Raw genomic sequence first — 55,221 nt, 5'->3', positions numbered from 1 at the left:
TCGAGAAAGGCATGCTGGATGCCGCTCGCGCCTGAGGGCACGTACTGCCGAGCCTGGTTTCTACCCTGTTGTAGGGGCCGGGTTTGCTGTCGATGAACACATTGAATCATTTGCAATATTTACATGAGAATCATTACCAAATTAAAATCGATGCCATTCACACCCCTTTGAGCATCGCCTTTGAACGCCGTATCCAACCTGTTTTCTCGTTCACCTTCCGCTCCCTTCCTGCTCTGTGCGCTGACCAGCGCCATGCTGTCTGTTCCGGCTGCTGCCGAACCTGCACAGACCACACTGCCTGCGACGCAGATCGCCGCCGAGGCTTCCGACACGGCAGAAGGTTACCGTGCCAGCAGTGCCAGTACGGCGAGCAAAAGTGACGTTCCACTCAAGGACGAGGCACAGTCGGTCAACGTGGTGACACCGCAGACCATTGCCGACTACAACGTTCGCTCGCTGGACGATGCCATAAAGTTCGTCAGTGGTGTCAGCCAGGGCAATACCCTGGGCAACACCAAGGATTCGCTGGTCAAGCGTGGGTTTGGCACCAACGACGACGGCTCCATCCTGCGTGATGGGGTACGCTCGGTGGTCTCGCACAACTTCAGCGCCACCACCGAACGTGTCGAAGTCCTCAAGGGGCCGGCCTCGCTGCTGTATGGCGCCATGGAGCCTGGCGGCGTGATCAATGTGATCAGCAAACAACCCCAATACGTGCGCAGCACCACGCTCAGTGGCTCAGCCTTCAGTGAAGGTGGTGGCAGCTTTGGGGTGGACACCACCGGCCCGCTGGGTGATACCGGCCTGGCCTATCGCCTGGTAGCCGAGCGGCAGAGCGAGGACTACTGGCGTAACTACGGGGTCGACCAGCATACCCTCATCGCGCCATCGCTCAGTTGGACCGGTGAGCGCGCCAGCCTCACGCTGGCCTACGAATACAACGATTACGCGAGCCCGTTTGACCGTGGCACCGTGTTTGTCGATGGGCATCCCGCCAGCGTCGACTATGACAAGCGGCTGGATGAGCGTTGGGCAAAAACCGAGGGGATCAGCGAAACTGCCACGGCGCGGTTTGAGTACCAACTGAGCGATGCCTGGAAGACCCGCCTGACCTACGGCTGGAATAACGACCGCTACAGCCTGGCGATTGCCCAACCCTCGGCACTGTCTGCCAGCGGTGTACTGCAGCGCCGGGCCAATGGTGGGCTCTACGATTACGAAACCCGCTATGCCAGCCTGGACTTCATTGGCCAGCAGGTATTTCTGGGGCAACAGCACGACCTGCTGATCGGTGCCGAGCAGGAAGACTCTGACAAGTTCCGCGGCAAGACCTACCGCAATGCCGTGGACAAAGACTTCAATATCTATTTGCCGGTTTACGGTGGCATGGATAAGCCAAGCCTCATCAGCCAGGCCGACAGCAACCTGAGCAATCAGCTGACCTCCACGTCGCTCTACCTGAAAGACAATTGGCACCTGAACGATCAGTGGATTCTGGTCTTTGGTGGCCGTTATCAGCATTACGACCAGTTCAGCGAACAGGGGCTGGGCAGTAAGCGGAAGTTGAACCGTGACAGCAATGGCGACACCTTCCTGCCGATGCTGGGGGTGGTTTTCAAAGTGAACGACGACCTGTCGCTCTACGGTAACTACAGCCGTTCATTCGTGCCCAATGACGATGTGGATGACAATGGCAATACCTTTGATCCTGAAGAGGGGCGTAGTTACGAAGTCGGTGCCAAGTATGACCTCGCGCCTGGCCTCAACCTGAACCTGGCGCTGTTCGACATCGAGAAGAAAAACGTTGTGACCCCTTCGGCAGTAACCGGTATCAACGAGGCGGCGGGCAAGGTGGGTTCCCGTGGTCTGGAGCTGGATGTAACCGGGCGCATTGCCGAGCGCTGGGACATGATCGGCACCTATGCCTACACCCGAACCGAGATTCTTGACGACCCGCAGAATGAAGGTAATCGTCTGGGCCAGGCGCCTGAACACGTCGCCAGCCTCTACCTGAGCCACCACTTGCAGGTGCCTGCGGGGCTGGGTGACTGGCATGCGGGCGGCGGTGCTCGCTATGTCGGTGACCGCGCCGGAAACAACGAAAACACGTTCTACATGAGCAGCTACACCGTGGCGGATGCGTTCTTGCGCTGGGACGTACCGATGGCGGGCTACAAGACGCGCCTGCAACTGAACGTCGACAACCTCTTTGACAAACACTACTACCCATCGAGCACCGGCAGTGCGTTGCAGGTCAATGTGGGCGAACCCCGTACGGCCAGGCTCAGCGCCAGCGTCACCTTCTAGCGCAATCGCTGTGTGAGTTGGCTTGCCAACGATGCAGACGCCATCGCAGGCAAGCCAGCTCCAACAGAGCCCGCGCCAGCCTGTAGGAACCGGGCTTGCCCGCGATACAGACGCCGCGAACTCACGGATACCCCACCGAGGCCATCGCAGGCAAGCCAGCTCCAACAGAGCACGCGCAACCTGTAGGAGCCGGGCTTGCCCGCGATGCAGACGCCGCGAACTCACGGATACCCCACCGACGCCATCGCAGGCAAGCCAGCTCCAACAGAGCCCGCGTAACCTGTAGGAGCCGGGCTTGCCCGCGATGCAAGCACCGCGAACTCACGGATACCCCACCGACGCCATCGCAGGCAAGCCAGCTCCAACAGAGCCCGCGCCAACCTGTAGGAGCCGGGCTTGCCCGCGATGCAGACGCCGCGAACTCACGGATACCCCACCGAGGCCATCGCAGGCAAGCCAGCTCCAACAGAGCACGCGCCAGCTTTAGGAGCCGGGCTTGCCCGCGATACAGACGCCGCGAACTCACGGATACCCCACCGACGTCATCGCAGGCAAGCCAGCTCCAACAGGGCCCGCGCCAGCCTGTAGGAGCCGGGCTTGCCCGCGATGCAGGCGCCGCGAACTCGCGGATACGCCACCGAGGCCATCGCAGGCAAGCCAGCTCCAACAGAGCCCGCGCCAGCCTGTAGGAACCGGGCTTGCCCGCGATGCAGGCGCCGCGTATTCAGTGGGCTAGGCACCACAGATCCAGCGCTCGGACGGTTACCTAAACAAGAAAATTCCCCGGTCGAACCTCACCAGTGCCTTCCAGCACCGGTATCTGCGCCTCGTCCTTCAGGTTCACTCCCGACAACTGCCGCCGCCAGGCCTCGCGCATCAGGTAACCCAGTTTGTGGGTGGCCATGGCGTAACTCAGCCCCTCCAGCCGCACATTGGAGATGCAATTACGCGATGCGTCGTTCAAACCCACCCGTGGGGCATAGGTGAAATACAGCCCGAGGCTGTCCGGCGAGCTGAGCCCGGGCCGTTCACCAATCAGGATCACTACCATGCGTGCGCCGAGCCGTTCAGCCACTTCATCGGCAACGGCCACGCGGCCTTGTTCGACCAGGCAAATCGGCGCAACGCTCCAGCCTTCATCCTTGGCCAGTGCTTCGATGCGCTGGAGCATCGGTAGGGCATGACGGTGTACCGCCAGCGCAGACAGCCCGTCAGCCACCACCAGGGCCAGGTCGACCCCTTCCGGTTGAGCCTTGGCGTAGTCGCGCAGTTGCGCCACCGACGCTTCGTTCAAGCGCCGGCCCAGGTCGGGGCGTTGCAGGTAGGTGTGCCGGTCTGGCGCGGCGCTGTGCAGGGCCAGGCTCTGCCCGCAGCCTGCTGCCAAACCGGCCAGGTCAAAACGCAGGTGCACCGCGTCACGTGCCTGGGCATGGGCGTACTGGAAGTCGAGTTGTGCGGCCGTGGGCAAGCTGGTGCCTGCACGGCCCAAGGCAATCCGTGCCGGGGTCAGGTTGCGCAGCTGTTGCCAGGGGTCGGGCTGGGCTGGGCTTTTGGCGTTATCGTCCATCGTTACCTCTACTTCAACTGTGCCAGGGCGTTGCGAAACAGCGGTGGTACGCCGCTGCCCAGGCGCACCTGGCCGTCGCGTTGTTGCAGGATGTCCATGCGGGCCAGCCATTCCTCAAACTCCGGTGCCGGTCGCAGGCCCAAGGCCTTGCGCGCATACAGGGCATCGTGGAATGAGGTGGTCTGGTAGTTGAGCATGACGTCATCGGAACCTGGAATGCCCATGATGAAGTTGATCCCCGCCACACCCAACAAGGTCAGCAGCATGTCCATGTCGTCCTGATCGGCTTCGGCATGGTTGGTGTAGCAGATATCGCAGCCCATGGGGACGCCGAGCAGCTTGCCGCAGAAATGATCCTCCAGCCCGGCACGGATGATCTGCTTGCCGTTGTAAAGGTATTCCGGGCCGATGAAACCGACCACGGTGTTCACCAGGAACGGGTTGAAATGCCGGGCCACGGCATACGCGCGAGCTTCGCAGGTCTGCTGGTCGACACCATGGTGAGCGTTGGCCGAAAGGGCGCTGCCCTGTCCGGTTTCAAAGTACATCAGGTTGTTACCCAGGGTGCCGCGTTTCAGGCTCAGGCCCGCCTCGTAGCCTTCCTGGAGAATGCCAAGGCTGATGCCGAAACTGCTGTTGGCCGCTTGGGTGCCGGCGATGGATTGAAACACCAGGTCCAGTGGCACGCCTCGTTCAATTGCGGCCACAGAGGAGGTGACATGGGTCAGCACGCAGGATTGCGTTGGAATGTCGTAATGCTGGATGACCCCATCGAGCATCTTCAGCAATTCGCTGATGGCACTGAGGCTGTCGGTGGCCGGGTTGATGCCGATCATGGCGTCGCCATTACCGTACAGCAGGCCGTCGAGCAGGCTGGCGGCGATGCCAGCAGGATCATCGGTCGGGTGGTTGGGTTGCAGCCGCGTGGACATCCGCCCACGCAGCCCCACGGTATTGCGAAAACGCGTCACCACGCGGATTTTCTGCGCGACCAGCACCAGGTCCTGAACGCGCATGATCTTTGAAACAGCGGCCGCCATCTCTGGGGTCAAGCCGGGCGCCAGTGCCTTGAGGCTGGCTTCGTCGGCTTCGTCACCCAGCAGCCAGTCACGAAAGCCACCAACCGTCAGGTGGCTGACCGGTGCGAAGGCCGCAGGGTCGTGGCTGTCGATGATCAGGCGTGTAACTTCATCCTCTTCATAGGGGATCAGGGCTTCGCTGAGAAAGCGCTTCAAGGGCACATCGGCCAAGGCCATTTGTGCCGCTGCACGTTCCGCGTCACTGGTGGCAGCTATCTCTGCAAGACAGTCGCCAGAGCGCGCCGGGCTGGCCTTGGCCATCAATTGCTTTAGGCTTTCAAAACGCCAGGTCGTGCCGGCGACTGTATGCACGAAGCTCATGGTGTGTCTCCTTACTCGCTGGCCAGTGCCACGGTGCCTGCGTTCTGGCTACGTACCGCGACGCAGAACAGCATGCCAATCGCCATCAGGCCAATGAAGATCCCGCAGATCAAGGTGTTGAACCAGACCATCGCCACCAGGCAGACCACCGCCAGCAACAGCGCAATGGCCGGTACCACCGGGTAACCCGGGGCACGGAAGGTGCGCTCGAGGTCGGGCTCGCTGCGACGCAGTTTGAACAGGCTGAGCATACTGACAATGTACATCACGATAGCGCCGAACACCGACATGGTGATCATGGCCGCAGTCAGGGTCATGCCCTGCAGGTTGATCAGGCCGTCGCTCAGGATGGCTGCGATACCGACCACGCCGCCGGCCAGAATCGCCCGGTGCGGGGTGTGGAAGCGCGACAGCTTGGCCAGCCCTTTGGGCAGGAAACCGGCGCGGGCAAGGGCGAAGAATTGCCGCGAGTAACCCAGAATGATGCCGTGAAAGCTTGCCACCAGGCCGAACAGGCCGATCCACACCAGCATGTGCATCCAGGTCGAATCGTTGCCCACGACCGACTTCATGGCCATCGGCAACGGGTCGTTGATGTTGGCCAGTGTGCGCCAGTCACCCACGCCACCGGCGAAGATCATGACGCTGATGGCCAGGCTTACCAGGGTCAGGATGCCGGCGATGTAGGCACGCGGAATGGTGCGTTTCGGGTCTTTCGCTTCCTCGGCGGCCATGGCGGCGCCTTCGATGGCCAGGAAGAACCAGATGGCGAAGGGGATCGCGGCGAAGATGCCACTCAGCGCGCCCAGGCTGAAGGTGTCGGCGCCAGCCCAGCCACCCAGGGCAAAGCTGCTGAAGCTGAACGCGGGTGCAACCACGCCCATGAACACCAGCAGCTCCAGCACGGCGAGGATGGTGACCACCAGCTCGAACGTAGCGGCAATGCTCACCCCGACAATGTTGAGGGTCATGAAGACAAAGTAGGCGCCCACCGCGGCTACCTTCGGATCAAGGTTGGGGTACTGCACATTCAGGTAGGCGCCAATCGCCATGGCGATCGCAGGCGGTGCAAAGACAAATTCGATCAGCGTCGCCATCCCGGCGATCATCCCCCCGGTCACACCAAAGGCGCGCAGGCTATAGGCAAAGGGGCCGCCGGCATGAGGGATGGCGGTGGTCAACTCGGTGAAGCTGAAGATGAAGCAGGTGTACATCACTGCGACCAGCAGGGTAGTCACCAGAAAGCCCAGCGTACCGGCGGTGCCCCAGCCATAACTCCAGCCGAAGTATTCGCCGGAGATCACCAGCCCGACCGCGATACCCCAGAGGTGCAGGGTGCCTAATGTTGGTTTTAGTTGTGATACGGCCATGGTATGTCCCCTTGAAGGTGTACCCGAAAAAATGCCTGGCTGGGAGCATAACCACAGGCCTGCGCTCAAGACTTGACCGACCGGCACGGCCATAATTGCATTCGGTCAACTTTCGCCAAAGGCGCACGGATGGCGCGCACGGAACCGATCATGCCCTCACTTGGGGCAGGTCGGAATCACCCTGCTCAGTGTCACCGAGCGGCAACGGGTGCAGGCGCCACGGCCTACACACTGCCCATTGCACCGAGTATTCGGGTAGCAGTTTGGGGTGTTGGCACACCGGCAACATCCTGTGCTAAAGCGTTTATGCATAAAGGTACGGTATTTGCTTGAAGGGGTGATCGCATTCTTTACACGGTAACAGTTGCCATGTTCCAGTCATCCCTTGCCCAGGCTCCCCTGAATGCCCCTCGTGCGAACAATCGAGGTGTGCTCTCGGCGGCTGCCACTGGTATGGATGCCTTTATCGTCAACCATGGCGGTGACCTGGACCGGGTGTTCGGCCATGCCGGTATCGACCCGGAACAACTCCAGCACCCGACCTTGAGCCTGGCCTTGCCGAACTACTGTCAGGTATTGGAAGAGGCGGCGCAGCAGACCGGGTGCGATAATTTCGGCCTGCGTTACGGCGAGCAGTTCCAACCCCAGGCGCTTGGCCTGCTGGGCTATGTGGGGCTCTGTTCGGCCACCCTGGAAGATGCGCTGATCAACTTTGCGCAGGCCTTTCCCTATCACCAGCACAGTACCTTGATCCGCCTGGTTGATCAGGGCGAGTGCTACAGCTTCGATTACCAGATCCACCACAGCGCTATCCGCCAGCGGCGTCAGGACGCCGAGCTGACCATGGGCATGGCGATGAACCTGGTGCGTCATGTACTTGGGCCGAAATGGGCACCGCGTGAAGTCGCCTTTGAACACGCCCGGCCACAAGACTGGCATGAGCACCGTGAGGTCTTCGACGCACCGGTGTATTTCGAGCGCTCCTGTAACTCCATTTTGATTCCCAAGCGCGAAATCGCCGGCAAGGCCATGCCTGGCCATGACCCGGTATTGCTCACGCTGGTCAAGGATGCGATTCGGCAACTGGGCGAAACCAACGCCGGTCCGGATCTGTTGGAGCAGGCGTGCCAGGCCATCATCACGCTGCTGCCACAGGGTGATCCGAGCCTGGACAGCGTTGCCGATCAACTGCAACTGCCGCACTGGTTGCTGCAGCGTAAATTGCGTGAGCAGGGCCTGAGCTTTACCCAATTGCTGGATCAGATCCGCCAGGACCTGGCCTTGCAGCATCTGGGGCAGCAAAACCTGAACATCTCCGAACTGGCACCACTGCTGGGTTACTCGGAAACCAGCGCATTTTCCCGCGCCTTCCGCCGCTGGTTCGGCGTCAGCCCGCGCCAATGGCGCAGCGAGCACTAGGCCCGCACAACCCTGCACGCGTTACGCTAGCCTGCCTTCAATGCCCACAGCACGTCCAGTACGTGTTGCGTAGGTCGCTCAACGTCGCCGGTACGGTGGGCGATGCCCAGTTGGCGCCACAACAAGGGCTGTAGTGGCCGCATGACCACCCGCGTATCGGGCAATGGCGTGTCGGCTTCATGGGGCAGCAGTGTTGCGCCATAACCGGCCGCGACCAGGCTTTTGATGGCGTCGTTGTAGTTCAGTTGAATGCGTGGTGTCGGCTGGTGGCCGTCGTTGGCGAACCACTCGGACGTCAAGCGTGAAAGCCGTGTGCTGTTGTCATTCAGTATCAAGGGCTGGGTGGCCAGCCAATCGGGGGTGACGACCTCCGGGCACGCCCAGCGCGCAGGCAGGAACGCCATGACCGGGTCGCGTCGCCAGGGTTCGATTCGCACGCCCTTCGTTGCCGTTTGCGGGAGCGCGACCAGGCCAATGTCCAGCGTGCCTTCGACCAGTTTCTTCAGCGTCTCTTGCGAGGTCAGCACGGCGACCTGGACGTCGATCTCCGGGTGCTGCTGGCTCAGGGTTTCCAGCGCCTGCGGCATCAACTGGGCGATGGCTCCGGTCGAGGCACCCAGCCGTACGCGGCCAGCCAGCCCCTGCACCTGACGCTGCACCTCCTCAAGGGCTTGCTCGGCATCGGCTAACAAACGCCGTGCACGCTCCACCAGTGTTTCGCCAATCGCCGATGGCTGAACGCGCCCCCGTGTACGCGACAACAGCCGGGCGCCAACCCGTGATTCCAGATCGGCGATATGCAAGCTGATCGTGGGTGGCGCAAGGTTCAGCACCCGAGCGGCTTCGGCAAATGAGCCCAGGTCGGCAATCGCCACCAGTGTGCGCAGGCGGTCCAGGCTGATTTCACGCATGGCGGGTTCCTTGGTCAGAAAAACTGAATGTGATCGTTTGGAAATTCAACTTTTCCTATCTTAAGCCAGCATCGAAGATTAGGCCTGCTGATTTCTGACGTTCGAGAGCACTTCATGACCACTCCTCTTGTATTCATCGATGGCGACCAAGGCACCACCGGCTTGCAGATCCACCAGCGCTTGCGCGGTCGGACCGACCTGCGGTTGCTCACGCTCAGTGCTGAACACCGCAAGGATGCAACTCATCGCGCCGAGGCCATCAATGCCTGTGACATTGCGATCCTGTGCCTGCCCGACGACGCTGCACGTGACGCGGTAGCGAGTATCGAAAACCCCGCGGTACGGGTGATTGATGCCAGTTCGGCGCACCGCACCCACCCGGACTGGACCTATGGCTTCGCGGAAATGAGCCCGGAGCAGGCGCAGCGCATTGCGACGGCGCGGCGTGTCAGCAATCCCGGTTGCTACCCTACGGGGGCGATAGGCTTGTTGCGCCCACTGCTAGAGGCGGGGCTGGTGGGCGCGGACTACCCGATCAGCGTGCATGCCGTATCGGGTTACTCCGGGAGAGGGCGTGCGGGGGTGGAGGCGCATGAGGGGAAGGGCGCGTCGCTCGCACCGGCATTCCAGGTGTATGGGTTGGCGCTGGCGCACAAGCATGTACCGGAAATTCAACAGCACAGCGGCCTGAGTGAGCGGCCGATGTTTGTGCCTGCCTATGGGGCGTTTCGGCAAGGCATTGTGTTGACCATCCCCTTGCAGGTTCGGTTGTTGGCTCCGGGCACGGATGCGCGGCAGTTACACGCGTGCCTGCAGCAGCATTATGCCGGTGCGCAGTACGTGCAGGTCATGTCGATGCATGAGGCCAAGGCACTCACACACCTGGATCCGCAGGCACTCAATGGTATCGATCAATTGCGCTTGATCGTCCTGGAAAACGAACCTGCGGGGCAGGTGCTGTTGGCGGCCGTGTTCGATAACCTGGGCAAGGGCGCGGCGGGCGCTGCCGTGCAAAATCTGGATTTGATGCTGGTAGGCGCAGGCAACCCTTTACCGTCACGCCGGTAAGGGTGGCCTGCTCACGCCGTGGCGACTATGGGCCGCCTTGCCGCAATCAGGCAAGGTCGAATCGGTCAAGGTTCATCACCTTGTTCCAGGCTGCCACGAAGTGACGGACGAACAGCGGCTGTGCATCGCGGCTGGCGTAGACCTCGGCAATGGCCCGCAGCTGTGCGTTTGAACCGAACACCAGGTCAACGACAGTGCCTGTCCATTTGAGGGCACCCGTCGACCGATCGCGCCCCTCCAGTACACCTTCAGTTGCAGCGGATCTCTGCCAGGTCGTGTTCATGTCGAGGAGGTTCACGAACACATCATTGGTCAGTGTTTCAGGCCGCTGAGTGAACACGCCGTGCGCAACCTGCCCGACGTTGCAGTTCAGGGCGCGCAGGCCACCGATCAGCACCGTCATCTCGGGTGCGCTGAGCGTCAGCTGGTTCGCCCGGTCCAGCAGCAGCTCGGCTGCCGATTCTTCAAGCCCGCTGCGCAGGTAGTTACGGAAACCGTCGGCGCTGGGCTCCAGCACGGCAAAGGACGCCACATCGGTCTGCTCCTGCGACGCGTCGGTACGCCCGGGTGAGAACGGCACGGTCACCTCATGGCCAGCCCGTTTCGCCGCAGCTTCTATGGCTGCGCAGCCGCCCAGCACGATCAGGTCGGCCAGCGAGACGTTCTTGCCACCGGCCTGGGCGTTATTGAAGTCCTGCTGGATTGCCGTCAGTGTGTGTAGCACCTTCGCCAATTCAGCAGGTTGGTTGACCGCCCAGTCTTTCTGCGGCGCCAGGCGAATGCGCGCCCCATTGGCACCACCACGCTTGTCACTACCGCGGAAGGTGGCGGCCGATGCCCATGCCGTCGTAACCAGTTGCGCGATCGAAAGGCCGGATGCCAGAAGCCGGGCTTTCAGGGTTGCAATGTCCTGCTCCCCGATCAGTGGGTGATCCACCGCTGGAACAGGGTCTTGCCAGAGCAGGGGCTCCTGGGGAACGAGCGGGCCCAGGTAGCGAGAAACAGGCCCCATGTCCCGGTGGGTCAGCTTGAACCAGGCTTTGGCGAAAGCATCGGCCAACGCCTGAGGGTCTGCGTGGAAGCGTTTTGAAATCGGCGCGTACACCGGGTCCATGATCAGTGCAAGGTCGGTGGTGAACATGATCGGTGCGTGGGTTTTCGTCGGGTCATGTGCGTCCGGTACGGTACCGGCGGCAGAGGCCTCCTTGGGCGTCCACTGGTGGGCACCGGCAGGGCTCTTGGTGAGCGTCCACTCGTAGCCGAACAGGTTCTCGAAGTAGTTGTTGTCCCATTTCACCGGGTTGGTGGTCCAGGCACCTTCCAGCCCACTGGTGATGGTGTTGGCGCCGTTGCCGCTGCCAAAGGTATTTTTCCAGCCCAGGCCTTGTTCTTCGAGCGTCGCGGCTTCCGGCTCGGGGCCTACATACTGGCTTGGATCGGCGGCGCCGTGGGCTTTGCCGAAGGTGTGGCCACCGGCGATCAGGGCGACGGTCTCTTCGTCATTCATGGCCATGCGGGCGAACGTCTCACGAATGTCCCGTGCTGCCGCGAGCGGGTCCGGGTTGCCATTCGGGCCTTCCGGGTTCACGTAGATCAGGCCCATCTGAACCGCGCCAAGCGGGTTTTCAAGTTCGCGATCACCGCTGTAGCGCTCGTCTGCCAGCCACTTGCCTTCCGGCCCCCAATAGATGTCGTCTTCGGGCTCCCAGATATCGACACGTCCACCGCCGAAACCGAAAGTCTTCAGGCCCATCGAGTCCAGGGCGACGTTACCCGCGAGCACCATCAGGTCAGCCCAGGAGAGACTGTTGCCGTACTTCTGCTTGATCGGCCAGAGCAACCGCCGTGCCTTGTCGAGGTTGCCGTTGTCCGGCCAGCTATTGAGCGGCGCAAAGCGTTGCGCGCCACCTCCCGCGCCACCGCGCCCGTCAGCGATACGGTAGGTGCCTGCGCTGTGCCAGGCCATGCGGATGAACAGCGGACCATAGTGGCCGTAATCGGCGGGCCACCACGCCTGCGAGTCTGTCATCAGGGCATGCAGGTCTTTGATCACCGCATCCAGGTCGAGGCTTTTGAACGCCTCGGCATAGTTGAAGGCTTCACCCAGGGGATTGGCCTGGGGGGCGTGCGAGTGGAGGATTTTCAGGTTGAGTTGATCAGGCCACCAGTCGGCATTCGAGGGTGCCCCGGCTGTGGTGTGTTTGCGAGCGCCGCCCGCGAACGGGCAGGTTGCTTCGTTAGACATGATGCTCTCCTGTGATGTCCGGTTATCCGTCAACTCAGCGTGGAACCTGACGGTGGCGCCAGCCAATAGGTTTTCAGTATGGGATTCATAGTAGACAGGGAAGGTGAACAGTCTGGCGCTTTCGGATGTTTAAAATAATCGACTGACGGCGGTGGGAAAGGTGTCTTTTAAGCCACCAAAATCCGCTTTACCCAAAAAAACGTCGCATTTCGTCTTTTTTTATCCAAATCCCAGCGGTAATTGTTTGACATATTTAACGGCTTTGGCAGACTGCAAAGCCGTTGTCATAAGTGGTTACGATTTCCTCGTGCTGGTTACAGATGAGCCGTCGTGCCGCCTGCGATACGCAAACAAAAACAACATAGTCAGTCGCGCTGCCCCTGCACGAGCCATGCTCGTCAGCCCGGTGTCGGACGAGCCAACGGAAAGTACAAATGCTGATTTGGTTTGTTGCGCTTTATCTGCTGCTCACGGTAGGTGTCGGTTTCTACGCGTCCACTCGCGTGAAAAACTCCAGGGATTTCGCTGCCGGTGGTCGCAGCATGTCCTTCCCGCTGGTCGCCGCGATGGTATTCGCCACCTGGTTCGGCTCTGAGGCCGTATTGGGGATACCTGCTACCTTCATCCAGGAAGGTTTCGCCGGCATTGTCGAGGACCCGTTCGGTTCCTTCGGATGCCTGATGTTGGTCGGCCTGATTTTCGCCCGTCCCCTCTACCGCATGAACCTGCTGACGCTCGGTGACTTCTTCCGCAAGCGCTTTGGCCCGAACGTGGAAATGATCACCAGTATTGTGATCATCCTCTCCTACCTTGGCTGGATCGCCGCACAGTTCACCGCACTGGGTGTGGTGTTCAACGTGCTCTCTGACGGCGCCATCAGCACTACCCAGGGCATGTTGATCGGCGCGGTGATCGTGCTGCTTTACACCTTGTTCGGCGGTATGTGGTCGGTTGCGCTGACAGACTTCATGCAGATGCTGATCATTGTCGCCGGCCTGGTTTATCTGACCTGGCTGATCGGTGACATGGCGGGCGGGCCTGCCGCGGTCATTTCCCATGCGGCCAACGAAGGCAAGTTCAGTTTCATGCACAGCTTCGAGCCGAAGGACTTCGTTGCCTTCATCGGTGCTGCGGTGACCATGATGTTCGGCTCGATTCCGCAGCAGGACGTTTATGCGCGGGTCATGTCGGCCAAGACCGAAAACATCGCAGCGCGCGCATCGATGGCAGGCGCCTGTTTCTACCTGGCCTTCTGCATGCTGCCGATTTTCCTGACCTACGCGGCCTCGATGATTGATCCGGCGATGGTTCAGCAATGGCTGGCTGAAGATGCCCAGATGATCCTGCCGCACCTTATCCTGGAGCGGACCCCATTGTTCGCCCAGATCATGTTCTTCGGTGCGCTGCTTTCGGCGATCATGTCCACGGCCTCTGGCACACTCCTGGCGCCGTCGGTGACCTTTACCGAGAACGTGCTCAAGCGCTTTTTGCCCGACATGAACGACAAGCAGTTCCTGCTGGCCATGCGCCTGACTATCCTGGTGTGCGCCATGGTCACGTGCCTGTTCTCACTGTTCTCCAATGCCAGCATCTACGAGATGGTGGGCAATGCCTACAAAGTGACCCTGGTTGCCGCTGCGGTGCCGTTGTTCGCAGGCCTGTTCTGGAAGCGCGCCACCACTCAGGGGGCTCTGGCCTCGATGGGTTTGGGCATGGCGTCCTGGCTGTGGCTGGAATACACCCACACCGATGCTGACTTCTGGCCACCGCAGCTGGCCGGGCTGCTGTTCAGCTGGCTGGGCATGCTGCTGGGGTCGCTGTTGCCGCAGATCTCGACTGCCCGCGCCCCGGTTCGCGAGCGCGTGGTGGACAACGCCTCAGGTGCTGTCGCTGTCGAGTAAGCCTCGCGATAACGAGCCGATTGGCTGGTGGTACGAATGAACGGGCAGTGCGCAAGCGCTGCCCGTTTTTTTGCGCGCAAACCAGACACGCCTGCCCGTGAGAATTTCAAACACGGCGAAGACTTCTGTGAACACATTTCTGCAGTCGATGTCGCAACGCCGGGCAAATGGGTCATTTCTGCGAGAAGTAGTGAGTAAAACGCACGAAAACAACGGAAAATCAGCGCCAAAATAGTGGCACATTAATTGCTGACGGGGCCTCGTATGGTTCGATAACTATAAGAGGGTCCAATTGCTATGCCCATCACTTGCGTTGCTTTCCAGTCTGTCGAGGTATCCTCGATTGCCTGCCAATGGCGCTTCACACGCCTCATGTCCTCAGCGTATGAAGAGAGCCAATGCTATGTTTTTTAAGTATTCCTTGCGCACGCAAATGCTGACGCTGCTGGGCGTCGGCCTGATGCTGGTGCTGTGTTCAGCATTGGTGTGTTTCAGCCTTTTCGCTAATAGCCTGAATACCTACAACGCGTTGCTGACGCGCTCTGCTCAGGCATCGAAGTATGTCAATGAAGCCAGCCTTGCATTCAAACGCCAATCTCAGGCGTTCAGTAGCGCAGAGCGTGGCCTGGCGGTGTTTGAAGCTGAAGAACGCAAGGTCAGGGAGTGCTTGGCCAACGTGCTGGCGCTGGATATGGATCTGTCGCTAAAGGCCAAGGTCAATGACCTGCTCAGCGCACATCAGGTATTCGGCGATCAGTACCGTGAGCGTCACAACGCCGTTGCGACCACCGGTGTGGACAACGGTACGGATCGACCCGTCAGTGAGCAGATGAATGCCTTGGTGGAGCAGCTCTATCAAGACACCCAGACCCAACTTGGGCAGGTCGATGCCCATGCCGAGCGTATTGGCTGGGGCGGTACCCTGGCGCTGTTGATGGTCAGTGTGCTGACGTGGCTGTTTGGCATGTGGTTGATCAACCGCAACCTGATCACACCACTGCGTGGTCTGATGGCGTCTATCGTCCAGCTCAGCCAAGGTCATTTTGGTCAGCGGATCAACAGTCAACGGGGCGATGAGCTGGGGCGTCTGGCGAAGGCGACCGACGCGCTGCATGACGTGCTCTCGGACACCTTCGCCGGCCTGAAACACGGCACCCGGCAACTGGACACCGCCAGCGACGAACTGAAGACCATTGCCAGCCAATTGGGGCAGGGCGTTGAAAATCAGGGGTTGCGTACCGATCAGGTGGCGACTGCGATGCAAGAAATGGCCTCTGCGGCCCAGGAGGTCGCCAGCCATACCGCACAGGCAGCCCGTGCCGCTGACGATGCCGAGAACGCCACTCAGCAGGGCGAGAAGGCCATGCTCGGCATGGTCAAGAGCATCAATGACATTCGCGATGAAATTACCGGTACGGCCAGCGTTATCCATCGCCTGGAAGCCGACAGTGGGCGCATCGGCGAAGTGCTGGCGGTAATCCACAGTATTGCGGAGCAGACCAACCTGCTGGCGCTCAACGCGGCTATCGAAGCCGCCCGAGCCGGCGAACAAGGCCGAGGTTTTGCCGTCGTGGCCGATGAGGTGCGTAATCTGGCGCAGCGTACTGCGCAGTCAACGGCAGAAATCAATACCATTATTGATGCCGTGCAAAAAGGCGCGGAGCGTGCGGTGCAAGCAATCGAAAGTGGTAAGCGCAGCAGCGAGAATGGCGTCGAGCAAGTGCGGCAGGCCGGCGAAATTCTCAGTGGCGTTACTGGCGCGGTGCAGACCATCCGCGATATGAGTCAGCAGATCGCCACCGCCGCTGAAGAGCAAACGCTGGTCACGGAAGATATTTCGCGCAACCTGTGCGAGCTGGTGGCGATTGCCGCGAGCAATCAGGAAAGCGTGCGCCGTACTGAAGGGGCCAGCAAGAATCTGCACCATGTGTCCAGCACCTTGGCTGAGCTGACCGGGCGACACCAGGCCTGATTCGGCAGTGACTCATTTTTTTTACAGTCTGATAGCAATTTGACCTTTCTGAGCTAACTTCAAATAGCGAAACAGTTATTTGTGCTCAGCCGGGGGGGTGGCCTCGCTTCAGGATGGTTAGGCAGTTCGCAGACCCGACGGATGGCTCGTTATGACTGGTCGTTTCAGCTGAACCACATAAGGGGGGGTGTTTGGCACGACGATCACTGGAGGGCTCTAGCAGCGGTGGCGAGTGTGTCCACGCTGTGCCAGCTCACTGTGGATTTTCCAGACGTCACGGCGTGCGCGGATCGCGTGTCGTGGCGGCAGGGGACCGGCAGTGGTCGTGCAAGTCGTGTTGAACCGATCTTCTAGCAAACTGCCCTGACCGGACAAGGAAGCAGAGAATGACCAATAATTACGCGCAAGTACTCAAACGAGTGGCGTGGACGTTGATTGTTGCTGGTTTACCCGCTGGGACGACGTTGGCCGCGGGGAAAAACTGCGCAGATCTGGCGGCACTGCCAGCCGTGGTCGAGGTGGGTGAAGGCATGCAGACTGCCATGCGCTCCCCTGAGGCCATTACCCGATTGGCCATAGGCGATCCGAAAATCGCCGATGTGCACCTCAATGGCAATGATGCATACCTGCTTACCGGTATTGCTCCCGGAACCACCAGCCTGATGGTCTGGACGGCATGCTCCAGTGCGCCTCGCCAGAGCATGGTGTTCGTCAAGGGCAAGGCTACGTCCTCCTTGGGTAGCGCAGTCTTTCCTGAAGGCAATGAGGTGCTGACCAGCCAGGTTCAGACCGATATTCGGTTTGTCGAAGTCAGCCGCACCAAGTTGAAAGAGGCCAGTACGTCGATCTTCGGCAAAGGCGGCAGTTTTCTGTTCGGCTCACCGGGCACCGTGCCTGGCGTGACGGTGACGCCCGGGCAGATTGGTAGCCTGGCACCCAACATCCCTCTGGATAATGGCAGTTTCAACATCGGGATCGGTGGCGGCAACGTACTGGGGTTGATCAATGCGCTGGAAGGCAGTGGCTTTGCCTATACCCTGGCCCGCCCCAGCCTGGTGGCGCTGAGTGGGCAGAGCGCGAGCTTCCTGGCCGGTGGTGAAGTGCCCATCCCGGTACCGAGCACTGGCAGTGACAGTATTTCAATCGAGTACAAGGAATTCGGTATTTGTCTGACGCTGACACCAACGGTGGTTGGGCCGGGCCGTATCAACCTGAAGGTGGCACCGGAGGTCAGTGAGCTCGATTTCAACAACGGTGTGTCCATTTCCGGCACGGTTGTACCGGCACTGGTCGTTCGTCGTACGGACACCAGTATTTCCCTGGCGGACGGTGAGAGCTTCGTGGTCAGCGGCTTGATCAGCACGACCAACACCTCTGCTGTGAACAAGTTGCCTGGCCTCGGCAACATTCCGATCCTGGGTGCCTTTTTCCGTGACTCTACGATCAAGCGTGAAGAGAAAGAACTGCTGATGATCGTCACCCCGCATCTGGTGCAACCGCTGGCGGTCAATGCCCAGCTTCCTACACTGCCCGGCGAGCAGATGCGTAATTACGATCCGAACTGGTTCCGCATGTACTTCCTGGAAGACGGTGACTTCGACCACCGTAGTGGGTTATCACAATGAGCCAGCCCATTGCAGCCTCTTTGTTGACGAACACATCCCACGACACCGTGCTGGGCGGGGTTGGCCTTACGGCCATCGCCCGCTCGTTGTGCGTTTCCCGGGAGCGAAAAATGAAGGTGATCATTGCAACGTTGGGCCTGGTGATGCTGAGCGGCTGTGCCACGGGCGGTGGCTCCGATTGGTCGTCACTCAGTGCCCCGGAAAGCTGTGCCAAGGTCAGCTCCGATCAGGAGCTGTCGCTTAGCCTGGCCGATGACATGATCCGTGAGGGCAAGCTGCATGCGGGCCTGGCCAACTTGCAGCGGCTGCCGCAGGACCTACCCGCCGTGCGTTTGCGCAAGGCCAAGATCTACCGTGTATTGGGAGAGGCCGAGGCCGAACCGTTGTTTCGCAGTTTACTCAGTACCTGCCTGGCGGCTGAAGGCGAACACGGCCTGGGGCAACTGGCGGTGGCGCGCAATGATAGCGAGAAGGCCTTGGCTCACCTGCAACGGGCGGTACGCATGTCGCCCACTGACGAAAAAATCCGTAACGACCTGGGCGTGATCTACCTTAATCAAGGGCGCCTTAAGCAAGCCCGCTTCGAGTTCATCACGGCCATGGAGTTGAAGCAGTCCGATCAATTGGCGGCCGTTAACCTGGTGACCTTGATGATTTACCAGGGGAACTGGAAGCAGGCCTCGGAGTTGGTCAGCCGTGTCGGCCTGAGCCCGGCACAAGTCACTGAAGCCCAGGCGCGAGCAGAAAAACTCAAGAGTAGGAAGAAGGCCACCGCAGCGCCTGCCGATCAGGTAGCAGCGGTCAATGATCCGGCATAACCGAGTGCCAACTCGCCACCAATGCAGAGGTAGTGATGAAACAGACTATGCTCATCTGCCTGGGAGCCGCGTTGCTCCCCCTCGCAGCCCAGGCCATCGAACCTGGCCCATCTTCCCCGCAACAGCAGGTCACCGAAACCTGGCTGCAATTGCAGAGCAGCAATCAGGTGGCTTCGCCAAACCTGCAAACCGTGAAACCCGCTGAGCGTGAACTGAGCCTGCAGCGCCTGTTGGACAGCTACAAGCACCCCATACCCGAGTTTTACAAAGAGTATGGTCTCTCGTCATCCAAGGGGAAGTAGGCTGCAAAGGCGCAGGATGCGCCAGTGTTCGGGGTTGAAAGGGCAGGGTGACAGTGTGCAGGTTGGGTGATTCAGGTGGGTAGACATCACATTATGGCGGCGGCGGGGTAGCGTAAACAGGCTCCCGTCGCCGTTTTGCTGTGTGCTTATCGTGATCAGCGCTTCGCAGCCTTCCTATTGAGTCATTCAAAAGGCTGCGTAATGCAAAAGGCCTCGGCATTGCTGCCGAGACCTTTTGCTAATCGTTGTTAAAGCTTTCCGAATACCTTGAACACGCCGATGATTGCAGGGCCTATGGCTACCAGGAAAAAGCTTGGCCACAAGCACAGGATCAGAGGGAACACCAGTTTTGTTCCGATTTTCGCGGCTTTCTCTTCGGCCAGTTGCGTGCGACGGTCACGGAATTCCTCGGCATAGATGCGCAGGGTGGTACCCACACTGGTACCGAAGCGAATGCTCTGTGCCAGCAGGCTCACCAGCCCGCGAATGTCCTCCAGCCCGGTGCGTTCGGCAAGGTTTTTCAAGGCCTCGGTGCTGGGGATGCCCGCGCGGATTTCGGCGTTGACCAAGGCCAGTTCCATGGCCAGGTCAGGCTGGCTCACCGCCATTTCTTCAGACACCCGCTCGATGGCCTGGGGCAGGGCCAGGCCCGACTCCACGCACACCACCATGAGGTCCAGAGCATCAGGAAAGGCAATCAGCAAACGGTTCATTCGCGACTGCGCGCGATGCTCGACATAGAGTGCTGGCGCCAGCCATCCTACACCTAGCGCTAGTAGCAGCAGGCCGACACCGAGCATCAGCGACAGCTTCGGAATAAGCGGTAATGCCAAGGCTACAAGGCCCATCAAGGTCAGGGGCAACAGCAGGCGAAGCGCCCAGTAGGTCTGTACGGCCGACTGAGCGCGATAACCGGCGTGTGTCAGCAGTACCCGTGTCGCCGAGGCTTGCCCTTGCTCACCGGTGTTGAAGCGCTGCCCCACCTGTTCCAGCATCAATTGCAGGTTGCTTGGTGGCCGTTGCCCGGCAATTTCTGCACTTTGGCCGCGCTTGATCAGCATCAGTCGGCGTTTGACCGGGTCTTGCAGCCCCAGAACCAGCAAGGTCATGGTCGTTATGGCAAAGACCACACTCAGGCCGATGGCTGCCGCAAACAACAGGCGCGTCAGTTGTTCGTTGCCCACCCAATGATTGATCAGACTCAGTAGATACTCCATGGTCTTACTCCCTAGGTCTATCGGTACTCAAACCTGAATCCGGATGATCTTGCGTATCCAGTAGATCCCGATCAGCATGGCAACAAAGGCGCCTAGGACCAGTTTTCGACCCAGAGGCTCGTTGATCAGCAGGGGCAGATAGGTCGGGCTCGACAGCACGATCGCTGCGGCTAGCACAAAGGGCATCGACACCAGTATCCAACCTGACATACGCCCTTCGGCGGACAGGGTCTTGACCTTGCGTTGAAAGCGAAAGCGCCCGCGAATCAGGCTGCTCAGGCGATCCAGTACTTCGGTCAGATTGCCACCTGTTTCACGGTGGATCAGCACTGTGGTCACCAGCATCATGACCGTCATGCTGGGTACGCGTTCCAGCAGGCCGAGCATGGCCCGGCGTACATCGTTGCCATAGTTGATGTCGGCGAAGGTCAGGCCGAACTCATGGGCGACCGGCCCTTTGTGCTCATCGGCGACCAGTTGCAGGGTCTCGTTGAACGGATGGCCGGCGCGCAGCGCCCGGCACATGGCATCGAGCGCATCTGGCAGCCCCTCTTCGAAGCGGGCAAAGCGCTTGATGCGGTCATTGGAGATCTTCAGTATCGGTAGCCAGAACACCACCATCGCAGCAGGTACTGCCACCCACCAGGTGCGCGTGATCAACCACAGTACAATGCCGCTTGCCAGTGCCAGCGTCAGCCCAAGCAGCAGTACCCGATAGGCACGGTATTCATGCCCGGCCTGTTCGATCATCTGGGCCAGGGCCTCCATCGCTGGCAGTTGCTCTAACCACGCTTCCAGTGGCGACAGGCGCCGCAAGTATTTTTGCCGTAGTACCGACTGCATGTTCGGCAGGTCATTGGCGCGCTCCAGCATGTTCAGGCGACTGCGGATGCGCTTGCGCACCTTGCCCGCTTCGCCAAACACCGGAACGGTCAGGCCCTGGCTGAGGAGGAAGATCGCCGTGAACACCATGCCAAGGAAGGCCAGGACGAACTCGCTGGGGATCTGGTTCATGATTTTTCCTCCATCCATTCCTGCCGGAACAGGCTGAGCGGCAGCTCGATACTCCGCTTGGCCAGCGTTTCACGGAATGCCGGGACCATGCCGGTGGGGCGAAACTCACCCAGTACCTCGCCTTTTTCGCCGATGCCATTGCGTACGAACGAGAAAATCTCGGTCATGGTGATGATGTCGCCCTCCATGCCGTTGATCTCTTGCACGCTGACCAGCCGCCGGGTGCCATCCTCCTGACGCTCCAACTGGATGACCACATCGATGGCCGAGGCGATCTGCTGGCGCAGCGCCTTGATCGGGAAGGTTGCACCGCTCATCGACACCATGTTCTCGATTCGGCCCAAGGCGTCACGTGCGGTGTTGGCGTGAATGGTGGTCAGTGAGCCGTCGTGACCGGTGTTCATCGCGGTCAACATGTCCAGTGCCTCGGCGCCCCGCACCTCGCCAATGACGATGCGGTCCGGGCGCATCCGCAGGCTGTTGCGCACCAGTTCACGCTGATTGACTTCGCCGCGCCCTTCGATGTTCGAAGGGCGGGTTTCCAGCCGTACCACATGAGGCTGTTGCAACTGCAACTCGGCCGAGTCTTCGATGGTGACGATTCGCTCGTTGTGCGGGATGAAGCTGGACAGGACGTTGAGCATGGTGGTCTTGCCGCTGCCGGTACCGCCGGAAATCAGCACGTTCATGCGCCCGCGAACGATAGCCTTGAGCATCAGTGCGATGGCCGCCGTCAGGGTGCCCGTCTGCACCAGGTTTTCGGTATTGAGCAAGTCCACCGCGAAGCGGCGAATCGACATGCTGGGGCCGTCGATCGCCAGGGGAGGGATGATGGCGTTGACCCGCGAGCCGTCCTTCAGGCGTGCGTCCACCAACGGCGAAGATTCATCAATGCGCCGGCCCAGGTTGGACACAATGCGGTCGATGATGTTCAGCAGGTGTTGATCATCGCGAAAACGCACGTCGGTTCTTTGCAGCTTGCCAAACCGCTCGACGTACACCGAGGCGTGGCCGTTCACGAGGATGTCGGACACACTCGGGTCGGCCAGCAGTGGCTCAAGCGGGCCAAGGCCCAGCACCTCGTCGGTGATCTGCTTGATGATCAACTGGCGACCACTGGCGCTGACCGGTGCCGAGTTCTCGTCAAGCAAGCGCTGGCTGATCTCTTTGATCTGCCGACCGGCTTCGGCGGCCTCCAGCGTGTCCAGCAAGGACAGGTCCATGACCTTGAGCAGCTGCTGGTAGGTCTTTTCTTTCCATTCGCTCTCCACCGGGTTGAGCTTGCTCCGGGTCTCGTAGAGGATTTCCGGTGCAATGTTCTCCCAGGCCATCAGTACCTGAGTGCAGTCCTGGCTGTTGGCCGGTGCTGCCGGTTTGTCTGCCGTGGCCTGGTTGTTGGCCTGCTGACGCAAGCGATTACGAAAGTCGCTGAGCATGGCTTACCCTCCAAACAAACGGCCAAAGGTACGTTTAAGCAGGCTCTGTTCGCAGGCCTCGATCCCGATCAGGTTCTGGCTCAGTTCGCGCAGGGCAAGGTTGATGGCTGACCGTGGTGCATGCCGTTCCAGCGGCACCCCGGTGTTCAGGCTTTCGCTGACCACCGCAAAGTCATTTGGGAGCTTGTGCACCTCCGTGCAGCGCAACGCCTCGGTCACATCCTTGAGGGTGACGGGGGACGTCTTGTTGTAGCGGTTGACCACCACCTGCAGTCGACTGCTCGACACGCCCAGGTCGTCGCGCAGGATGCGGGTCAAGCGCGTGCCGTCTTTCAGGTGGCTCAGGCTTTGCTGCAACACAATGTAGATGCGGTCGGCCTGCTCCAGGCTGATGCCGGTGAGGTGGTCGATTTGCCGCGGCAAGTCCACCACCACCCAGTCGTAGCTACTGCGGGCCAGGCGCAACAGATTCTCCAGTTGCTCCAGGCGCACGTCCTGCTGCAGGCACAGTTCATCGGTACGCCCGCCCAGCACATGCAAGGTCGGGCTGTAGTGGCTGCAAAAGCCGCGCAAGGCGATGCTGTCCAGGGTATCGGCCTGCTGAAGCACCTCCATCGGGCTGTGTGTCGATTGCACATCCAGGCTGTGGCCGACGCTGCCGAACTGCAGGTCCAAGTCCAGCAGCAGGGTTCTGCCACCCTGGTTACTGAGCTGATGGGCCAGGTTGCAGGCCAGCATGCTGGCCCCTGAACCGCCCTTGGCATTCATGACCGCAATCAGTTTGCCTTCGTTTCCTCGCTCTGCCCGCGCCTCCATCTGCATGCGCCCAAGGGCCGCCTGCAGCTCTTCGGGTTTCACCGGCTCGGGAAGAAAGTCACGGGCGCCGGCCTGCATTGCCAGGCGCATGCCCTCGCGTTCATCCAGGGGGCCGCACACCAACAGCGGCGGGCGCTCCTTGAGTGGATGCAGCAGCAGGGCGGCCAACTCTTCGCGCCACAAATGGCTGACGTGCAGCAGCAACAGGTCCGGCATGTGGTCCAGCCCATACAGCGGGTCGGTATGGCCGTTGCTTACCAAGCGGGTGCTGACTTGCAGGTTGGGCAGGCTCTGGCTGATGGTTTTCATCTGGTTCAAGGCTGTCGCATCGCGGCCACTGATCAGCAGGCGCAGGCCTTGCCGGTCAGTCGCGGTGACGACGGGGGCTTCACGTGTGCTTAACATGGCGTGATCTCCGGTACTACGTTTGCATCGGGTTGCCTGCCGAGGCTCTCGCGCGGCATGGTTGACCTGAACACCGGCAGCACGAAGGCGCCGTTGAATCCAGGAATCAGCAAGTTGAAACTGAAGTTCGTCACCTGCAGTTGCACATAACGGATGGCGAGAAAACCGTTGGTGCTGGTGAGGTCGTCAGGGTTGGCGATCACGGCACCGTCCTTGTCCAGGTAGATCAGGTTTAGGTTGGCACTGGTCAGGTTGCCAATCAGGCTGCTCGCGCCGCTGTTGTCGGCGGCATTGAACATTGCGCGGCGCAGAATGGTAGGGTCTTTGATGTTGCACACCGCGGCCAGGCGCGCCCCCCGGCGCACCGTTTCATTCAGCGCATTGACGGTGAAGTACAACCGGCCTATTTCCAGCACGCCGAACAGCAAGGTGAACAGCACCAGGCCGGTGATGGCGAACTCGACTACATACACACCGCGCATGCGTTTGCGGTTCATCATAAGGCCCTCATCACAACGGTGGAGGTCAACGTCAGGCCCAGCGGTTTACTGCTGCCATAGAGGGCCGGCAGTGCGCTACCGATCACAGGCACGAAGGTATAGTTAATGCTCACCTGCACGTGCTCGGTACCTGCTGCAGCCACCGTGACATTTCCAGGCGTGAGCCCAGGCACGACCGAGGGGTAACCATTCGGGTTGGCAGGTACGCCGTACACCGCGACGTTTTTGGTTTTGGACAACAGTGCATCGCTCAGCTCGAGTTTGCCCTGATTGGCGTCCCACGCCTGGCTGGCGACAAAGCGCCCGGCGTCACGGCTGGCCTGCATCAGGCTGTTGTACTGGAACAGCATGCGGCCGAACTCGCCGAAGGCCAGCATCAGCAGCGCCAACAACGGCAGGGTAATCACCAGCTCAACCATTGCCAGGCCACGCTGGGCCTTTGAGGCGTTGAATCCACCGCGTCTCATAGAGCCCCCTACGAATCGGTACTGGGTGTCTGTTGGTTATCGATGTAGGTCTTGTACAACTGGATGATCTGCGGGCCGACATCATCCGTCGGCGTGGGGCCTGGCACGCCGTCGCCCTCGCACTGGCTAATGAATTGGCCGAAGATCTGGGACTCGTTGCCCTTTTGGGCTTCCGGCTGCATCACGAAGAAACAGCCAAAACCGAGCACCGGTATCGATGACGCACCGTCGTTCTTGCCCGAGCAGTCACCGATGACGATCTTCAGTACCCGCCGTTCGTGCACGCCATTGGACAGGCAGCCACCCCCAGCGCCGGCAATGCAGTTGGCCGAGTCCTGTTTCCAGTCGTTGTAGTCGTACAGGGGGCCACCGGTCGTAGACAGGTTGCCGTTGGCGGCAGTGACCGGTTGGTTGTTGTATTCGATCCTCTTCAACGTATCGTTGTAGGTCAGGGACTTGGGGTTGACCGTAACGACCAGGTCAGGTGGATAGTCAGCGGCACTGAGGCCTCCCTTGTACTCGTTGAAACGCGTATTGAGGCCTTGAGCGGACGGCCCGACGGTGTTGCCCGGCTTGGTCGTCACGTTCGATCCGATGCTGTTGCACTGATTGATGCCGCCGGCCAGGCCGTCCCGGACAGTGTTTCCGCCTGAGCCGAAATCAAGCAGTTGAAAGTTCCCTGGGCCGATCGCCGAACTGTTGTTCGCAGCGGTTTTCAATACCTGCAGATCGCCGAAGCTGTACCCCCAGAACATTCCGCCGCTGGGGTTGTTCTGTGTGGGGTTGCCGCACACCATCAGCGGGGTAAGCTCACAGGGGCTGGTTGGGCTTGGCCCGGCAGTGGCGATGGCGGCGACGCTCTTGGTCTTGTCTGCGCCATTGCCCAATGTCTGGAAAGCCCCCCAGAAAAAACCGGTCAACGGGTAGTTTGCCACCGTGACTCGCACGTAGCTGGCATTGGCCGGGCCGGGAAAGGAGAACGGCCCGTAGACACTGGATGCCAGTTCCACCTTGGCGAAGTTCGCGACATTGTTGCCAACCGCCTTGGCCAGCTCCTGGTTGCCTGTCGCGTTGGCATTGCGGCTGAGGGTGTCCAGCGCGGCGGTTTGTGCCAGGCTGGCGGCGCCGGTTGCGCCAAGCACTGTGTTGAGCGTCTTGGCCCCACTCAGCGCTGCCGCATCCACCGCATTTTGCAGGCGTGTCTTGTTCACCAGCATGTGGCTGCCGTCCAGCGCCAGGGCGGCCATCAACAGCACCGCCGCCATGGCAATCACCACCATCACAATGATCGTGCCGCGCTGACGCTGCGCAAACGCAGTGCGAGGCTGTTTGATTCGCGCGTTCATCATCACGCCCTCCCGTCTGGCCGATGTGGAACAGGATCACTTACAGCTTGGCTCTCACTTCATTGACTTCGATGCCACGAATCACGGTGACAGCGCTGCTGTTGCCAGTGCCTTGACGGCGTACCACCGGCCGGACAACCGGGGCTGGAGCCGGTGGCTGGGCCATTGCAACCGGTTGGGTGACGGCCGGGCGTGGCTGATTGTCCAGGGGGTTGCGCAGGGCCAGTTGCAGCTTGCCGGCAGCCATGCCCTTGACCAGCACTTCCGCTTCCTGTGGCGTCATTTCCAGGGTGACGGCACGGACAACCACGGGCTGGGTCTTGTCGGTGCTGGCTGTTTGGTCCACTGCCAACACCCGCAAGTCTTCCAGAATGGTTTTGGACTCGGCATCGCCACTGTTGCCGGTCTGCCGGGTTGCCAATACGTCGACCCGGTTACCTGGTAGCAAGAACCCGCCTACCCCGACCACATCGTCCACCCGTACCGAGATGGCGCGCTTGTTGGGTTCGATCAGCGATGCCAGGGTGCTGCCGCCGAGGTGCTCGGCCAGGCGCGCAGCCCGCAGGATATCGCCGCGCAGCATGGAGAAGGTGGCGATCTTGCCCACCACTTTGTCAGGGGCGTCGAAGGCATCCTCGGGTACAGCATCCTTTGGCATGCGCACCACGGCCACTTGCTGGGCTTCGACCATTTGGCCGAAGGCAATCTCTGTGGTGGCGACCACCACGCTCTGCTGGTTATCGTCTTCCTTGGCATTGAGTTTCGCGCTCAGCCAGTTGTTGGCCATCCAGGCCGCACCCAAGCCCAGGACCAGGGACAAGGCAATCAGGGGAAACGTACGAGAGCTCATGTTGGTAACTCCTTAGCCAATGAAGTCGAGCTGAACGAAGTAGTTGTGCCAGGCCCACTCCAACTCCGCTGTTGATAGCGGCCCGGCATTGCCCAGGTAACGCTGACGGTCGATTGCCATGCTCAATAGGTCACGGGGATGGCACGGTACCAGCGGCATGTTTTCCGCTTCGTAGAGTTCCTCCAGGGCATAGCGCAGCAGCTTTGGGTCATGTGGGATACCCAAGCGTTCTGTTTCCTGTATCCAGATGCGTTCGTACTCGCTGGCTTGCGGGTAGCCGAATTGAAGCTTGTAGCCAATTCGGCGCAGAAACGCCTCGTCGGCCAACTCCAGTGGATTGAGGTTGGTGGAGAACACCAGCACCAGGTCAAAGGGCAATTCGCAGTGCCGCCCGCCACCCAGGTTGAGGAAGTCGCGCTTTTCCTCCATGGGGACAATCCAGCGGTTCAGCAACTCGGCCGGCGCCATACGCTGGCGGCCCATGTCATCGATGATGAGCATTCCGTTGCTGGCCTTGAGTTGCAATGGCGCCTGGTACTGACGCGAGTCGGGGTCGTAGCGCACATCCAACTGCTCCATCGTCAACTCGCCGCCGGTGATGACCAGGGGGCGCTCACAGCACAGCAGGCGACGGTCGATGCCTTCGTTGAGCAGCAAGGTATTCTGCTGTTCGTCATCATCCTGCAGGCGACGGTGTACCTGAGGGTCGAATATTTCGATCACGGCATCGTTGATGGCGATGGCATGGGGTACCCAGATGCATTCGCTGAACAGGCGGATCAGCCGGCTGCTGACGTAGGTCTTGCCGGTACCGGCCGGCCCATAGATCATGATGGCGCGCCCGGAGTTCAAGGCCACGCCCAGTTGGTCAAGCATGCTCGGGGCCAGTACCACCGAGCTGAACGAGCGACGCATGTCGTTTGCGCCGATGCGGCCATGGTGAATGGTCTGTACCTTGAGCAGCGAACGGTAGGCACTGACCGGGAAGGGGGCTGCGCCGATATAGCCACTGCGCGCCAGGGCATCACGTGCCGCGCTGCGGCCGCGCTCAGTCAGGCCATAGCGCAAGGCCTGGTTGCCGGCCTGCCCGAGGACTTCGACGCGACCATCCTTGCGCAAGAACATCAGGATCTCTTCCAGTACCGCACCGGTCAGCGCCAGGCGCTCTACCAGCCGCGACATGTCCAGCACGCCGGCGTCGTGCAGGTGCTTGCAAACCAGATCGCCCAGCAGGTTCTCCGGCAACCCGGTTTCAAGCACCGTACGGGGTTGCGGAGCCAACCGCTGAATTGCGTTGCGTTCCTGGGGCGAAATACGGCTGTTGCTGATGGCGTACATAGGGTTCTCCTGAACTACTGGCCCAAAGGTAGCCAGAAGATGCTGGCCAAGGTGCCGAGCAATACGGCGACCGAATACGGGAACGGCTTGCCTGCCACTTCATCGGATGCTGGGGAAAAATAGGCCCTGGCTCGCAGCATCAGCCAGTAACGGCCGAAGGTTTGCTGCACCTGGCCACGCACGAAGATAATCAATACCGCGCACACGCCCCCGGCAATCAGGCTCAGTGCGGCCACCCAGAGTGCGTTTTGCGGGCTGAGAAAAGAGCCGACCATGGCCATTAGTTTGACGTCGCCGGCCGCCATGCCGCCCAACGCGTAGAGCGGCAGGAAAACGGCGAAGCCGACCAGCAGGCCCAGCACGCCATAACCTGCCCCCATTGCACCCGAGGCATACGCCTGGCTGCCCACCCCCAGGATCAAGCCCAACAACACCAAGAGGTTAGGAATGCGGTGGCGGCGAATATCGCTCGCCACCGCTATCCCGAGCAGCCCAAGCAAGAGTGCGACAGCGACTAACTGCTCTTTGCCCATGACTGCAACCCTCTAACTAGATGTCTGGAAACGTCTGTGCCTGCTGGGTTCATTACCGCTAGCAGGTTGCTTTGCCTTGGACTGCGCAACCCAGGTTGTCGATAGCGGTGTCTACGTTGGTGCCCAGGGTAACGAACGCAGCAACAGCGCCCAGCGTTATCAGTCCACCGGCCACTGCGTACTCCACAATGGTCAGGCCATCTTCGTCTTTGATGAACTTCAGTACCGAAGTTTTGATGGATTGCAGGTTCATGGTGTTCACCTCGCTCAAGTGCTTTGGTAGTAAGAGCAGTGCGTTTTCACTGCCTGGTTGAACAGTAGTCAGGCGGCGCAGAAAGGGGTTAGGAGATTTTTGCAGACTGTTAGGATTTTATTGCTGTCACAGGGCCATTATTGATGCGTGGCAGACTCGGAAGAAAAAAAAGTGGGGTGAAACATGGGGTGGAATCGATATGAGAATGGTTTCTGCTGGCGCTAACGTAAATAGAGCAAACACTTTAAAAGTGTTGTAGCACTCAGGCCAAAAACAGCCCGTTGCTGGTGATGCAGGCCAAGGTGGTACGTAATGGTCTAAGCAGGGGTTTTGATATCAGGACTTGATCTGCTTATTGGCGTAACGCTGACGATACTATTCAAGAAGGAAAAAGCATTTCGCCAACGCCTGAAAGCAGCAAAAGGGTGCATGGAGTGTTGTTTTTTGACGTTTTGCTCTTGGTGTGCGCTATTTTCGCCATTTTGTTGACGTCAAGCGTTGCTGGTTCGTTCAGGCAGAGACCCTGACAGGCTATTGGTCAGGGCACAATGACGTGTTGTTTGGGAACAGTTTTAGTTGCGAAGTTCCAATGGGTTACCTGATGGAACAGGTGTCGGGAATACTGTTGGAAGTCCGCATTGATTATCGATGAATCAGGATATTTTGCTGTTGTTGCTACTGCTGGAGTGCTAATAATGGCACCGGGCTACTCAAGGAAGGGAAGGGTTCAAGATGTGCAATGGAGCTGATGTGAAAGTGCTGAGTGCATGGCAACGGATATATGTGAAAGACGAGCGAAATTTTTGTAATAACAATTCTAACGGTATAGAGCGCGATGATGAGTCTTTATCAGAATTGGATCCATCATACTTCTGGCCCGATGGCTAAATGGCTTGGGGCGAAAGAGTGGGTTAGTCCTATGGGCAGGCTAACGCCATGAGTGTCGAGGCGGCGAGAAAGCCGTACCTTTTATGGTTCGATCTCACCCACGATCATTCGACTGAAGCGCTGATGATGCAGTTTCAGCCAACCTGCGAGTGTCGTCTGGCAGCCGGTAATTCCTTTTCCGAAAAGGACTACGAACCACAGCCGGACATGATCTGCATGCATTATGACCGTCCCGACATGCCAGGCCTCAACCTGCTGTTGGAGATCAAACGCAAGGCACCGTCCATACCGATCACCATGTTCACCGTGCAGCACTCTGAAGAGCTCGCGGTCTGGGCCATGCGCTCGCGGGTCTGGGAATACATGGTGCTTGCCCTTTCAAGCACCGAGATCAATCGTTTTCTGCATGCGTTAAGGCAACTGTGCGACGTACGTCGCCAGGCCGGGGCGAGCAACAAGGTATTGCAGATCGAGCACGGCCCATCGCTGCCGGACAGTATCCGCTTGACGGCGGAGCACCAGAAGCACCATGCCTTGCATGACGTGCAGTTGTACATTGACCAGCATTTTCGCGACAGCATCGACCAGAAAGTCCTGGCCAAGCGTTGCGGCATGACCACCTTTCGCTTCAGCCGCGTATTCAAGGAAGTGAATGGCCTGGGTTTCATGGAGTACATCCTTAGCAAGCGCATGGACTGTGCCAAGGAGCTGCTCCACAACAGCCAAATGCCCATTACCAGCATTGGCTATGAGGTTGGCTTCAAAGACCCATCCTATTTCGCCCGCGCCTTCAAGCAGTGCGCAGGATGTACGCCCAGTGAGTACCGCCAGGCGTCTCAAAGCGGCCTGAAACCAGCGCCTGTACAAGAGCCGGAAGTGGAACATGAACCGTACGACGAGCTGTCGGACGTCATCGGTAGCCTGTCGCTGAGTGCTGAGTGCTGAGTGCTGAGTGCTGAGTTGCGTTATCGCCGGCGTTGCCGGCGATAACGCTGATGGTCAGGTCACGACCCGGTAGCACGGCTCATACGCCGCTCCGCCCGGCAGTTTCATCCTGTGCTGCTCGACGAAGGCCTTCAGCAAGTGGTCCAGCGGCTGCATGATTGCCGCGTCACCGTGGATTTCATACGGGCCGTGTTCTTCGATCAGACGAATGCCTTTGTCCTTCACGTTACCCGCGACGATGCCGGAGAAGGCGCGGCGCAGGTTGGCCGCCAGTTCGTGCGGCGGTATGTCACGGCTCAGTTTCAGGTTGGCCATGTTGGCGTGGGTTGGGTCGAACGGGCGTTGGAAGCCTTCGTCGATCTGCAACAGCCAGTTGAAGTGGAAGGCGTCGTTACGTTCGCGGCGGAACTGTTTGACGGTCTTCAAGCCTTCGGTCATTTGCCGTGCCACTTGGGCTGGGTCGTCGATGATGATCTGGTAGTGACGCTGTGCCGCTTCACCCAGGGTTGCGCCGACGAACGCATGCAGTTGGTGCAGGTAGGCTTCGGCGCTCTTTGGCCCGGTGAGGATGACCGGGAATGGCAGGTCCTGGTTGTCCGGGTGCATGAGGATGCCGAGCAGGTAGAGGAACTCTTCGGCCGTGCCGGCGCCGCCCGGGAAAATGATGATGCCGTGGCCAACGCGGACGAAGGCCTCAAGGCGCTTCTCGATGTCCGGCAGGATCACCAGTTCGTTGACGATCGGGTTGGGGGCTTCCGCAGCGATGATGCCCGGCTCGGTCAGGCCCAGGTAGCGTCCGCTGTTCATGCGCTGCTTGGCATGGGCAATGGTGGCGCCTTTCATCGGGCCTTTCATCACGCCGGGGCCGCAGCCGGTGCAGATGTCCAGTTTACGCAGGCCCAGCTCGTGGCCGACCTTCTTGGTGTACTGGTATTCCTCGGTGCTGATCGAGTGGCCGCCCCAGCACACGACCATTTTCGGTTCGAGCCCAGGGCGCAGGGTGCGGGCGTTGCGCAGCAGGTGAAAGACGTAGTCGGTGATGCCCTGGGAGCTGCTCAAGTCGATGCGCAGGCTGTCCAGCTCGTTTTCGGTGTAGACGATGTCGCGCAGGGCGCTGAAGAGCATTTCGCGGGTGCTGGCAATCATTTCACCGTCGACGAAGGCGCCAGCGGGTGCGTTGATCAGCTCCAGGCGCACGCCACGGTCCTGCTGGTGGATACGAACTTCGAAATCCTGGAAGGCGTCGAGAATGGTCTTGGCGTTATCGACGTGGGCGCCGGTATTGAGGATGGCCAGTGTGCACTGGCGGAACAGTTGGTAGATGCTGCCCGAGCCGGCTTCGCTCAATTGCTGAACTTCGCGCTGGGACAGCGTTTCCAGGCTTCCTTTGGGACTTACCGACGCGTTGATTACATTTCTTGGGATCATTGTGTAATTCCTTTAAACGATGCCAACCTGCCTGGGGTGGCCTGTGGCATTCGGAGGGTTGACACCGAACGTCGCCGCACAGGGCAGGTACTTTTCAAGCGCTCGGGCGATAACGCAAACACGGCTCTCTGGTCCTCCGTCAAATGTGCGTTCAGGTTATGGCGGATACCTCGTGGGGCTGTTGCCATTAACCTGAAAGCACTGTGTGTTCAGGCGGTTACATTACTAATGCCACATTTCGCTGGGGCCTGTCTTTGAAAAAATACGTGAAAGGTGTGTCCTGGTACGCCCGTGCCGGGTACTGCCCTTGACGCTGGGGCAGGAGGCAGGTTGCGTTTGTGCTGTGCAGCCGGGCTGAGGGGGAGGGGCGTCGATTTGAGCATAGGCCGTGGAGTGAGGAACATTGCAGAAATTGCCGTGCCTTTGTTAGTGTATGAAACGTATACGTTGCATATATGGAGCCTCATCGTGGGTATCGTCAAGATTTCAGAGCAGATGCATGAAGACCTGCGTCTTGCCAGCAATGCACTGAGCCGCTCGATCAATGCGCAAGCCGAGCACTGGATGCGCATTGGCATGTTGGCCGAGCTGCACCCGGAACTGGATCACAGCGCAATCTGTCGCCTGCTGATTCGTGCCGAACAGGCGGGTGGCCTGCATTTGGGCCAGCTTTCTGCACTGGCCGCTGCTGCATCTGGCGCCCGCGTCAAAACCGCCGTGGAGGCTGGACAATGAGCAAGAAAATTACCCTCAAGACACCTGCCGAGATTGCCATGGCGCGTGTGGCCGGAACACTGGCTGCCGAGGTATTGGCGATGATTGCGCCGCACGTCAAACCGGGCGTGTCGACCAATGAGCTGGACCGCCTGTGCCATGACTACATCGTAAACGTACAGAAGGCCATACCGGCCAACGTCGGTTACCACGGCTTTCCGAAAACCATCTGTGCGTCGGTCAACCATGTGGTCTGCCACGGCATTCCCTCGGACAAGCCGCTGGAAGATGGCGATATCGTCAACATCGACATTGCAGTCATCAAGGACGGTTGGTTCGGTGATACCAGCCGCATGTATTTCGTCGGCAAGCCCCGGCCTGAAGCCGAACGTCTGGTCAGCACCACCTATGACGCAATGTACGCCGGCATTCGCGCCGTGCGCCCGGGCGCTACGCTGGGCGATGTCGGCCATGCCATCCAGCGCGTGGCCGAGCAGGCCGGCTACAGTGTCGTACGCGAGTACTGCGGGCACGGTATCGGCAAGGTCTATCACGACGAACCACAGGTACTGCACTACGGTACGCCGGGGCAGGGGCTGACGCTCAAGCCTGGCATGGTGTTCACCATCGAGCCGATGCTCAATGCCGGTAAACGGCATGTGCGCACCCTCGGCGATGGCTGGACGGTCATCACCACCGACCGCTCGCTGTCGGCGCAGTGGGAGCACATGGTTGCGGTGACCGAGAACGGCGTTGAGGTGCTGACGCCCTGGCCGGAGGGTGCACTGAGCTGACCGATCGTGCTCAGCTTCGCCCGGCACTGTGTCTGTCAGTGTGGCTGTTCTGTCTGCATCCGAGGGTTGCCAAAGCGCTTGCGGTAGGTCGAGGGTGAAACACCCACGACGGTGCGGAACGCCACACGAAAGCTTTCTACCGAAGCAAAACCACAGGCCTCGCTGATGCTGGCGATGTTCTGGCTCGTGCTCTCCAGCAGATCCCGGGCACGGGAGATGCGTTGCTGTTGTAACCAGGCTTTTGGCGCAAGGCCTGTGGTTTCCCTGAAGCGGCGCAGGAATGTGCGCTCGCTCATGGCTACCCGGCTTGCCATCTGACAGATGCTGATGGGCTCTTGCAGATGTTCCCGTGCCCACTGCAGCACACGGGTCAGTTCGTTGCGTGGCAGTGTGCTGACCGGTGTGTGAATGAACTGGGCTTGGCCGCCTGTACGCTGCGGCGCCATCACCAGGCGTCGGGCGACCGAGTTGGCTACATGGGTGCCGTGATCGCGAGCCACCAGGTGCAGGCAGGCGTCGATGCCTGCGGCACTGCCGGCTGAGGTGATCAGTTGCCCCGCATCTACGTAAAGCACATTCGGATCGACTTCAATCTTCGGAAAACGATGCGCCAGTTCATCGGCGAACTGCCAGTGGGTGGTTGCGCGTTTGCCGTCCAGCAAGCCAGTGGCGGCCAGCACGAACACGCCCGAGCAGATCGACAGTAGCCGTGCCCCGCGTCCGTGAGCCTGGCGCAAGGCTTCCAGTAGTGGCGCTGGTGGTAGGTCGTGACGGCTGCGCCAGCCTGGAACAATGATGGTCCGCGCACTGTCGAGTATCTCCAGACCTGCGTCAGCAATGATGCGAATGCCACCCATGGCATGCATGGGTCCGTCATCTACCGCGACAACCTGGTGTCGATACCATGGGATGTTCAGTTCCGGACGGGACAGCCCAAAAATCTCCACCGCGATACCGAACTCGAAGGTGCACAGCCCTTCATACGCCAGGATGGCGACAATGCCAGGTGGAGAATGCATTTGGCGAAAAGTTTCCGGTTGTTGTCGGTTTCCGCACTGTAGCCGAGTCCGTTGCCTCCCTACAATCCGTGCCCTGGAACATGCTCCGTAGCGTTGATCACCAGGGGCTTTGAGTAACGGAATTGCGTTGCATCAGGTCATCAGTTGCGCGCGGTATGACGCCTTTTTCCAGGCGTCGCTCGTTGGTGCCTGGTCCTTTCATTCAAGGAGTCGACATGAAAAGAATTGCCGTGGTTGGCTGTACCGGCGCTGTGGGCATGACGATGCTTGAGTTGCTGCAAAACACCGCTTTTGAGGTGGTGTGCATGGCGTCGTCACGCTCGGTGGGCAAGCCTCTGCAGGTTGGCCAGCAGCAGTACCGAATCGAGCCGTTTTCTGTAGCCGCCTGTGCTGCTTGTGACATTGTCTTTCTTTGTGTCTCAGGAGCGTTTGCCCTTGAGCACGGGCCGACGCTGGCAAAGGCGTCCATTGTCATCGACAACTCTTCTGCGTTTCGCTATCACGCTGAGGTCCCCTTGCTGGTGCCGCCAATCAACGGTGGGCGTTATGCCGGGGAGCGTTTGATCGCCAATCCCAATTGCTCCTCGGCCATTGCCCTGATGGTGCTTGGGCCTTTGCACCAGGCTTTTGGCTTGGAGAGCGCAATCATTTCGACCTACCAGGCGGCCAGCGGCGCAGGCCAGCCGGCGATGCTCGAGTTGCGCGAGCGGGCGCGTCGCTTCAGTGATTACGGACAAGACAACAGCAGCGAGAACTTTGCCCATAACCTGGCATTCAACGTCATACCGCAGGTCGACGTTTTTGAAGAAAACGGTTATACCCGTGAAGAGATGAAGGTGGTATGGGAGCTGCGCAAGGTGCTCAACGAACCGCAGTTAGCTATTAGCACCACGGCAGTACGAGTACCGACACTGCGCTCGCATGCCGAAAGCCTGAGCCTGAAGTTTCGCCAGCCGATCCGCTCGCTCAGTGATGTGAGGAAAATGCTGGCTGAGGCTTCCGGGGTCGAGGTGGTGGACGACCCTCTGCAGGGGCGTTACCCGATGCCGATGACGTCTACCTACAAGCACGCTGTAGAAGTGGGGCGTATTCGTTACAACCTGATCTATGGCGAATACGGCCTGGACCTGTTTATCAGTGGCGATCAGTTGTTACGTGGCGCCGCGCTGAACGCATTTGAAATCATGCAGCAGGTGATGGATTAGCGCAGCGCGCTACGCGATACCAGTATGCCCGGCAGCATCGGTGCCCAGAAACTCAGGCCGCGAAACAGCAGCGTCGCGGAGAGTGCCACCGGCAGTGCAATGCCCGCCCAATGCAGGGCACTGACCGCGCCGCCTTCAAATACGCCCAGCCCGCCGGGGGTTATGCCGATACTGCGCAACGCAGGCCTTCCTGTTCCAACGCGTGATACTGGGCATGAATCGCTAGCCGGTCGGCCTCGCTCATGGGGCGGGCCTGGGCATCGGGGCCGCTTTCATAGTGGCTGTTGAAGTACGCCAGCATCAACGGGCGGTCGCTAGGCTGGCCCAGTGGGTCGACATGCCGCTCCAGGTGGCTGACCGCTTCGGTCAAGGTGCCGGCCTTGTCGATGCACAGGACGTCCTTCGAACCCAGGTCCTGGATCGCCGAGAGGCGTATGACGATCATGTTCTTGCTCGCCATGTCAGCGCCCCTGTCATGAACCAGGTCGCAGTCAGTGTAGTTCGCGTGAACAGGGTGGCGTCCGATCAGGTGTCATAGGCAAAGGAAGCTGCGCATGGCTATGATTGAACGCCATGACAGCCTCTTTTCCGATCCGCCAACCCTGTCCACCCGGTGCCTGCGACTGTGACCGCGAACAGTTGCTGGACAGCCCTGGTGCCGATCAGCGCATCCTGCTCCTGACCCGCCAGGAGGAGAAGCGCCTGCTCGAGCGCCTGGAAAACCTTGAAAGCCTCGCTGACCTTGAGCGAATGAAGCGGCGCATGCATGAACAACTGGGCATCCGTCTGGATATTGCCCCGGGCTTCAATGAAGTGCGTACCATGCGCGGCATCGGTATTCATATCGGTGCGCAAACCGGGTTGTGCCGTAAGACTCGTCAATCGATTCCTGCCGCTATCCGCCGGGCATTGGAGCGTCGCCCCGAGATTGCCTATGAGTTGCTCAATGCCCACGACCTTCTGCGTGATGCTTGAGGTGCCCGTGGGTCACTGAATTGGCTCGGCAAGACGTGCAAGCAAAAAGCCATTCCTTTGGATATGCGGTATAAATTGTGCTCGCCGTTTCGGCAGTATCGACAGAGCTGAACATGCTGAGTCATCTGAAATCCCAAGCGCTTGGCCTGTGCAGACCCGCAAATGCGCCAGGTACGTTGCCGGACAAGCGTTTTGACAGTCTTCTACGTATTGCCCGCGGCCATTTTGGGGTTGTCGATGCCTTGTTCCTGCCTGAAGCGGTAAGTGGGTTGTGGGCGGACACGCATGAGGGCAGGGCGCTGTCAGGACTGCCTGATGTGTTTTCGCTGGGTCGATACTTTTCCGCGCATGATGAGGTGTTGGTCATCCCCGATACCGTTGCAGACGGGCGTTTTCGCAGGCCATTGCACGATACCTGCAACCGGCCGGTGCGTTTTCTGGCCGGCTGCCGGGTCATCACCCCTGCGGCAGAGTCGGTTGGTTTTTTTTGCCTGCTTAATGATGCCCCTCGGGACATGACTGAAGAGGACCAGGCATTTCTGCGCGACCTGGCCCGTTTGGCTGCCGAGATCATCGAACGTGATGGCACACAGGCCCGCCTGGAAGAAGAGGTCAACACCCTGCGTGAAGGCGAGCGCCGCATGACGCTGGCGATCGCCGGTAGCGGAACCGGTATTTGGGATCGTGACATTCAGGCCGGTGAAATCTATTACTCCGCGGGCTGGAAGGCCATTCTGGGCTATACCGATGCCGAGATTTCCAATCGTATTGAAGACAGTTACACGCGTATCCACCCGGATGACGTCGATTACGTAAGGGCTGCCATTCGCGCGCACTTTGACCAACAGACAGCAAACTACGAAGTCGAACACCGTATTCGCTGCAAGGATGGCCGCTACAAATGGATTTCCAGTCGGGGCCGGGTGGTCAGCCGCGACGCGGACGGTACACCGCTACGAATGATCGGAACCACCACTGACATTTCAGCCATCCGTGGCATGTCGGAGCGGTTGCAGCAGACGGTCGACCTGCTCACCAACCTGACCAATGAAGTGCCCGGGCTGGTCTTCCAGTACCAACGCACGCCCGCAGGCGACTCGTCGTTCTCTTATGCCAGTGCCGGTATTCAGGACATGTATGAGCTGACGCCGGAGCAGGTCGCCACCAACGATGCGCCCGTCAATCGGCTCATTCATCCCGATGACCTTCCGGGTTACCGGATGTCGTTTGATGTGTCGGCGGCAAGCCTGACACCGTGGCATTTCGAGTACCGCGTCTGGTTGCCCCGGCAAGGCTTGCGCTGGCGCCAAGGTGATGCCCGGCCTGTTCGGCTGGTGGATGGCAGCACCCTCTGGCACGGATTCATCACCGATATTACCGAGCGTAAGCGGATCGAGGCAGAGCTTCATGAGTTCGCCACCGTGGACTTTCTTACCCAACTGCCCAACCGCCGGCATTTCATGATGCAGATCGAGGCTGAGTTGATGAAGGTGCAACGTGCCCTTGACCGTCACTCAGCCGTGTTGATGTGTGACCTTGATCATTTCAAATTGATCAACGATCAATGGGGGCATGCTGTCGGCGATCAGGCGCTCAGGCATTTTGCAGCCATCGTGCGGGATCAGCTCAGCGAATGGGACCTGGTGGGCCGCGTGGGGGGTGAAGAATTCGCCGTAGTGCTGAGTGGCAAGGACATCGCACAGGCGAGCGCTTTTGCTCAGCTATTGCAGCAGCGTATTACCGAGGTCCCATTGCGGGTTGGCGACCAGCGCATCCCTCTGACCGTCAGCGTGGGGGTTTCGGCCATCATGGCCAGTGACGCCAGTGCTGATGCTGCGCTGTCGCGGAGCGATGAGGCGTTGTACCGGGCGAAGAAAAACGGCCGCAATCGTATCGAGTGCTATTGATCGATGCGCGGGTTGCACAGGTAAACGCCAGCGGCTCAGTCGTACTCGGCTTCTTCATGTTCGCCCAGCAGGCGCCGTTGCCGTGGTGTGGCCGCGTCCACGACTGCAGGGTTGAAGCGCCAGTACAGGTAGGGTGAAAACTTCTGGGCCACCATGCGTCGGCCATAATGCACCTGCAGCAGGTAGCGGGTGCGGTCGAGGGTGCGGTTGTCGCTGCCCGCGTGCCACAGCTCGCTGCGAAACATCAGCACGTCCCCGGCCTCGCACAGCACCGGCTGTGCCGGTTGGCCTTGCCACTCATTTTCACCTGCTGCCGGTGGTCGCCCGGCGCGGTGGCTTCCTGGTATTACTCGTGTGGGGCTGAGGTCGGCATCGATCGTGTCCAGGTAGAGGTGTGCGGTACAGATCTGCATTGGCAACTCGAACGCAGGGTCGGCCAGCAGGCTTTGCGGCAGGGCCATGGCCAGGTAGTCCAGGTGCAGTGCAGCGCCGATGAAGCCAGGATGGCAGCGCCAGGCAGTCTGGCCAATGATGTGACAGTCCTCGCCCAATGCTGCTTCGGCCAGTTCGATAACCCCGCTCAGGTCGAGAAACGGCAACCACAGTGGGTCGCGGTTGAACACGCATTTGTAATGTTCAAGCAGGCCGCTGTAATCCCAGTGTTGGGGCTTGAGATGATCGATTGCAGCACGCAGGGTGGCGATTTGCGCAGCGTTCAGCACGCCGGGCAGCAGTACGAAGCCGTCTCGGTGCAAGGCTGCCAGGCGGCTGGCGGTCTGTGTGGACAAGCGATCGATGGTGGCCATGGCGCGTCCCCATGTAGCGCGGAAAGTACCCCTTCATACTGGCACCCTGCGCGGTGCTGCGCCAGGCGCATCCACACTACACTGAGATGACCGTTGATTCAGAACGATGGGCGCTGTGAGCGTGGCTCGCAGGTATCGCATGGCTGTGCGAGGTTGGACACATGCACAACGCATATGAGCACAAGCGGGCTCGCGTGCTCGACCCGATAGAGCGCGTCACAGAAGTCATTTTCGGCCTGTTGATGGCAATGACCTTTACCGGAACACTCAGCGTGGCGACTGCCAGCCGTGAGGAAGAGCGCACCATGATGATTGCCGCGCTCGGCTGCAATCTCGCCTGGGGCCTTGCCGATGCTGTGATGTACTTGCTGCGGACCTTGATCGAGCGTTCGCGCAACCGCATGTTGCTTGACACCCTGCGCAAAGGTGCAGACCCCGCAACCGGGCAGGCGCTGATTGCTGAAGTGCTACCGTCGCGTCTGGCTGCTGCAGTCGGCGCGGAGGGGCTAGAGGTGCTGCGCCGACGTTTGCTCGACCAACAGGCTATCGTGCTGCCACCGCGCCTTGGCTGGGACGATTTCAAGGGTGCGTTGGGCGTCTTTCTGCTGGTGGTGTGTGCCACGTTCCCCTTGGTGGTGCCGTTCATTGTGCTTGAGCAGGCCGCCCTGGCTATCCGCCTGTCAAACGGTGTCGGTGTTGCAGTGTTGTTCATTGCAGGCTGGGTTCTGGCTCGGTACGCCGGCGCAAAACCCTGGCAGGGTGGTGTGGCAATGGCGATCACGGGCGCTTTGTTGATCGCAGCGATCATCGCGCTGGGCGGCTGATGAGCGTGGCAGGTGGCATCACGGCCCAGTTTGCGCCGGTGTTCAGCGTACTGGCTGTTCAGCCACTGGTGCAGGCCCCGCAGAGACGCTTAGACTTGTGGTTTACCGCGCAGCCATCGGCTGCGCACTCACAGGGAGGTGAATATGGCTTTTTCACACGATGAGCGCGCTGCGCTGCTGGATGTAAAGGGCGTTGGCCCCACCGTGGTCGACCGGTTGGAGCAGTTGGGTTTTAACTCGCTGGCTCAACTGAGCGAGGCCAACGCGCTGGATATCGTTACCCAGGCGGCGGCATTGGTGGGTTCCAGTTGCTGGAAGAACAGCCCGCAGGCGCGAGCGGCGATCGCAGCGGCGATAGCCCGGGCGAAGGCAGTGCAGGGCTGAGCGGTTTGCGCTGCTTGCGGGCAGGCATTGACGACGCAACGCACCTGCGCGAGGCTTGCGGCCATATTGAACAGAGGGTTCACACGATGTTGATCGACGCCACCCAGGCCACGCTGCTGGTCATCGATGTTCAGGAAAAACTCATTGGCGCGGTGACTGACCCGGCGGGCACCGTGGCCCGTACCCGCTGGTTGCTGGCTGCCACCGGTGAGCTTGGTTTGCCGGTGGTGTTCTCCGAGCAGTACCCCAAAGGCCTGGGCTCGACGCTGGCGGCACTCAAGGAGGCGGCACGCAATGCCGAGGTGGTCGAGAAGCTGCATTTTTCCTGCGTGGCCGCCAACTGCCTGCCGGCCAGCCTGCTCGCCCGTGATCAGGTCATTGTCTGCGGTATGGAGACCCATATCTGCGTACTGCAAACCGTCCTGCACTTGTGCGAGGCGGGTAAGCAGGTGTTTGTCGTCGAGGATGCCTGCGACTGCCGTAGCCCACTGAGCCAGGCTGCCGGTGTGCAGCGTATGCGTGATGCCGGGGCGCAGATCGTCACCCGTGAAATGGTGCTGTTCGAGTTGCTGGGCAGCGCCGGTCACGAGCAGTTCCGGCACATCAGTAAAACCTACCTGGTGGGCGAGCAGCCCTGAAACCGAGGCCCTTGCGTTGCAGGTGTCGCTTATCGCACCTGCCATTCTCGAGTAGGGAACGCCATGTTGTTTGTTGTCATGCTGGGGGGCAAGCACCCCGGCGCCAAGATCGAAGTCCACGATGTGGTTTTCGCTGTTGCCCCAAGCCTGGAGGCGGCTTATCCGCAATTGCGCGAGCAGTGGTTCGGCAGCCCCAAGGGCTTGCATATCGACTCCTGGCTTGAGGTTGATGGGGCTGAGGGGTATGTGTTGCACTGGTCCGACCTGCAGCCAGCTGCGGGTGATCCACGCTTGTACTTCATCAACCTTGGGGGGTATGAGCCGGGCAGTTTTGGCGAGGCTCATCGCTACCTGCTGGTGGTCGCGTGCAGTCCGGCGGAGGCCAGGCTCAAAGGCAAATTGCAGATGGCCCGAGACTGGCTCAAGCCGCATACCGATGCCGTGCTGGATGTCGATGACTGTATTGCGATTGATCAGGTGGGGGGACGCTACGTGCAGTTGGTCGCGGGCGAACATGCACCCATTGCGCAGTTCAGCGATTACATCATTCTCTCCTGACGTGCCTGTGAGGTATGGCTGTGGCCTATTGATCTGAATTAGAGTGCGCGTTTTTCCACCCTCGATTTCTACAGGATGTTCCGATGAACACGCGTGCCCTCGTTCCCTTTTGCTCGACCCTGGCGTTGAGCAGCGTTGCGCTGTTGGCCCAGGCACAGGCCCAGGCAACGGTGGCTCAGGTCTTCAATGGCGAGATGCTGGGCAGCAGCCTGGGCTATTTTGAATCGGTTGCAGGTGTTGCCCAGGCTTCGGATGGCGATACCCACAGCTACCGCGTGCAAGGGTGCGAGGTTACCGCAACGGCAGCGGGCGGGAAGGTCAGTGCATTGCGCCTGGCGTTGTCGCCTACCTGCAAGGCTGACTTGAGCCGCTTTATCGGCACTTTTGCTCCGCCGAGCAATGAGCCGCTGACGTTCGGTGCGCTTAACCGCTCTACAGGTGGCCCGATGGCGTTCTATGCAGACTGTCTGGACCTGTGTGGTAACGCCTATGATCCGTCGGTGTATGCCCTTTGGGAGGGGCCACATGCGGTCAACTTCACGCAAGTGATGCTAGAAGTGGTATTGGCGGGTGATCAGGCGGTCAACGCGGCCTACAACTGGCGTGACGCGATCAGCAAGGCCAAGGGGGACGACTTCGTGGTCGATACCCGCTTCAACTGCGAGCGTACGTTCGACCCGGCGGCGATGCATCATTTCCAGGGTGTGGAGGTGACGGCCGTGACCATTGGTAGTGGGCTGAGCACGCCCGGCTGCTGAAACCACGGCGGTATCCTTGCGGGTGGTCCATGACTTCACTTCGATTGCTGTTGTGCCTTGCTGTGTTGCTCGTGCTGGCCGGTTGCGCCTCACCGCGCACCACCCAGCCTGCCAGCCCTGCCGAGTTGCGGGCTCAGATCGCTCGCCTGTTGCCGGCCAACCTCGCCGATCGCCAGGGTTGGGCGAAGGATATTCAAGTTGCCTTTACCCACCAGGGCATTGCCGCAACCCGCGACAACCTGTGTGCTGCGCTGGCGGTCACTGAACAGGAATCCACCTTCCAGGCCGACCCCAGCGTGCCAGGTCTGGGGCGCATCGCCCGTGAAGAAATCGACCGTCGTGCCGCCAGGCTGCATGTCCCGCAGTTTCTGGTCAATGCGGCGCTCAATACCCGTTCACCGAGTGGCAAGAGCTACAGCGAGCGCCTGGAAACGGTGCGCAGCGAGCGGCAGTTGAGTGCAATCTTCGATGACCTGATCAGCACCGTGCCCATGGGGCGCACACTGCTTGGCGGTCTCAATCCGGTGCGCACCGGCGGGCCGATGCAGGTGAGCATCGCCTTTGCCGAACGCCATGCCAAGGGTTACCCCTACACGTACACCGGCACGATCCGACAGGAAGTGTTCAGTCGCCGTGGTGGGCTGTATTTCGGGATTGCTCATTTGCTCGCTTATCCGGCGAACTATGATCGGCAACTGTACCGTTTCGCTGATTTCAATGCCGGTTGGTACGCCAGCCGCAATGCGGCGTTTCAGCATGCCGTCAGCCGGGCATCAGGTGTCAGTCTGGCGCTTGATGGCGACCTGATCGCCCCGGGTGCGATTCTGCCGGGAGCGACAGAGCGGGCCGTGAGGCAGTTGGGTGATGCGCTGGACATGCGCAACCCAGCGATCCGCAGTCAGTTGGAGGAAGGCGACAGCCTGGCATTTGAAAGTACTCGTCTTTATCGACGCGTGTATGCCCTTGCCGAGCAGCACGAGGGCAAGCCACTACCCCGTGCGCTGTTGCCGGGGATTGTGCTGGAAAGCCCGAAGATTACCCGCACGCTGACCACCGCCTGGTTTGCCAATCGGGTCGAGGCGCGTTACCAGCGTTGCATGCAGCGTGGTTAGGGGATCGCTGCCAGTGTTAGTGGGGGTAAAGCAGGGCGGGTTAAAGGTTTGACCCGTGCGGTCGATAAGCGGGCTAACGCAAATACCATCAGGACGATAAGCACATGGTCGGAATCAATACGCTGGCGGCCGGCATCAGCATCAACGGCAGCCCAAGTGCAACCAATGTCAACGGCGTCAGTATCAATGGCGCGGCGCCTGCCGAGGCGACAGCTACAAGCGGCGTCAAGGCCGACCTTTCCCAGGTGCGGGAGAATGGCGAGGCCAAGGCCAGTGGTGCCAGCACAAGCGACAGTGAGCCAGCACACATCAAGCAGTTGCGTGAGCAGATAGAGCGGCTACAAAAGCAGTTGGCCGAACAGCAGAAGCAATTGCAGAAAGCGATGGCCAGTAAGCAGGAGGAGACAGCCAAGGCGGCTGCGGTGATGGCCGCCCAAAGCGCCGTTTCAAGCACCATGGCCGCTATTCAGGTCGCGACCAGTGCCTTGCTCGAAGCCCTGACCACCAGCGGAGGCAGCAGTTCGGGTTCGCTGGTCAGTACCAGCGCCTGATACTGGCCTTGGGGCCTGCCATGTACAACACCAGGCAGGCCCTGTAACCCTTCAGTCGGCGACTGGCCGGTTCTGGGTCCGCTCTGACTTGTAGCGCATCGCCACGGCTGGCGCTGCGCTTGCCTTGCCGGTTTCCATCCACTGGCGCAGGCGGCTGGCGTCGGCAAAGTGGGTGTATTTGCCAAAGGCGTCGAGAATGACCATGGCCACTTGCCGGTCAGCCATGCGCGTCAGCAGCACCAGGCAATGCCCCGCCTCATTGGTGAAGCCGGTCTTGGTCAGCTTGATGTCCCAATCACTCTTGTTGACCAAGTGGTCGGTGTTACGAAAGCCCAAGGTGTATTTGGGTTTGCGGAACGCCACGGTCTTCTCGCGTGTGGTGCTCAACTCGCTCAGCATCGGGTAGTTGCGCGCGGCCAGCAGCAGCTTGCTCAGGTCGCGTGCGGTCGACACGTTGTACATCGACAACCCGGTCGGTTCGACATACCGCGTGTGGGTCATGCCCAGTGCGCGGGCTTTGCTGTTCATGGCCTTGATGAACGCATCGTAGCCGCCGGGGTAGTGGTGCGCCAAGGTTGCCGCCGCGCGGTTTTCCGAGGACATCAGGGTAATGAGCAGCATCTCTCGACGGTTCAGCTCACTGCCGAGTTTGACCCTGGAAAAGACGCCCTTCATTTCCTTGGTCTGCGCAATCGTGACGGGGATCACCTCGTCCATGCGCTGCTTGGCGTCGAGGACTACCATCGCGGTCATCAACTTGGTGACCGATGCGATCGGTCGCACGACGTCGGCCTTGTTGGCGTACAGCACCTGGTTGGTCTGCACGTCGATCAACAGAGCACTGCCGGATGCCAGGCGCAGCTTGGAAGGGTCACGTTGAACTTGCGCGGGTGGTTGGGCAACAGCATTCGACGAGACTGCGGCGGTACCTGTGAGCAATAGCAGCAGACTTAAAATCGAAAGAGAGGTTTTCACGTTGGCGCTCACTAAATGTTGGTATGTCGTTGGCTGTGCAAAGGTTTTCGGTAAAAAACCGTTACATTTTAGGAGTATGGCTCAGGGGCTGTCGATTGCCCCGGAATCATTAGGCCAAAAATGAAACAAATTTAACCTTGTCCCATGCGTGTACCTATCAGCCGCGTCTCCAGCTTCCCGACTTCCGACCAACCTGCTGATGAGCTGAGTCAGCGTGCGTAGGTAGAGCGTAGTACGGGGGCAGGCGATCTGAATGGTTTGGCGACATGAGGCACGTTGCCTGTTCACGCTTGGCATACTGTGCCTTCAGCGCATTTCAGGAGATCCGCATGACCCCCAGTAAAGACACCGTCTTGTGCATGTCTCTGGCAGGCCGTCCTGGCACCTTTGGCGTACGTTTTCACAACCACCTGTATCAGCAGTTGGGGCTGGATTATTACTACAAGGCCATGACCACCACCGATCTGCCCGCAGCCATCGGCGGGATCCGTGCCCTGGGCATTCGCGGTTGCGGTGTGTCGATGCCCTACAAGGAGGCCTGTATTGCCTTGATCGACGAGCTGGACCCATCGGCTGCGGCCATTGACTCAGTCAACACCCTGGTCAATACGGCTGGGCACCTGAAAGGCTACAACACCGACTATCTGGCAGTACGCCAACTGCTGGCGCGCCATCGTCTGGACCCGGACATGAGCTTTGCCTTGCGTGGCAGTGGGGGCATGGCCAAAGCTGTGGCCTGCGCGTTGCGTGATGCCGGCTTCGTCAATGGCACCCTGGTCGCGCGCAACGAAGCAGCGGGGCGGCGACTGGCGCAGGTGTGCGGGTATGGCTGGCAAGCAGAGCTTGGTAACCTGCGTGCACAGTTGCTGGTCAATGTGACGCCGATTGGCATGGCCGGTGGCGATGAGGCGGATCAGTTGGCGTTCGCGCCCGAGGCGATAGCGGCTGCACAGTGGGTGTTCGATGTGGTGGCGATGCCGGAGCAGACACCGTTGATCGTGCAGGCACAGGCGCTGGGCAAGCCGGTGATCACTGGTCTGGACGTGATTGCGCTGCAAGCACTGGAACAGTTCGTGCTGTACACCGGGGTAAGGCCAACGGACGAGCAGGTCGCCGCGGCAGTGGCGTACGCACGAATGCCATCGCCAGTGTTGGCGGCGCCTGCAGCGTTGTAGGCGTATTGTCGGGAGCCTGCCGTTGTCGGCCCGGCCACCCAGGCCGTGTGTGTTACTCCAGCTGCGCCAGGCGCTCTTCCAGCGCGGCGATACGGGCTTCCAGCGCTTCGATACGTTCCAGCGACACCGCGCTGGCGGTCGAGCGTTCCGGCCCTTGCTGCCGTGCTGCGAGGATGGCTTCGATGTCTTCCGGATCGCCGAATGCATGGGTGTACCGGTCTTCCCGCTGGCCGGCCTGGCGCGGCAGGTGCAGCGCAAAACCGCGTGCAATCAGGCGTTCAAGTTGATGCACGACCTGCTCGGCATCGTCAAAGTCGTGCATGCGGTTGCTGCGGGTCAGCAGCTCGTTGACGGTCTGCGGGCCGCGCAGAAACATCAGGCCAAGCAACGTCACTTGTGCCGGAACCAGCTCCAGGGCCTTGTCGATACGGTGTTCCCAGCGGTCGGCGCGGCTGCCCATCTGCAGGCGGGTCATGCCTTGGCTTTCCAGGGCGCGCAGGCTCTGGCCGACTTGGCCTTGACTCAGGTTCATCACCGGCTCACGGCTGGTTTTCTGGTTGCAGGCCAGCACCAGGGCGTTGAGGGTCAGTGGGTAGGTTTCGGGGTTGGTGGCCTGTTTCTCGATCAGCGAGCCGAGAATACGGACTTCGGTGCTGGTGAAGCGGGCAGGGGAAGCGGTTTCGTGTTCGGCGGACATGGCCCTGTCTCTATTCGAGGAAAGGCTCTAGCCTAGGTGCGGTTGACGGTAAAACACAAGCAGCCGGTGCCCGGGCACCGGCTGCAGGGGCATGGTCAGGCGCGAGCGGCTTGACGCTCTTTGGCCTGGCAGGCTGCGGCGGTGAAGAGTACGTCGGTGGAGGAGTTCAGCGCAGTTTCTGCCGAATCCTGCAGTACCCCGATGATGAAACCAACTGCCACCACTTGCATGGCGATTTCGCTGGGGATGCCGAACAGGCTGCAGGCCAGCGGGATCAGCAGCAGCGAGCCGCCAGCCACGCCGGAGGCGCCGCAGGCGCACACCGCTGCCACCACGCTGAGCAGTACGGCGGTCGGCAGGTCTACGGTGATGCCCAAGGTATTTACCGCTGCCAGGGTCAGGACGGTAATGGTGATGGCGGCACCGGCCATGTTGATGGTTGCACCCAGAGGGATCGATACCGAGTAGGTGTCTTCATGCAGGCCGAGCTTGTTGCTCAACGCCAGGTTGACCGGGATGTTGGCGGCCGAGCTACGGGTGAAGAAGGCGGTGATGCCGCTTTCACGCAGGCACATGAACACCAGTGGGAACGGGTTGCGACGGATTTTCCAGAACACGATCAGCGGGTTGACCACCAGCGCGACAAACAGCATGCAGCCGATCAGGACGGTCAGCAGGTGCAGGTAGCCGATCAGGGCATCAAGGCCGGACTCTGCCAGGGTCGAGGCGACCAGGCCAAAGATACCCAGTGGCGCAAAACGAATGACGACTCGTACGATCACGGTCACGCCGTTGGACAGGTCTTCCAGCACGGTTCGGGTCGTCTGGCCAGCATGGCGGATGGCAATGCCAAGGCCGATGGCCCACGCCAGGATACCGATGAAGTTGGCGTTCATCAGGGCTTTGACCGGGTTGTCTACGGCGCTCAGCACCAGGCTCTGCAGGACCTCACCAATGCCACCCGGAGCACTCAGCGAGGCCTCGGAGGTACTCAGCGCCAGGTGGGAAGGGAAGGCCATGCTGGCAACTACCGCCACCACCGCAGCCGCAAAGGTGCCCAGCAGGTACAGCACCAGAATTGGACGGATATGGGTTTCCTGACCATGGCGATGGTTGGCGATAGACGCCATGACCAGAATGAACACCAGAATGGGGGCGACAGCCTTCAGCGCGGAGACGAAGACCTTGCCAATAAAGGACAGGTTTGCTGCGGTTTCGGGTGAGATCAACGCGAGGGCGATACCAGCAATCAGGCCAACCAGGATCTGTAGCACCAGGCTGGTTCTATTCAACAGGTTTAGAACGGGGGTCATGGCAGGTGTTTCTCTGTCTTGTTCAAGGGTTTCGGCAGTGCCGAAACGTGGCGCATTGACGGCGTCTGGATGGCAGGGCCGCGAAAAAGGGCGCGACTTTAGCACAGTGTGCAGGCGAGGGTCGCTGCACGGTGTCGGAGCGTGGTGCGGGCGTGTAGTATGCCCGCCCTTTTGGCGCGGCTGCGGCCGCGTGCTTTCTGCGTTGGAGTGTGGATGTTATTGCCTATCCTGTTGCTGGCTGCGGCCGGCTTCACTGTATTGACCACGGAATTCATTATCGTCGGGCTGCTGCCGGGCATTGCGCGTGACCTGCAGGTCAGCGTCTCCCAGGCGGGGCTGCTGGTGACCTTGTTCGCATTCACCGTGGCCTGTTGCGGGCCGTTTCTCACCGCGTGGTGCGCGCGCTTCGATCGAAAACGACTGTTTATCGGAATTTTGCTGGTGTTTGCGGCCTCCAATGCGCTGGCGGCGGTGGCTTCGAACATTTATGTAATGGGCCTGGCTCGGTTGATCCCGGCGCTCGGGTTGCCGGTGTTCTGGGCATTGGCCAGTGAAACGGCGGTGGACATCGTCGGCCCGGCTTACGCTGGACGCGCCATTGCCAAGATCAGCTTTGGTGTGGTGTGTGCGACGGTGTTTGGCATCCCGGTCGGCACCTTGATTGGCGACGCCCTGGGATGGCGGGCGGCTTTTGCGGTGCTGGCCGTGCTGGCGCTGGCCAAGGCGTTGTTGTTGTACGGCTACCTGCCACGCACCCCGCGTCAGACGCCAGCCTCGTCACTGCTCGGGCAATTTGGCATCTTGCGCAGCCGTTTGTTGCAGGGGCATGTGCTGTTGTCGGTGCTGGTGTTCAGCGGCATGTTCACGGCGTATACCTACCTGGCCGATATGCTTGAGCGCTTGGCCGGCTTCGATGGCAGCAGGGTGGGTTGGTACCTGATGGGGTTTGGTGCGGTCGGTTTGGTCGGCAACAGTCTGGGCGGTCGTGCCGTGGACCGTCATCCTCTGCTGGCGTCCAGTGGCTTCTGCGCCGTGATGGTCATAGGCTTGGTGGCGGTGGTGCCGAGCATGCAGTCCACGGTGGGCCTGATGTTGGCGTTGGCCATTTGGGGGGCGACCCAGGCCGCGCTGTTTCTGGTTTCCCACGTGCGCCTGATCAAGGCCGCCCCCAAGGCGCCGGCGTTTGCGGCTTCTCTCAATATTGCCGGGGCCAATCTTGGCATCGGCCTGGGGGCGATCATTGGCGGTTGGGTCATTGATACCCTGGGCTTGGCCCGCCTGGGATTGTCTGCCGCTGTGTTGATCACGTCGTCGGTGATCCTGGGGCTGTGGTTGATGAGCGCGCGGTTCCGGCCAGAGGCCAGTTGAACAGCTCGCGTCGGGCGCCTTCGGTGATGGCAAGTATGCCGGGGTGTTTGACCTTGCGTTCCACCGAGATGGCATAGAACGACTCGATCACGGCATCCGTCTGGCCGATCAGCTCGACGCCGTACTGTCGACAGACCTCGTCGGCGATGACGCTGGGGGCGATGAATATTCCGCTGCCTGACTGCCCGAAGGCTTGCATCAAGGCGCTGTCATCGAAGTCACCGATGATCCGTGGTTGCACATTCTGTTCGGCAAACCAGCGCAGCAAGCGGCTGCGTACCACGGTTTCCTGCCCGGGTATCAGCAGTGGCGCATGTTGTAGCCCTTGAGGAAAGTTGGCCCCGTAGCGCGCGGCCAACGTGGCGGTGGCAAAGAAGCTGATGCCGCATTCTCCCAGCTTCTGGCTGTAGCCTTTGATGTCCAGGTGGCTGGGCATTGGGCTGTCGGAGATGACCAGGTCCAGGCGCTGAATCGCCAGGTCGGCAAGCAGGCGCTCCAGCTTGTCTTCGCGGCAACTGATGCGCAGTGGGTCGCTCATTTCCATGGTGGGGGCAATCAGCCGGTAAACGATGGACTTTGGCACCACATCCGCGACGCCAACCCGAAACAGGATCTGCTTTTCTTCTGGCTGTGTACGCAGCAGGGCCTCAAGTTCGCCGCCGATCTGAAACATGGGCTCGGCATAGCTCAGGGCCTGGCGACCGGTTTCGGTCAGTTCCAGTTGACGGCCTACGCGGCGAAACAGCTCTACCCCATAGGTTTGTTCCAGCAGGCTGATCTGTCCGCTGATGGTTTGCGGGGTCAGGTTCAGTTGCTCGCAGGCGCGCACAATGCTGCCGGTTTTGGCCACGACCCAGAAGTAGTGCAGCTGCCTGTAGTTGAGCATGAGGGCTCTCACTTCGTAAAAACCGAAGTATAACCCTTAAAAAAACGAATTTTCCTGATGTATCTCGGTCTTTAGAATGCATTGCTATCTAAAGCGCCGGCTTCAGGGCTGGCCGTTACAAGAGGAAAAAACATGCTTCACTTCAAATCGATTGGTACGCCGTTGGTGCTGGTGCTGGCGTTGTTTGCCATCAGCGGCTGTGAACAGGCAGAAAAGTCCGCCCAGCAGGTGCTCAATCAGGCCGCACAGTCGGCCAAGGAAGCCATCGACAAGACCAATGAAGCGGCTCAACAAGCCTTGAGCGAAGCCACAGGTTCGCAGGCAGAGAAGAAGCCTTCTGACACCGAGCGCGATGACAGCACTCAAGACATCTGATTCAACCAATCCCCCCGTTCAGGACTGATTCATGGAATACCTGTTAGAACTTGCTGCAAGCCCTACCGCCTGGGTCGCCCTGGCCACCTTGGTGGCCATGGAGATTGTCCTGGGTATCGATAACCTGATCTTCATTTCCATCCTGACCAACAAACTGCCTGAACAGTACCGCTCCAAGGCGCGGCGCGTGGGTATCAGCATGGCGCTGGTGATGCGTCTGGCGCTGCTCAGTACCGTTGCCTGGATCGTCCAGTTGACTGAACCGGTGGTTGACGTGTTTGGCCAGAGTTTCTCCTGGAAAGACATGATTCTGATCGCGGGTGGCCTGTTCCTGTTGTGGAAAGCAACCACTGAAATTCACCACAGTGTTGATCCCGTGGCACAGGAAGACGCCAAGGCCTCGTCGACCATTACCCTTGGCTTTGCTGCTGCGATTGGCCAGATCCTGTTGCTGGATATCGTCTTCTCGATCGACAGCATCATCACTGCTGTGGGCATGACCGAGCACTTGCCGATCATGATCATCGCCGTTATCAGTGCCGTGGTGGTGATGATGGTAGCCGCTGATCCACTGGCGCGCTTCATCAACGACAACCCGACCGTCGTGATGCTGGCCCTGGGCTTCCTGATCATGATCGGTATGACCCTGATCGCTGAAGGCTTCGGTGTCCACGTGCCAAAAGGTTACGTTTACGCGGCCATGGCGTTCTCGACGGCGATCGAAGTGCTTAACATTCTGTCGCGACGTGCTCGCATGAAGCGTGAAGAAATCTCGGCCTGATTACTGATTCAGGCGTGACGGCCGGCGCCGGGGTAACCCGGGCCGGCCGTTGTCGTTTCTGTGGGGCTGAGTCAGTGTGCGTGGGCGTGTCGGCGCTGGCGATGAGGCACGCCTGCCGTCATATCCCGGGGTTGCAGGTGAGGGTGATGGTGGCGACGCGTGATGCGCAGTACGCCCCAGAGCATTGCGGCCGCGACGCTCAGCCAAGCGCCGATCAACATGAAAATCGCCAGTGTCAGGCTCATGTGTGCCTCCTTTAAGCCGAGCAGGCTCTTGCGCCTGCCTCATGCAACAGTCTAGCTGTTGTTACATGGCAAGCCATTGACCTATGGTCTAGCACCTTGGTCTGCTTTGTTCTAAGCCGTAGGCGGGCTATACCGCGAAGCGCTGCCGGCCTATGATCGCAGCCGAGGCCGGGCGCTGCCTGCCGGGCACCAGAACAAGCGAGAGTCCATGCCTGTATTTCCCATCGCATCCCGTCGTCTGTTTGCGGCTGTGGCCGTAACCCTGAGCCTGGCCGGTTGTGCCAGCCCATTCTCGTCTCAGCTCAATGGCATGGCGCAGCGGGTTGAGTTGAGCGGTGTGCCATATTTCCGTGGCAATGCGAACCAGAGTGCCTCAATGGCCTTGGCGGCGATATTGTCTCAACAGGGTGTGCGGATCACGCCAGGTCTGCTTGATGGCCCCCTGCATTTGCCGCAAGACGTCGACAAGCTACCGGAGTCAATGCCGGCTGTAGCGCGTGAGTACGGGATGATGGTTTACCCACTGGACCGTCAGTTGCCGGCGCTGCTAACGCAGGTTGCTGCAGGTAATCCGGTATTGCTGCGTTACAGTGAGGGGACAGCGCTGTGGGGCGAGCCGCGGTATGCCTTGCTGGTCGGTTACGACCGCTACAAGGAACGCGTGTTGCTGCGCTCGGGCAATAATCGGCGCTTGCTGATGGGCTTCGACAGCTTCAATGCTGCCTGGCAGAAGGAGGGGGCCTGGGCTGTGCTGGTACAGCAACCTGGGCAGTTGCCGGCGCAGGTAGACCGGCAGCGCTGGCTCAAGGCAGCCAATGATCTGGCCCAGGCAGGCCAGGAACAGGCTGCCCGCCAAGCCGTCAAGGCCATTGGCCCGTGACGGCTTGAGCGGTAGGCGTTAAACGCCGAGGCGGTCGCGCAGGCTGTAGTACCAGGCACCGATGGCGCTGAACGGTACACGCAGCAATTGCCCGCCTGGGAACGGATAGTGCGGCAGCTCGGCAAACGCATCAAAGCGTTCTGCCTGGCCGCGCAGCGCTTCGGCCAGCACCTTGCCTGCCAGATGGGTGTAGGTCACACCGTGACCACTGCAGCCCTGCGAATAGTAGATGTTGTCGCCAAGACGGCCGACCTGAGGCAGGCGCGACAGGGTCAGCAGGAAGTTGCCGGTCCAGGCGTAGTCGATCTTCACGTCCTTGAGCTGCGGGAAAGCCTTGAGCATTTTCGGGCGAATGATCGCTTCGATATTGGCCGGGTCGCGTGCGCCATACACCACGCCACCGCCGAAGATCAGGCGCTTGTCAGAGGTCAGGCGGTAGTAGTCGAGCAGGTAGTTGCAGTCTTCAACGCAGTAGTCCTGTGGCAGCAGCGAATGTGCCAGGTCGGCATCCAGAGGCTCGGTGGTGATCACCTGGGTGCCGCATGGCATCGATTTTGCGGCCAGCTCCGGCACCAGGTTACCCAGGTAGGCATTGCCGGCGACAATCACGAACTTGGTGCGGACTTTACCCTGAGGGGTGTGTACCACGGGGTTGGCACCGCGTTCGATGCGCACGGCAGGCGACTGTTCATAGATCTTGCCGCCGAGGGATTCAACCGCGGCAGCTTCGCCCAGCGCCAGGTTCAGCGGATGGATGTGCCCGCCGCTCATGTCGAGCATGCCGCCGATGTAGCTGTCGCAACCGACGACTTCACGGATGCGGCGCTGGTCCATCAGTTCCAGCTGATTATGGCCAAAACGTTCCCACAGGCGTTTCTGTGATTCCAGGTGGCCCATTTGCTTGGAGGTCAGGGCGGCGAAAACGCCACCGTCTTTCAGATCGCACTGAATGTTGTATTTGGCGACGCGCTCACGAATGATCCGGCCGCCTTCAAACGCCATCTGCCCTAGCAGTTGTGCCTGTTTGGGGCCGACAGTGCGTTCAATGACGTCGATGTCGCGGCTGTAGCTGTTGACGATTTGCCCGCCGTTGCGACCAGAGGCACCGTAGCCGACTTTTGCAGCTTCCAGGACAGCAACCTTGAAACCGTTTTCAAGCAGGAACAGTGCGCTGGACAGACCGGTGTAGCCGGCGCCGATCACGCAGACATCGACATCAATTTCTTCCTGCAAAGCTGGGCGCTGCGGAACAGGATTGGCCGATGCGGCGTAGTAGGACTGAGGGTAGGGGGTGTGCGCCATGGGGGTGGACCTCTGTTTTATATTTTTTACGTATGAGCTGATCCTATCAACAATAATTAACACCCGCTAGCGGGGTGTTTAAAATTCTGAAAACGACCAACCCACAAATATTTTTAATATTCAGTGAGTTAGCGCGAAAAAAAGAGTTGACACCATTCGTCAATTCCGTAGAATGCCGCCTCACAGCAGGCACATAGCTCAGTTGGTTAGAGCACCACCTTGACATGGTGGGGGTCGTTGGTTCGAGTCCAATTGTGCCTACCAAATCAGACCGCTCCTGTTGGCGGCAGCAAAAAAGGCGATCCGAAAGGGTCGCCTTTTTTGTTTGGGGCGATTTTTTGCGTGTTCAGGGCATGCAGCAAAAGTTTGATTTATTTGCATATTTCTATTTACGGGTTGTAAAAACCTGAGTAGAATGCGCACCACAGCAGGCACATAGCTCAGTTGGTTAGAGCACCACCTTGACATGGTGGGGGTCGTTGGTTCGAGTCCAATTGTGCCTACCAAATTAAATCCACTCTAGGGTGGTGGCGAAAAGGGCGATCCGAAAGGGTCGCCCTTTTTGTTGTGCGCCAGGCATGGCGCGTTGCGCGTTAGCGCAACCCGTTTGGCTGTGGTGGCTGAATGGGTGACTTGGA

The 55,221-nt window shown here is 60.0% G+C and carries 53 protein-coding genes, 2 tRNA genes and 1 pseudogene (1 of these 56 only partly in view); 29 read left to right on the top strand and 27 right to left on the bottom strand.

From position 1 onward, the window contains the following. A protein-coding gene (gene ureG, locus CYD26_RS10420; protein ID WP_065761775.1) for an urease accessory protein UreG crosses the window boundary here: on the top strand, positions 1 to 35 show its 3' end. 592 nt of this gene lie to the left of the window's left edge; the window shows 35 of its 627 coding nt (coding positions 593-627); its start codon lies beyond the left edge, outside the window; its stop codon occupies positions 33 to 35. Positions 36 to 252: 217 nt separating this feature from the next. Then, positions 253 to 2,307 carry a TonB-dependent siderophore receptor gene (locus CYD26_RS10415; RefSeq protein ID WP_178081708.1) on the top strand — a complete coding sequence of 685 codons (2,055 nt, stop codon included), beginning with the start codon at positions 253 to 255 and terminating at the stop codon, positions 2,305 to 2,307. 766 nt (positions 2,308 to 3,073) lie between these two features. On the opposite strand, the gene eutC is transcribed toward CYD26_RS10415, so the two are convergent. Genes eutC through eat form a run of 3 tightly spaced genes read right to left on the bottom strand, consistent with a single transcriptional unit; the run spans position 3,074 to position 6,644 of the window. Beyond that, positions 3,074 to 3,874: an ethanolamine ammonia-lyase subunit EutC gene (eutC, locus tag CYD26_RS10410; protein ID WP_102052555.1), complete on the bottom strand. Its 801-nt coding sequence runs from the start codon at positions 3,872 to 3,874 to the stop codon at positions 3,074 to 3,076. 8 nt (positions 3,875 to 3,882) lie between these two features. Then, on the bottom strand, positions 3,883 to 5,274 hold the full coding sequence (locus CYD26_RS10405; RefSeq protein ID WP_102052554.1) for an ethanolamine ammonia-lyase subunit EutB: 1,392 nt from the start codon (positions 5,272 to 5,274) through the stop codon (positions 3,883 to 3,885). 11 nt (positions 5,275 to 5,285) lie between these two features. Continuing rightward, on the bottom strand, positions 5,286 to 6,644 hold the full coding sequence (eat, locus tag CYD26_RS10400) for an ethanolamine permease (protein WP_065759549.1): 1,359 nt from the start codon (positions 6,642 to 6,644) through the stop codon (positions 5,286 to 5,288). 369 nt (positions 6,645 to 7,013) lie between these two features. Here eat and CYD26_RS10395 point away from each other — a divergent pair, with 369 nt between their 5' ends. After that, positions 7,014 to 8,063, top strand: a complete 1,050-nt coding sequence (locus CYD26_RS10395) for an AraC family transcriptional regulator (protein WP_065759548.1) — start codon at positions 7,014 to 7,016, stop codon at positions 8,061 to 8,063. 26 nt (positions 8,064 to 8,089) lie between these two features. Here CYD26_RS10395 and CYD26_RS10390 read toward each other — a convergent pair whose 3' ends face one another. Further along, a complete protein-coding gene (locus CYD26_RS10390) occupies positions 8,090 to 8,974 on the bottom strand; it encodes a LysR family transcriptional regulator (protein ID WP_102052553.1) in 885 nt (294 codons plus the stop codon). Between the two features lie 114 nt (positions 8,975 to 9,088). On the opposite strand from CYD26_RS10390, the gene argC reads away from it, so the two are divergent. Next, positions 9,089 to 10,042: an N-acetyl-gamma-glutamyl-phosphate reductase gene (argC, locus tag CYD26_RS10385; protein WP_102052552.1), complete on the top strand. Its 954-nt coding sequence runs from the start codon at positions 9,089 to 9,091 to the stop codon at positions 10,040 to 10,042. 46 nt (positions 10,043 to 10,088) lie between these two features. Here the strand turns inward: argC and katG are convergent, their stop codons facing one another. Then, positions 10,089 to 12,287 carry a catalase/peroxidase HPI gene (gene katG / locus CYD26_RS10380; RefSeq protein ID WP_102052551.1) on the bottom strand — a complete coding sequence of 733 codons (2,199 nt, stop codon included), beginning with the start codon at positions 12,285 to 12,287 and terminating at the stop codon, positions 10,089 to 10,091. 434 nt (positions 12,288 to 12,721) lie between these two features. Here katG and CYD26_RS10375 point away from each other — a divergent pair, with 434 nt between their 5' ends. From CYD26_RS10375 to CYD26_RS10355, 5 genes are all read left to right on the top strand, one after another. After that, positions 12,722 to 14,188: a sodium:solute symporter family protein gene (locus CYD26_RS10375; protein WP_102052550.1), complete on the top strand. Its 1,467-nt coding sequence runs from the start codon at positions 12,722 to 12,724 to the stop codon at positions 14,186 to 14,188. Positions 14,189 to 14,591: 403 nt separating this feature from the next. After that, entirely contained in the window at positions 14,592 to 16,160 is a 1,569-nt protein-coding gene (locus CYD26_RS10370) for a methyl-accepting chemotaxis protein (protein ID WP_102052549.1), read from the top strand. A gap of 386 nt (positions 16,161 to 16,546) precedes the next feature. Continuing rightward, complete coding sequence (locus tag CYD26_RS10365; RefSeq protein WP_102052548.1) at positions 16,547 to 17,785, top strand: type II and III secretion system protein family protein; 1,239 nt, start codon at positions 16,547 to 16,549, stop codon at positions 17,783 to 17,785. Between the two features lie 110 nt (positions 17,786 to 17,895). Beyond that, positions 17,896 to 18,603, top strand: a complete 708-nt coding sequence (locus CYD26_RS10360) for a lipopolysaccharide assembly protein LapB (RefSeq protein ID WP_065759541.1) — start codon at positions 17,896 to 17,898, stop codon at positions 18,601 to 18,603. A 35-nt stretch (positions 18,604 to 18,638) separates the two neighbouring features. Beyond that, positions 18,639 to 18,905, top strand: a complete 267-nt coding sequence (locus CYD26_RS10355; protein WP_102052547.1) for a DUF3613 domain-containing protein — start codon at positions 18,639 to 18,641, stop codon at positions 18,903 to 18,905. Between the two features lie 248 nt (positions 18,906 to 19,153). On the opposite strand, the gene CYD26_RS10350 is transcribed toward CYD26_RS10355, so the two are convergent. Genes CYD26_RS10350 through CYD26_RS10300 form a run of 11 tightly spaced genes read right to left on the bottom strand, consistent with a single transcriptional unit; the run spans position 19,154 to position 29,080 of the window. Further along, the gene (locus CYD26_RS10350; RefSeq protein WP_065759539.1) at positions 19,154 to 20,122 is read right to left on the bottom strand and encodes a type II secretion system F family protein; all 969 of its coding nucleotides are present in this window, start codon (positions 20,120 to 20,122) and stop codon (positions 19,154 to 19,156) included. Positions 20,123 to 20,149: 27 nt separating this feature from the next. Beyond that, complete coding sequence (locus tag CYD26_RS10345; protein WP_065759538.1) at positions 20,150 to 21,136, bottom strand: type II secretion system F family protein; 987 nt, start codon at positions 21,134 to 21,136, stop codon at positions 20,150 to 20,152. After that, positions 21,133 to 22,572: a CpaF family protein gene (locus CYD26_RS10340; RefSeq protein WP_065759537.1), complete on the bottom strand. Its 1,440-nt coding sequence runs from the start codon at positions 22,570 to 22,572 to the stop codon at positions 21,133 to 21,135. The genes CYD26_RS10345 and CYD26_RS10340 overlap by 4 nt, the downstream gene beginning before the upstream one ends. Positions 22,573 to 22,575: 3 nt before the next feature. Further along, entirely contained in the window at positions 22,576 to 23,793 is a 1,218-nt protein-coding gene (locus CYD26_RS10335) for an AAA family ATPase (RefSeq protein WP_099774074.1), read from the bottom strand. Next, the gene (locus CYD26_RS10330; protein ID WP_102052603.1) at positions 23,787 to 24,290 is read right to left on the bottom strand and encodes a TadE/TadG family type IV pilus assembly protein; all 504 of its coding nucleotides are present in this window, start codon (positions 24,288 to 24,290) and stop codon (positions 23,787 to 23,789) included. Before CYD26_RS10330 ends, CYD26_RS10335 begins: the two co-directional genes overlap by 7 nt. Beyond that, on the bottom strand, positions 24,290 to 24,760 hold the full coding sequence (locus CYD26_RS10325) for a TadE/TadG family type IV pilus assembly protein (RefSeq protein WP_102052546.1): 471 nt from the start codon (positions 24,758 to 24,760) through the stop codon (positions 24,290 to 24,292). Before CYD26_RS10325 ends, CYD26_RS10330 begins: the two co-directional genes overlap by 1 nt. Positions 24,761 to 24,768: 8 nt before the next feature. After that, complete coding sequence (locus CYD26_RS10320) at positions 24,769 to 26,109, bottom strand: TadE/TadG family type IV pilus assembly protein (RefSeq protein ID WP_178081706.1); 1,341 nt, start codon at positions 26,107 to 26,109, stop codon at positions 24,769 to 24,771. A gap of 37 nt (positions 26,110 to 26,146) precedes the next feature. Further along, positions 26,147 to 26,956, bottom strand: coding sequence for a Flp pilus assembly protein CpaB (gene cpaB, locus CYD26_RS10315; protein ID WP_099774076.1), 810 nt, complete (start codon positions 26,954 to 26,956; stop codon positions 26,147 to 26,149). A 12-nt stretch (positions 26,957 to 26,968) separates the two neighbouring features. After that, positions 26,969 to 28,294, bottom strand: a complete 1,326-nt coding sequence (locus CYD26_RS10310) for an AAA family ATPase (RefSeq protein WP_102052545.1) — start codon at positions 28,292 to 28,294, stop codon at positions 26,969 to 26,971. A 14-nt stretch (positions 28,295 to 28,308) separates the two neighbouring features. Then, complete coding sequence (locus CYD26_RS10305; protein WP_102052544.1) at positions 28,309 to 28,827, bottom strand: prepilin peptidase; 519 nt, start codon at positions 28,825 to 28,827, stop codon at positions 28,309 to 28,311. Positions 28,828 to 28,885: 58 nt separating this feature from the next. Next, the gene (locus tag CYD26_RS10300) at positions 28,886 to 29,080 is read right to left on the bottom strand and encodes a Flp family type IVb pilin (protein ID WP_102052543.1); all 195 of its coding nucleotides are present in this window, start codon (positions 29,078 to 29,080) and stop codon (positions 28,886 to 28,888) included. A gap of 936 nt (positions 29,081 to 30,016) precedes the next feature. On the opposite strand from CYD26_RS10300, the gene CYD26_RS10295 reads away from it, so the two are divergent. Next, entirely contained in the window at positions 30,017 to 30,913 is an 897-nt protein-coding gene (locus CYD26_RS10295; protein ID WP_102052542.1) for a response regulator transcription factor, read from the top strand. 54 nt (positions 30,914 to 30,967) lie between these two features. Here the strand turns inward: CYD26_RS10295 and ppnN are convergent, their stop codons facing one another. After that, on the bottom strand, positions 30,968 to 32,341 hold the full coding sequence (ppnN, locus tag CYD26_RS10290) for a nucleotide 5'-monophosphate nucleosidase PpnN (RefSeq protein WP_102052541.1): 1,374 nt from the start codon (positions 32,339 to 32,341) through the stop codon (positions 30,968 to 30,970). Between the two features lie 468 nt (positions 32,342 to 32,809). Here ppnN and CYD26_RS10285 point away from each other — a divergent pair, with 468 nt between their 5' ends. Both CYD26_RS10285 and map read left to right on the top strand, forming a co-directional pair. Next, complete coding sequence (locus tag CYD26_RS10285; RefSeq protein ID WP_065759527.1) at positions 32,810 to 33,076, top strand: ParD-like family protein; 267 nt, start codon at positions 32,810 to 32,812, stop codon at positions 33,074 to 33,076. Then, a complete protein-coding gene (gene map / locus CYD26_RS10280) occupies positions 33,073 to 33,849 on the top strand; it encodes a type I methionyl aminopeptidase (protein ID WP_099774081.1) in 777 nt (258 codons plus the stop codon). The genes CYD26_RS10285 and map overlap by 4 nt, the downstream gene beginning before the upstream one ends. A gap of 35 nt (positions 33,850 to 33,884) precedes the next feature. On the opposite strand, the gene ftrA is transcribed toward map, so the two are convergent. Further along, positions 33,885 to 34,868 (bottom strand): transcriptional regulator FtrA, encoded by a 984-nt coding sequence (ftrA, locus tag CYD26_RS10275; protein WP_102052540.1) that lies wholly within the window; start codon positions 34,866 to 34,868, stop codon positions 33,885 to 33,887. 215 nt (positions 34,869 to 35,083) lie between these two features. Here ftrA and CYD26_RS10270 point away from each other — a divergent pair, with 215 nt between their 5' ends. Beyond that, positions 35,084 to 36,073, top strand: a complete 990-nt coding sequence (locus tag CYD26_RS10270; RefSeq protein WP_099774083.1) for an aspartate-semialdehyde dehydrogenase — start codon at positions 35,084 to 35,086, stop codon at positions 36,071 to 36,073. On the opposite strand, the pseudogene CYD26_RS10265 reads toward CYD26_RS10270, so the two are convergent. Both CYD26_RS10265 and CYD26_RS10260 read right to left on the bottom strand, forming a co-directional pair. After that, positions 36,073 to 36,252 (bottom strand): annotated as a pseudogene (locus CYD26_RS10265) (lysylphosphatidylglycerol synthase domain-containing protein); the annotation flags it as partial. The gene CYD26_RS10270 and the pseudogene CYD26_RS10265 sit on opposite strands and share 1 nt — an antisense overlap. Beyond that, entirely contained in the window at positions 36,234 to 36,533 is a 300-nt protein-coding gene (locus tag CYD26_RS10260) for a hypothetical protein (protein ID WP_102052539.1), read from the bottom strand. The pseudogene CYD26_RS10265 and the gene CYD26_RS10260, both read right to left, overlap by 19 nt. Positions 36,534 to 36,646: 113 nt before the next feature. Here CYD26_RS10260 and CYD26_RS10255 point away from each other — a divergent pair, with 113 nt between their 5' ends. Together CYD26_RS10255 and CYD26_RS10250 are read left to right on the top strand one after the other, a co-directional pair. Then, positions 36,647 to 37,048, top strand: coding sequence for a hypothetical protein (locus CYD26_RS10255; RefSeq protein WP_065759522.1), 402 nt, complete (start codon positions 36,647 to 36,649; stop codon positions 37,046 to 37,048). A 113-nt stretch (positions 37,049 to 37,161) separates the two neighbouring features. Continuing rightward, positions 37,162 to 38,955, top strand: coding sequence for a diguanylate cyclase (locus CYD26_RS10250; RefSeq protein ID WP_102052538.1), 1,794 nt, complete (start codon positions 37,162 to 37,164; stop codon positions 38,953 to 38,955). Positions 38,956 to 38,990: 35 nt separating this feature from the next. On the opposite strand, the gene CYD26_RS10245 is transcribed toward CYD26_RS10250, so the two are convergent. Next, on the bottom strand, positions 38,991 to 39,761 hold the full coding sequence (locus CYD26_RS10245) for a phytanoyl-CoA dioxygenase family protein (RefSeq protein WP_102052537.1): 771 nt from the start codon (positions 39,759 to 39,761) through the stop codon (positions 38,991 to 38,993). 161 nt (positions 39,762 to 39,922) lie between these two features. On the opposite strand from CYD26_RS10245, the gene CYD26_RS10240 reads away from it, so the two are divergent. The 7 genes from CYD26_RS10240 to CYD26_RS10210 all read left to right on the top strand — a co-directional run bounded on the left by CYD26_RS10240 (position 39,923) and on the right by CYD26_RS10210 (position 44,586). Further along, positions 39,923 to 40,585, top strand: a complete 663-nt coding sequence (locus CYD26_RS10240; RefSeq protein WP_102052536.1) for a hypothetical protein — start codon at positions 39,923 to 39,925, stop codon at positions 40,583 to 40,585. Between the two features lie 144 nt (positions 40,586 to 40,729). Beyond that, a complete protein-coding gene (locus CYD26_RS10235) occupies positions 40,730 to 40,969 on the top strand; it encodes a Pathogenicity locus (protein WP_102052535.1) in 240 nt (79 codons plus the stop codon). 86 nt (positions 40,970 to 41,055) lie between these two features. Continuing rightward, on the top strand, positions 41,056 to 41,607 hold the full coding sequence (locus tag CYD26_RS10230) for a hydrolase (RefSeq protein ID WP_099774092.1): 552 nt from the start codon (positions 41,056 to 41,058) through the stop codon (positions 41,605 to 41,607). Positions 41,608 to 41,670: 63 nt separating this feature from the next. After that, complete coding sequence (locus tag CYD26_RS10225; RefSeq protein ID WP_099774093.1) at positions 41,671 to 42,165, top strand: DUF1543 domain-containing protein; 495 nt, start codon at positions 41,671 to 41,673, stop codon at positions 42,163 to 42,165. 83 nt (positions 42,166 to 42,248) lie between these two features. Next, a complete protein-coding gene (locus CYD26_RS10220) occupies positions 42,249 to 42,923 on the top strand; it encodes a hypothetical protein (protein WP_102052534.1) in 675 nt (224 codons plus the stop codon). 29 nt (positions 42,924 to 42,952) lie between these two features. Next, the gene (locus CYD26_RS10215) at positions 42,953 to 44,035 is read left to right on the top strand and encodes a DUF1615 domain-containing protein (protein WP_099774095.1); all 1,083 of its coding nucleotides are present in this window, start codon (positions 42,953 to 42,955) and stop codon (positions 44,033 to 44,035) included. A gap of 104 nt (positions 44,036 to 44,139) precedes the next feature. After that, a complete protein-coding gene (locus tag CYD26_RS10210; RefSeq protein ID WP_099774096.1) occupies positions 44,140 to 44,586 on the top strand; it encodes a hypothetical protein in 447 nt (148 codons plus the stop codon). A gap of 51 nt (positions 44,587 to 44,637) precedes the next feature. On the opposite strand, the gene pbpG is transcribed toward CYD26_RS10210, so the two are convergent. After that, on the bottom strand, positions 44,638 to 45,561 hold the full coding sequence (gene pbpG, locus CYD26_RS10205; RefSeq protein WP_099774097.1) for a D-alanyl-D-alanine endopeptidase: 924 nt from the start codon (positions 45,559 to 45,561) through the stop codon (positions 44,638 to 44,640). Between the two features lie 329 nt (positions 45,562 to 45,890). Here pbpG and CYD26_RS10200 point away from each other — a divergent pair, with 329 nt between their 5' ends. Beyond that, on the top strand, positions 45,891 to 46,736 hold the full coding sequence (locus tag CYD26_RS10200; RefSeq protein ID WP_371917212.1) for a shikimate 5-dehydrogenase: 846 nt from the start codon (positions 45,891 to 45,893) through the stop codon (positions 46,734 to 46,736). Positions 46,737 to 46,788: 52 nt separating this feature from the next. On the opposite strand, the gene CYD26_RS10195 is transcribed toward CYD26_RS10200, so the two are convergent. Both CYD26_RS10195 and sstT read right to left on the bottom strand, forming a co-directional pair. Continuing rightward, complete coding sequence (locus CYD26_RS10195) at positions 46,789 to 47,433, bottom strand: YceH family protein (RefSeq protein ID WP_102052533.1); 645 nt, start codon at positions 47,431 to 47,433, stop codon at positions 46,789 to 46,791. Positions 47,434 to 47,528: 95 nt separating this feature from the next. Beyond that, a complete protein-coding gene (sstT, locus tag CYD26_RS10190) occupies positions 47,529 to 48,746 on the bottom strand; it encodes a serine/threonine transporter SstT (protein ID WP_102052532.1) in 1,218 nt (405 codons plus the stop codon). Positions 48,747 to 48,959: 213 nt separating this feature from the next. Between sstT and CYD26_RS10185 the strand changes: the two genes are divergently transcribed. Beyond that, complete coding sequence (locus CYD26_RS10185; RefSeq protein WP_102052531.1) at positions 48,960 to 50,114, top strand: MFS transporter; 1,155 nt, start codon at positions 48,960 to 48,962, stop codon at positions 50,112 to 50,114. Here the strand turns inward: CYD26_RS10185 and nhaR are convergent. Continuing rightward, complete coding sequence (nhaR, locus tag CYD26_RS10180) at positions 50,050 to 51,000, bottom strand: transcriptional activator NhaR (RefSeq protein WP_099774100.1); 951 nt, start codon at positions 50,998 to 51,000, stop codon at positions 50,050 to 50,052. The genes CYD26_RS10185 and nhaR overlap by 65 nt on opposite strands. Positions 51,001 to 51,132: 132 nt before the next feature. Here nhaR and CYD26_RS10175 point away from each other — a divergent pair, with 132 nt between their 5' ends. Together CYD26_RS10175 and CYD26_RS10170 are read left to right on the top strand one after the other, a co-directional pair. Then, positions 51,133 to 51,375, top strand: coding sequence for a hypothetical protein (locus CYD26_RS10175; protein ID WP_065761917.1), 243 nt, complete (start codon positions 51,133 to 51,135; stop codon positions 51,373 to 51,375). A gap of 31 nt (positions 51,376 to 51,406) precedes the next feature. Beyond that, positions 51,407 to 52,156: a TerC family protein gene (locus tag CYD26_RS10170; RefSeq protein ID WP_102052530.1), complete on the top strand. Its 750-nt coding sequence runs from the start codon at positions 51,407 to 51,409 to the stop codon at positions 52,154 to 52,156. Between the two features lie 71 nt (positions 52,157 to 52,227). On the opposite strand, the gene CYD26_RS25235 is transcribed toward CYD26_RS10170, so the two are convergent. Continuing rightward, a complete protein-coding gene (locus CYD26_RS25235) occupies positions 52,228 to 52,401 on the bottom strand; it encodes a hypothetical protein (protein ID WP_176717495.1) in 174 nt (57 codons plus the stop codon). A gap of 208 nt (positions 52,402 to 52,609) precedes the next feature. Between CYD26_RS25235 and CYD26_RS10165 the strand changes: the two genes are divergently transcribed. After that, positions 52,610 to 53,281: a hypothetical protein gene (locus CYD26_RS10165; RefSeq protein ID WP_102052529.1), complete on the top strand. Its 672-nt coding sequence runs from the start codon at positions 52,610 to 52,612 to the stop codon at positions 53,279 to 53,281. Between the two features lie 18 nt (positions 53,282 to 53,299). On the opposite strand, the gene CYD26_RS10160 is transcribed toward CYD26_RS10165, so the two are convergent. Then, positions 53,300 to 54,583, bottom strand: coding sequence for an FAD-binding oxidoreductase (locus CYD26_RS10160; protein WP_065761993.1), 1,284 nt, complete (start codon positions 54,581 to 54,583; stop codon positions 53,300 to 53,302). A gap of 187 nt (positions 54,584 to 54,770) precedes the next feature. Between CYD26_RS10160 and CYD26_RS10155 the strand changes: the two genes are divergently transcribed. Continuing rightward, positions 54,771 to 54,847 (top strand) — tRNA-Val (locus tag CYD26_RS10155). A 165-nt stretch (positions 54,848 to 55,012) separates the two neighbouring features. Then, positions 55,013 to 55,089 (top strand) — tRNA-Val (locus CYD26_RS10150). Positions 55,090 to 55,221 lie beyond the last annotated feature (132 nt).

It is taken from the genome of Pseudomonas sp. FFUP_PS_473, from assembly GCF_002858665.1.
GTDB lineage: Bacteria > Pseudomonadota > Gammaproteobacteria > Pseudomonadales > Pseudomonadaceae > Aquipseudomonas > Aquipseudomonas defluvii.
The sequence above is the reverse complement of the archived record's forward strand: the minus strand, read 5'-3'. Positions and strand labels throughout refer to the sequence as shown.

What these genes read in the sequence shown, in the direction of transcription:
- CYD26_RS10415 (WP_178081708.1), top strand. Translation starts at nt 253, where the DNA reads ATGCTGTCTGTTCCGGCTGCTGCCGAACCTGCACAGACCACACTGCCT.
- eutC (WP_102052555.1), bottom strand. Translation starts at nt 3,874, where the DNA reads ATGGACGATAACGCCAAAAGCCCAGCCCAGCCCGACCCCTGGCAACAG.
- CYD26_RS10405 (WP_102052554.1), bottom strand. Translation starts at nt 5,274, where the DNA reads ATGAGCTTCGTGCATACAGTCGCCGGCACGACCTGGCGTTTTGAAAGC.
- eat (WP_065759549.1), bottom strand. Translation starts at nt 6,644, where the DNA reads ATGGCCGTATCACAACTAAAACCAACATTAGGCACCCTGCACCTCTGG.
- CYD26_RS10395 (WP_065759548.1), top strand. Translation starts at nt 7,014, where the DNA reads ATGTTCCAGTCATCCCTTGCCCAGGCTCCCCTGAATGCCCCTCGTGCG.
- CYD26_RS10390 (WP_102052553.1), bottom strand. Translation starts at nt 8,974, where the DNA reads ATGCGTGAAATCAGCCTGGACCGCCTGCGCACACTGGTGGCGATTGCC.
- argC (WP_102052552.1), top strand. Translation starts at nt 9,089, where the DNA reads ATGACCACTCCTCTTGTATTCATCGATGGCGACCAAGGCACCACCGGC.
- katG (WP_102052551.1), bottom strand. Translation starts at nt 12,287, where the DNA reads ATGTCTAACGAAGCAACCTGCCCGTTCGCGGGCGGCGCTCGCAAACAC.
- CYD26_RS10375 (WP_102052550.1), top strand. Translation starts at nt 12,722, where the DNA reads ATGCTGATTTGGTTTGTTGCGCTTTATCTGCTGCTCACGGTAGGTGTC.
- CYD26_RS10370 (WP_102052549.1), top strand. Translation starts at nt 14,592, where the DNA reads ATGTTTTTTAAGTATTCCTTGCGCACGCAAATGCTGACGCTGCTGGGC.
- CYD26_RS10365 (WP_102052548.1), top strand. Translation starts at nt 16,547, where the DNA reads ATGACCAATAATTACGCGCAAGTACTCAAACGAGTGGCGTGGACGTTG.
- CYD26_RS10360 (WP_065759541.1), top strand. Translation starts at nt 17,896, where the DNA reads ATGAAGGTGATCATTGCAACGTTGGGCCTGGTGATGCTGAGCGGCTGT.
- CYD26_RS10355 (WP_102052547.1), top strand. Translation starts at nt 18,639, where the DNA reads ATGAAACAGACTATGCTCATCTGCCTGGGAGCCGCGTTGCTCCCCCTC.
- CYD26_RS10350 (WP_065759539.1), bottom strand. Translation starts at nt 20,122, where the DNA reads ATGGAGTATCTACTGAGTCTGATCAATCATTGGGTGGGCAACGAACAA.
- CYD26_RS10345 (WP_065759538.1), bottom strand. Translation starts at nt 21,136, where the DNA reads ATGAACCAGATCCCCAGCGAGTTCGTCCTGGCCTTCCTTGGCATGGTG.
- CYD26_RS10340 (WP_065759537.1), bottom strand. Translation starts at nt 22,572, where the DNA reads ATGCTCAGCGACTTTCGTAATCGCTTGCGTCAGCAGGCCAACAACCAG.
- CYD26_RS10335 (WP_099774074.1), bottom strand. Translation starts at nt 23,793, where the DNA reads ATGTTAAGCACACGTGAAGCCCCCGTCGTCACCGCGACTGACCGGCAA.
- CYD26_RS10330 (WP_102052603.1), bottom strand. Translation starts at nt 24,290, where the DNA reads ATGAACCGCAAACGCATGCGCGGTGTGTATGTAGTCGAGTTCGCCATC.
- CYD26_RS10325 (WP_102052546.1), bottom strand. Translation starts at nt 24,760, where the DNA reads ATGAGACGCGGTGGATTCAACGCCTCAAAGGCCCAGCGTGGCCTGGCA.
- CYD26_RS10320 (WP_178081706.1), bottom strand. Translation starts at nt 26,109, where the DNA reads ATGATGAACGCGCGAATCAAACAGCCTCGCACTGCGTTTGCGCAGCGT.
- cpaB (WP_099774076.1), bottom strand. Translation starts at nt 26,956, where the DNA reads ATGAGCTCTCGTACGTTTCCCCTGATTGCCTTGTCCCTGGTCCTGGGC.
- CYD26_RS10310 (WP_102052545.1), bottom strand. Translation starts at nt 28,294, where the DNA reads ATGTACGCCATCAGCAACAGCCGTATTTCGCCCCAGGAACGCAACGCA.
- CYD26_RS10305 (WP_102052544.1), bottom strand. Translation starts at nt 28,827, where the DNA reads ATGGGCAAAGAGCAGTTAGTCGCTGTCGCACTCTTGCTTGGGCTGCTC.
- CYD26_RS10300 (WP_102052543.1), bottom strand. Translation starts at nt 29,080, where the DNA reads ATGAACCTGCAATCCATCAAAACTTCGGTACTGAAGTTCATCAAAGAC.
- CYD26_RS10295 (WP_102052542.1), top strand. Translation starts at nt 30,017, where the DNA reads ATGAGTGTCGAGGCGGCGAGAAAGCCGTACCTTTTATGGTTCGATCTC.
- ppnN (WP_102052541.1), bottom strand. Translation starts at nt 32,341, where the DNA reads ATGATCCCAAGAAATGTAATCAACGCGTCGGTAAGTCCCAAAGGAAGC.
- map (WP_099774081.1), top strand. Translation starts at nt 33,073, where the DNA reads ATGAGCAAGAAAATTACCCTCAAGACACCTGCCGAGATTGCCATGGCG.
- ftrA (WP_102052540.1), bottom strand. Translation starts at nt 34,868, where the DNA reads ATGCATTCTCCACCTGGCATTGTCGCCATCCTGGCGTATGAAGGGCTG.
- CYD26_RS10270 (WP_099774083.1), top strand. Translation starts at nt 35,084, where the DNA reads ATGAAAAGAATTGCCGTGGTTGGCTGTACCGGCGCTGTGGGCATGACG.
- CYD26_RS10260 (WP_102052539.1), bottom strand. Translation starts at nt 36,533, where the DNA reads ATGGCGAGCAAGAACATGATCGTCATACGCCTCTCGGCGATCCAGGAC.
- CYD26_RS10255 (WP_065759522.1), top strand. Translation starts at nt 36,647, where the DNA reads ATGACAGCCTCTTTTCCGATCCGCCAACCCTGTCCACCCGGTGCCTGC.
- CYD26_RS10250 (WP_102052538.1), top strand. Translation starts at nt 37,162, where the DNA reads ATGCTGAGTCATCTGAAATCCCAAGCGCTTGGCCTGTGCAGACCCGCA.
- CYD26_RS10245 (WP_102052537.1), bottom strand. Translation starts at nt 39,761, where the DNA reads ATGGCCACCATCGATCGCTTGTCCACACAGACCGCCAGCCGCCTGGCA.
- CYD26_RS10240 (WP_102052536.1), top strand. Translation starts at nt 39,923, where the DNA reads ATGCACAACGCATATGAGCACAAGCGGGCTCGCGTGCTCGACCCGATA.
- CYD26_RS10235 (WP_102052535.1), top strand. Translation starts at nt 40,730, where the DNA reads ATGGCTTTTTCACACGATGAGCGCGCTGCGCTGCTGGATGTAAAGGGC.
- CYD26_RS10230 (WP_099774092.1), top strand. Translation starts at nt 41,056, where the DNA reads ATGTTGATCGACGCCACCCAGGCCACGCTGCTGGTCATCGATGTTCAG.
- CYD26_RS10225 (WP_099774093.1), top strand. Translation starts at nt 41,671, where the DNA reads ATGTTGTTTGTTGTCATGCTGGGGGGCAAGCACCCCGGCGCCAAGATC.
- CYD26_RS10220 (WP_102052534.1), top strand. Translation starts at nt 42,249, where the DNA reads ATGAACACGCGTGCCCTCGTTCCCTTTTGCTCGACCCTGGCGTTGAGC.
- CYD26_RS10215 (WP_099774095.1), top strand. Translation starts at nt 42,953, where the DNA reads ATGACTTCACTTCGATTGCTGTTGTGCCTTGCTGTGTTGCTCGTGCTG.
- CYD26_RS10210 (WP_099774096.1), top strand. Translation starts at nt 44,140, where the DNA reads ATGGTCGGAATCAATACGCTGGCGGCCGGCATCAGCATCAACGGCAGC.
- CYD26_RS10200 (WP_371917212.1), top strand. Translation starts at nt 45,891, where the DNA reads ATGACCCCCAGTAAAGACACCGTCTTGTGCATGTCTCTGGCAGGCCGT.
- CYD26_RS10195 (WP_102052533.1), bottom strand. Translation starts at nt 47,433, where the DNA reads ATGTCCGCCGAACACGAAACCGCTTCCCCTGCCCGCTTCACCAGCACC.
- sstT (WP_102052532.1), bottom strand. Translation starts at nt 48,746, where the DNA reads ATGACCCCCGTTCTAAACCTGTTGAATAGAACCAGCCTGGTGCTACAG.
- CYD26_RS10185 (WP_102052531.1), top strand. Translation starts at nt 48,960, where the DNA reads ATGTTATTGCCTATCCTGTTGCTGGCTGCGGCCGGCTTCACTGTATTG.
- nhaR (WP_099774100.1), bottom strand. Translation starts at nt 51,000, where the DNA reads ATGCTCAACTACAGGCAGCTGCACTACTTCTGGGTCGTGGCCAAAACC.
- CYD26_RS10175 (WP_065761917.1), top strand. Translation starts at nt 51,133, where the DNA reads ATGCTTCACTTCAAATCGATTGGTACGCCGTTGGTGCTGGTGCTGGCG.
- CYD26_RS10170 (WP_102052530.1), top strand. Translation starts at nt 51,407, where the DNA reads ATGGAATACCTGTTAGAACTTGCTGCAAGCCCTACCGCCTGGGTCGCC.
- CYD26_RS25235 (WP_176717495.1), bottom strand. Translation starts at nt 52,401, where the DNA reads ATGAGCCTGACACTGGCGATTTTCATGTTGATCGGCGCTTGGCTGAGC.
- CYD26_RS10165 (WP_102052529.1), top strand. Translation starts at nt 52,610, where the DNA reads ATGCCTGTATTTCCCATCGCATCCCGTCGTCTGTTTGCGGCTGTGGCC.
- CYD26_RS10160 (WP_065761993.1), bottom strand. Translation starts at nt 54,583, where the DNA reads ATGGCGCACACCCCCTACCCTCAGTCCTACTACGCCGCATCGGCCAAT.